The organism is Marinobacter algicola DG893 (assembly GCF_000170835.1).
Taxonomy (GTDB): domain Bacteria; phylum Pseudomonadota; class Gammaproteobacteria; order Pseudomonadales; family Oleiphilaceae; genus Marinobacter; species Marinobacter algicola.
The window spans coordinates 1-56,406 of record NZ_ABCP01000022.1; the positions used below are offsets into that span (position 1 = coordinate 1).

At 57.5% G+C, this 56,406-nt stretch carries 53 protein-coding genes, 1 tRNA gene and 1 pseudogene (1 of these 55 only partly in view); 28 read left to right on the forward strand and 27 right to left on the reverse strand.

The window, feature by feature from the left end:
- Nucleotides 1-168 precede the first annotated feature (168 nt).
- Nucleotides 169-1,032, reverse strand: coding sequence for a branched-chain amino acid ABC transporter permease (locus MDG893_RS13335; protein WP_007154320.1), 864 nt, complete (start codon nucleotides 1,030-1,032; stop codon nucleotides 169-171).
- 108 nt (nucleotides 1,033-1,140) lie between these two features.
- Nucleotides 1,141-2,310, reverse strand: coding sequence for an ABC transporter substrate-binding protein (locus MDG893_RS13340; RefSeq protein WP_040474606.1), 1,170 nt, complete (start codon nucleotides 2,308-2,310; stop codon nucleotides 1,141-1,143).
- Nucleotides 2,311-2,650: 340 nt separating this feature from the next.
- Here MDG893_RS13340 and MDG893_RS21255 point away from each other — a divergent pair.
- From MDG893_RS21255 to MDG893_RS13370, 6 genes and pseudogenes are all read left to right on the forward strand, one after another.
- A pseudogene (locus tag MDG893_RS21255) lies at nucleotides 2,651-3,001 on the forward strand (transposase); the annotation flags it as partial.
- A 340-nt stretch (nucleotides 3,002-3,341) separates the two neighbouring features.
- On the forward strand, nucleotides 3,342-4,082 hold the full coding sequence (locus tag MDG893_RS13350) for a substrate-binding periplasmic protein (protein ID WP_007154325.1): 741 nt from the start codon (nucleotides 3,342-3,344) through the stop codon (nucleotides 4,080-4,082).
- 14 nt (nucleotides 4,083-4,096) lie between these two features.
- Nucleotides 4,097-5,200 carry a DNA glycosylase AlkZ-like family protein gene (locus tag MDG893_RS13355; RefSeq protein WP_007154326.1) on the forward strand — a complete coding sequence of 368 codons (1,104 nt, stop codon included), beginning with the start codon at nucleotides 4,097-4,099 and terminating at the stop codon, nucleotides 5,198-5,200.
- 149 nt (nucleotides 5,201-5,349) lie between these two features.
- Complete coding sequence (locus MDG893_RS13360) at nucleotides 5,350-5,802, forward strand: GNAT family N-acetyltransferase (RefSeq protein WP_007154327.1); 453 nt, start codon at nucleotides 5,350-5,352, stop codon at nucleotides 5,800-5,802.
- On the forward strand, nucleotides 5,799-6,095 hold the full coding sequence (locus MDG893_RS13365; protein WP_007154328.1) for a hypothetical protein: 297 nt from the start codon (nucleotides 5,799-5,801) through the stop codon (nucleotides 6,093-6,095). The genes MDG893_RS13360 and MDG893_RS13365 overlap by 4 nt, the downstream gene beginning before the upstream one ends.
- Before the next feature lie 3 nt (nucleotides 6,096-6,098).
- On the forward strand, nucleotides 6,099-6,329 hold the full coding sequence (locus MDG893_RS13370; RefSeq protein WP_007154329.1) for a DUF2798 domain-containing protein: 231 nt from the start codon (nucleotides 6,099-6,101) through the stop codon (nucleotides 6,327-6,329).
- A 9-nt stretch (nucleotides 6,330-6,338) separates the two neighbouring features.
- Here the strand turns inward: MDG893_RS13370 and MDG893_RS13375 are convergent, their stop codons facing one another.
- Nucleotides 6,339-7,514: a DUF418 domain-containing protein gene (locus MDG893_RS13375; protein ID WP_007154330.1), complete on the reverse strand. Its 1,176-nt coding sequence runs from the start codon at nucleotides 7,512-7,514 to the stop codon at nucleotides 6,339-6,341.
- 193 nt (nucleotides 7,515-7,707) lie between these two features.
- On the opposite strand from MDG893_RS13375, the gene MDG893_RS13380 reads away from it, so the two are divergent.
- A complete protein-coding gene (locus tag MDG893_RS13380) occupies nucleotides 7,708-8,769 on the forward strand; it encodes a serine hydrolase (RefSeq protein ID WP_007154331.1) in 1,062 nt (353 codons plus the stop codon).
- A 78-nt stretch (nucleotides 8,770-8,847) separates the two neighbouring features.
- Complete coding sequence (locus MDG893_RS13385) at nucleotides 8,848-9,594, forward strand: SDR family oxidoreductase (RefSeq protein WP_007154332.1); 747 nt, start codon at nucleotides 8,848-8,850, stop codon at nucleotides 9,592-9,594.
- 8 nt (nucleotides 9,595-9,602) lie between these two features.
- Here MDG893_RS13385 and MDG893_RS13390 read toward each other — a convergent pair whose 3' ends face one another.
- The 4 genes from MDG893_RS13390 to MDG893_RS13405 form a co-directional block, all read right to left on the reverse strand.
- A complete protein-coding gene (locus MDG893_RS13390; protein WP_040474612.1) occupies nucleotides 9,603-12,170 on the reverse strand; it encodes an ABC transporter permease in 2,568 nt (855 codons plus the stop codon).
- Nucleotides 12,160-12,813: an ABC transporter ATP-binding protein gene (locus tag MDG893_RS13395; RefSeq protein ID WP_007154334.1), complete on the reverse strand. Its 654-nt coding sequence runs from the start codon at nucleotides 12,811-12,813 to the stop codon at nucleotides 12,160-12,162. The genes MDG893_RS13390 and MDG893_RS13395 overlap by 11 nt, the downstream gene beginning before the upstream one ends.
- A 205-nt stretch (nucleotides 12,814-13,018) precedes the next feature.
- Nucleotides 13,019-14,197 carry a magnesium transporter gene (locus MDG893_RS13400; protein ID WP_050776508.1) on the reverse strand — a complete coding sequence of 393 codons (1,179 nt, stop codon included), beginning with the start codon at nucleotides 14,195-14,197 and terminating at the stop codon, nucleotides 13,019-13,021.
- A gap of 88 nt (nucleotides 14,198-14,285) precedes the next feature.
- Nucleotides 14,286-14,516 carry a hypothetical protein gene (locus MDG893_RS13405; RefSeq protein WP_007154336.1) on the reverse strand — a complete coding sequence of 77 codons (231 nt, stop codon included), beginning with the start codon at nucleotides 14,514-14,516 and terminating at the stop codon, nucleotides 14,286-14,288.
- A 118-nt stretch (nucleotides 14,517-14,634) separates the two neighbouring features.
- On the opposite strand from MDG893_RS13405, the gene MDG893_RS13410 reads away from it, so the two are divergent.
- From MDG893_RS13410 to MDG893_RS13425, 5 genes are read left to right on the forward strand one after another with little or no spacing between them, the layout of a single operon-like run.
- Nucleotides 14,635-15,594, forward strand: a complete 960-nt coding sequence (locus MDG893_RS13410) for a LysR family transcriptional regulator (protein ID WP_050776509.1) — start codon at nucleotides 14,635-14,637, stop codon at nucleotides 15,592-15,594.
- 43 nt (nucleotides 15,595-15,637) lie between these two features.
- A complete protein-coding gene (locus MDG893_RS13415) occupies nucleotides 15,638-16,468 on the forward strand; it encodes an HAD family hydrolase (protein WP_007154338.1) in 831 nt (276 codons plus the stop codon).
- Nucleotides 16,465-16,614, forward strand: a complete 150-nt coding sequence (locus MDG893_RS20975; RefSeq protein ID WP_007154339.1) for a hypothetical protein — start codon at nucleotides 16,465-16,467, stop codon at nucleotides 16,612-16,614. The genes MDG893_RS13415 and MDG893_RS20975 overlap by 4 nt, the downstream gene beginning before the upstream one ends.
- Before the next feature lie 47 nt (nucleotides 16,615-16,661).
- Entirely contained in the window at nucleotides 16,662-18,338 is a 1,677-nt protein-coding gene (locus tag MDG893_RS13420; protein ID WP_040474614.1) for a GMC family oxidoreductase, read from the forward strand.
- Nucleotides 18,328-19,188 carry an AraC family transcriptional regulator gene (locus MDG893_RS13425; protein ID WP_157132840.1) on the forward strand — a complete coding sequence of 287 codons (861 nt, stop codon included), beginning with the start codon at nucleotides 18,328-18,330 and terminating at the stop codon, nucleotides 19,186-19,188. The genes MDG893_RS13420 and MDG893_RS13425 overlap by 11 nt, the downstream gene beginning before the upstream one ends.
- Here the strand turns inward: MDG893_RS13425 and MDG893_RS13430 are convergent.
- Together MDG893_RS13430 and MDG893_RS13435 are read right to left on the reverse strand one after the other, a co-directional pair.
- Complete coding sequence (locus MDG893_RS13430; protein WP_007154342.1) at nucleotides 19,147-19,740, reverse strand: LysE family translocator; 594 nt, start codon at nucleotides 19,738-19,740, stop codon at nucleotides 19,147-19,149. The two genes, MDG893_RS13425 and MDG893_RS13430, sit on opposite strands and share 42 nt — an antisense overlap.
- A gap of 78 nt (nucleotides 19,741-19,818) precedes the next feature.
- Nucleotides 19,819-20,730 (reverse strand): pirin family protein, encoded by a 912-nt coding sequence (locus MDG893_RS13435; protein ID WP_007154344.1) that lies wholly within the window; start codon nucleotides 20,728-20,730, stop codon nucleotides 19,819-19,821.
- Nucleotides 20,731-20,879: 149 nt separating this feature from the next.
- On the opposite strand from MDG893_RS13435, the gene MDG893_RS13440 reads away from it, so the two are divergent.
- Together MDG893_RS13440 and MDG893_RS13445 are read left to right on the forward strand one after the other, a co-directional pair.
- Complete coding sequence (locus MDG893_RS13440) at nucleotides 20,880-21,575, forward strand: aspartate/glutamate racemase family protein (RefSeq protein ID WP_007154345.1); 696 nt, start codon at nucleotides 20,880-20,882, stop codon at nucleotides 21,573-21,575.
- A gap of 176 nt (nucleotides 21,576-21,751) precedes the next feature.
- A complete protein-coding gene (locus MDG893_RS13445) occupies nucleotides 21,752-23,044 on the forward strand; it encodes a cation:proton antiporter (protein WP_007154346.1) in 1,293 nt (430 codons plus the stop codon).
- A gap of 28 nt (nucleotides 23,045-23,072) precedes the next feature.
- Here the strand turns inward: MDG893_RS13445 and MDG893_RS13450 are convergent, their stop codons facing one another.
- Entirely contained in the window at nucleotides 23,073-23,951 is an 879-nt protein-coding gene (locus tag MDG893_RS13450; protein WP_007154347.1) for an alpha/beta hydrolase family protein, read from the reverse strand.
- Nucleotides 23,952-23,991: 40 nt separating this feature from the next.
- Nucleotides 23,992-24,405, reverse strand: a complete 414-nt coding sequence (locus MDG893_RS13455; protein ID WP_007154348.1) for a MarR family winged helix-turn-helix transcriptional regulator — start codon at nucleotides 24,403-24,405, stop codon at nucleotides 23,992-23,994.
- A gap of 137 nt (nucleotides 24,406-24,542) precedes the next feature.
- On the opposite strand from MDG893_RS13455, the gene MDG893_RS13460 reads away from it, so the two are divergent.
- A complete protein-coding gene (locus MDG893_RS13460; RefSeq protein WP_007154349.1) occupies nucleotides 24,543-25,508 on the forward strand; it encodes a zinc-binding metallopeptidase family protein in 966 nt (321 codons plus the stop codon).
- Between the two features lie 91 nt (nucleotides 25,509-25,599).
- On the opposite strand, the gene katG is transcribed toward MDG893_RS13460, so the two are convergent.
- Nucleotides 25,600-27,813: a catalase/peroxidase HPI gene (gene katG, locus MDG893_RS13465; RefSeq protein WP_007154350.1), complete on the reverse strand. Its 2,214-nt coding sequence runs from the start codon at nucleotides 27,811-27,813 to the stop codon at nucleotides 25,600-25,602.
- Nucleotides 27,814-28,110: 297 nt separating this feature from the next.
- Between katG and MDG893_RS13470 the strand changes: the two genes are divergently transcribed.
- Nucleotides 28,111-29,127: a class I fructose-bisphosphate aldolase gene (locus MDG893_RS13470; RefSeq protein ID WP_007154351.1), complete on the forward strand. Its 1,017-nt coding sequence runs from the start codon at nucleotides 28,111-28,113 to the stop codon at nucleotides 29,125-29,127.
- Nucleotides 29,128-29,151: 24 nt separating this feature from the next.
- On the opposite strand, the gene MDG893_RS13475 is transcribed toward MDG893_RS13470, so the two are convergent.
- The 7 genes from MDG893_RS13475 to MDG893_RS13505 form a co-directional block, all read right to left on the reverse strand.
- Complete coding sequence (locus MDG893_RS13475; RefSeq protein ID WP_007154352.1) at nucleotides 29,152-30,117, reverse strand: MBL fold metallo-hydrolase; 966 nt, start codon at nucleotides 30,115-30,117, stop codon at nucleotides 29,152-29,154.
- 110 nt (nucleotides 30,118-30,227) lie between these two features.
- Nucleotides 30,228-31,193, reverse strand: coding sequence for a tRNA dihydrouridine synthase (locus MDG893_RS13480; RefSeq protein ID WP_040474607.1), 966 nt, complete (start codon nucleotides 31,191-31,193; stop codon nucleotides 30,228-30,230).
- 76 nt (nucleotides 31,194-31,269) lie between these two features.
- Nucleotides 31,270-31,488 (reverse strand): DUF2835 domain-containing protein, encoded by a 219-nt coding sequence (locus tag MDG893_RS13485; RefSeq protein WP_007154354.1) that lies wholly within the window; start codon nucleotides 31,486-31,488, stop codon nucleotides 31,270-31,272.
- 9 nt (nucleotides 31,489-31,497) lie between these two features.
- Nucleotides 31,498-33,390: a molecular chaperone HtpG gene (gene htpG / locus MDG893_RS13490; protein WP_007154355.1), complete on the reverse strand. Its 1,893-nt coding sequence runs from the start codon at nucleotides 33,388-33,390 to the stop codon at nucleotides 31,498-31,500.
- Between the two features lie 374 nt (nucleotides 33,391-33,764).
- A complete protein-coding gene (locus MDG893_RS13495) occupies nucleotides 33,765-34,199 on the reverse strand; it encodes a PaaI family thioesterase (RefSeq protein WP_007154356.1) in 435 nt (144 codons plus the stop codon).
- Entirely contained in the window at nucleotides 34,196-34,666 is a 471-nt protein-coding gene (locus tag MDG893_RS13500) for a PaaI family thioesterase (protein WP_007154357.1), read from the reverse strand. Before MDG893_RS13500 ends, MDG893_RS13495 begins: the two co-directional genes overlap by 4 nt.
- A gap of 18 nt (nucleotides 34,667-34,684) precedes the next feature.
- Nucleotides 34,685-35,434, reverse strand: a complete 750-nt coding sequence (locus MDG893_RS13505) for a DUF599 domain-containing protein (RefSeq protein WP_007154358.1) — start codon at nucleotides 35,432-35,434, stop codon at nucleotides 34,685-34,687.
- A gap of 201 nt (nucleotides 35,435-35,635) precedes the next feature.
- Here MDG893_RS13505 and MDG893_RS13510 point away from each other — a divergent pair, with 201 nt between their 5' ends.
- The 4 genes from MDG893_RS13510 to MDG893_RS13525 all read left to right on the forward strand — a co-directional run bounded on the left by MDG893_RS13510 (nucleotide 35,636) and on the right by MDG893_RS13525 (nucleotide 39,710).
- A complete protein-coding gene (locus MDG893_RS13510) occupies nucleotides 35,636-36,916 on the forward strand; it encodes a M48 family metalloprotease (RefSeq protein ID WP_007154359.1) in 1,281 nt (426 codons plus the stop codon).
- Between the two features lie 75 nt (nucleotides 36,917-36,991).
- Nucleotides 36,992-37,537 carry a hypothetical protein gene (locus tag MDG893_RS13515; protein WP_007154360.1) on the forward strand — a complete coding sequence of 182 codons (546 nt, stop codon included), beginning with the start codon at nucleotides 36,992-36,994 and terminating at the stop codon, nucleotides 37,535-37,537.
- Nucleotides 37,537-38,724 (forward strand): iron-containing alcohol dehydrogenase, encoded by a 1,188-nt coding sequence (locus tag MDG893_RS13520; RefSeq protein WP_007154361.1) that lies wholly within the window; start codon nucleotides 37,537-37,539, stop codon nucleotides 38,722-38,724. The genes MDG893_RS13515 and MDG893_RS13520 overlap by 1 nt, the downstream gene beginning before the upstream one ends.
- A 191-nt stretch (nucleotides 38,725-38,915) precedes the next feature.
- Entirely contained in the window at nucleotides 38,916-39,710 is a 795-nt protein-coding gene (locus MDG893_RS13525; protein WP_007154362.1) for a substrate-binding periplasmic protein, read from the forward strand.
- A gap of 17 nt (nucleotides 39,711-39,727) precedes the next feature.
- Here MDG893_RS13525 and MDG893_RS13530 read toward each other — a convergent pair whose 3' ends face one another.
- Together MDG893_RS13530 and MDG893_RS13535 are read right to left on the reverse strand one after the other, a co-directional pair.
- A complete protein-coding gene (locus MDG893_RS13530; RefSeq protein ID WP_007154363.1) occupies nucleotides 39,728-42,214 on the reverse strand; it encodes an ABC transporter permease in 2,487 nt (828 codons plus the stop codon).
- On the reverse strand, nucleotides 42,214-42,906 hold the full coding sequence (locus tag MDG893_RS13535) for an ABC transporter ATP-binding protein (RefSeq protein ID WP_007154364.1): 693 nt from the start codon (nucleotides 42,904-42,906) through the stop codon (nucleotides 42,214-42,216). Before MDG893_RS13535 ends, MDG893_RS13530 begins: the two co-directional genes overlap by 1 nt.
- 80 nt (nucleotides 42,907-42,986) lie before the next feature.
- Between MDG893_RS13535 and MDG893_RS13540 the strand changes: the two genes are divergently transcribed.
- The gene (locus tag MDG893_RS13540) at nucleotides 42,987-43,619 is read left to right on the forward strand and encodes an arylesterase (protein WP_040474609.1); all 633 of its coding nucleotides are present in this window, start codon (nucleotides 42,987-42,989) and stop codon (nucleotides 43,617-43,619) included.
- Nucleotides 43,620-43,626: 7 nt separating this feature from the next.
- Here MDG893_RS13540 and MDG893_RS13545 read toward each other — a convergent pair whose 3' ends face one another.
- On the reverse strand, nucleotides 43,627-44,592 hold the full coding sequence (locus MDG893_RS13545; RefSeq protein WP_007154366.1) for a YheT family hydrolase: 966 nt from the start codon (nucleotides 44,590-44,592) through the stop codon (nucleotides 43,627-43,629).
- A gap of 73 nt (nucleotides 44,593-44,665) precedes the next feature.
- Between MDG893_RS13545 and MDG893_RS13550 the strand changes: the two genes are divergently transcribed.
- Nucleotides 44,666-44,741, forward strand: a tRNA-Asn gene (locus MDG893_RS13550).
- Between the two features lies 1 nt (nucleotide 44,742).
- Here MDG893_RS13550 and MDG893_RS13555 read toward each other — a convergent pair.
- Nucleotides 44,743-46,035 carry a M18 family aminopeptidase gene (locus MDG893_RS13555; RefSeq protein ID WP_040474617.1) on the reverse strand — a complete coding sequence of 431 codons (1,293 nt, stop codon included), beginning with the start codon at nucleotides 46,033-46,035 and terminating at the stop codon, nucleotides 44,743-44,745.
- A 110-nt stretch (nucleotides 46,036-46,145) separates the two neighbouring features.
- Here MDG893_RS13555 and MDG893_RS13560 point away from each other — a divergent pair, with 110 nt between their 5' ends.
- Together MDG893_RS13560 and MDG893_RS13565 are read left to right on the forward strand one after the other, a co-directional pair.
- Nucleotides 46,146-46,625, forward strand: coding sequence for an NAD(P)/FAD-dependent oxidoreductase (locus tag MDG893_RS13560; RefSeq protein WP_007154368.1), 480 nt, complete (start codon nucleotides 46,146-46,148; stop codon nucleotides 46,623-46,625).
- A gap of 113 nt (nucleotides 46,626-46,738) precedes the next feature.
- Nucleotides 46,739-47,365, forward strand: a complete 627-nt coding sequence (locus MDG893_RS13565) for an outer membrane beta-barrel protein (RefSeq protein WP_007154369.1) — start codon at nucleotides 46,739-46,741, stop codon at nucleotides 47,363-47,365.
- On the opposite strand, the gene rlmKL is transcribed toward MDG893_RS13565, so the two are convergent.
- Nucleotides 47,349-49,532 (reverse strand): bifunctional 23S rRNA (guanine(2069)-N(7))-methyltransferase RlmK/23S rRNA (guanine(2445)-N(2))-methyltransferase RlmL, encoded by a 2,184-nt coding sequence (gene rlmKL / locus MDG893_RS13570; RefSeq protein WP_007154370.1) that lies wholly within the window; start codon nucleotides 49,530-49,532, stop codon nucleotides 47,349-47,351. The genes MDG893_RS13565 and rlmKL overlap by 17 nt on opposite strands.
- 322 nt (nucleotides 49,533-49,854) lie before the next feature.
- On the opposite strand from rlmKL, the gene rmf reads away from it, so the two are divergent.
- The gene (gene rmf, locus MDG893_RS13575) at nucleotides 49,855-50,064 is read left to right on the forward strand and encodes a ribosome modulation factor (protein ID WP_040474610.1); all 210 of its coding nucleotides are present in this window, start codon (nucleotides 49,855-49,857) and stop codon (nucleotides 50,062-50,064) included.
- A gap of 202 nt (nucleotides 50,065-50,266) precedes the next feature.
- Here rmf and MDG893_RS13580 read toward each other — a convergent pair whose 3' ends face one another.
- Nucleotides 50,267-51,286: a quinone-dependent dihydroorotate dehydrogenase gene (locus MDG893_RS13580; RefSeq protein ID WP_007154372.1), complete on the reverse strand. Its 1,020-nt coding sequence runs from the start codon at nucleotides 51,284-51,286 to the stop codon at nucleotides 50,267-50,269.
- Nucleotides 51,287-51,658: 372 nt separating this feature from the next.
- Here MDG893_RS13580 and MDG893_RS13585 point away from each other — a divergent pair, with 372 nt between their 5' ends.
- Nucleotides 51,659-52,825, forward strand: a complete 1,167-nt coding sequence (locus tag MDG893_RS13585; RefSeq protein WP_007154373.1) for a cation diffusion facilitator family transporter — start codon at nucleotides 51,659-51,661, stop codon at nucleotides 52,823-52,825.
- An 8-nt stretch (nucleotides 52,826-52,833) separates the two neighbouring features.
- Here MDG893_RS13585 and MDG893_RS13590 read toward each other — a convergent pair whose 3' ends face one another.
- A complete protein-coding gene (locus MDG893_RS13590; protein WP_007154374.1) occupies nucleotides 52,834-54,333 on the reverse strand; it encodes a RimK family protein in 1,500 nt (499 codons plus the stop codon).
- A 241-nt stretch (nucleotides 54,334-54,574) separates the two neighbouring features.
- Between MDG893_RS13590 and rimI the strand changes: the two genes are divergently transcribed.
- Entirely contained in the window at nucleotides 54,575-55,687 is a 1,113-nt protein-coding gene (gene rimI, locus MDG893_RS13595; protein ID WP_007154375.1) for a ribosomal protein S18-alanine N-acetyltransferase, read from the forward strand.
- On the opposite strand, the gene uvrB is transcribed toward rimI, so the two are convergent.
- Nucleotides 55,684-56,406, reverse strand: the 3' portion of a protein-coding gene (gene uvrB, locus MDG893_RS13600) for an excinuclease ABC subunit UvrB (RefSeq protein ID WP_244264434.1). Its footprint extends 1,314 nt past the window's final position; 723 of the gene's 2,037 nt are visible here — the last part of the coding sequence; its start codon lies beyond the right edge, outside the window — the gene reads right to left on this strand; it ends in the stop codon at nucleotides 55,684-55,686. The genes rimI and uvrB overlap by 4 nt on opposite strands.

Consider the following 56,406-nt stretch of genomic DNA (forward strand, 5'->3'; position numbering starts at 1 on the left):
AAGTCCAGGGACATCACGAAGATGGATAGAATGATGATGGTCGTCACCTTATCCACGAAAAAGGAGTTGGACTCCAGGAACAGTGGCACGAACAGAGTCACCACGAAGAACATCGGAACGAGGATTCGCTCGGTGCGTTTCTCGAAAATCATGATCGGCTCCCGCTTACTACTTCGCGAACAGGCCCTGGGGCTTTACCAGCAGCACCAGGATCATAAAGATGTAGATAATCATGTTGGACATGCTCGGCATCAGCACTGATGAAAAAGTGCTGATCAGGCCCACCAGCAAGGCGCCCACGAATGCACCCGTGATCGAGCCCATGCCACCGATGACCACCACTACAAAACAGGTAATCAGAACGCTCTCGCCCATGCCCGGCACGATCGAGCGCATGGGCGCGGCGATGATGCCGGAGACAGCCGCCAGCATGACGCCGATAGCAAACACGATGGTGTAGAGGCTTTTGATGTTGACGCCCAGGGCTTCCACCATCTCCCGGTTGGACTCCCCAGCTCGGATCAGCATGCCCAGCCGGGTGCTGCGCACCACGTAATACAGCGCGCCGGCGATGGCTACGCAGATCAGGGCTGCGAATATGCGGTAGATGGGATAGCTGGAGTTGTCGGTAAACGGAATACCCCCGCCCAGCGCGCCGGGCACGGCCACGCCGTAGGGATCGTTACCGAACAGGATGCTCTGCAACGAATTGAACACGAAGATCATGCCGATGGTCAGCAGCACCTGGTCCAAGTGGTTGCGATTATACAGCCGCTGTATCAGCACCCGCTCGATCAGGATGCCCAGAGTCAGCGCGATGATGGCCGAGATCACCGCCGAAACGGTGAAGCTGCCGGTGACGGTGACGAAGTACCACACTAGGTACGCGCCCACCATGTACATGGAACCATGGGCCAGGTTCAGGATGCCCATAACGCCAAACACCAGCGTCAGTCCGGAGGCAATCAGGAACAGTAGCAAGCCGTACTGAATCCCGTTGATAAGTTGCACGAAGAAGAGTTCGGTCGTCATAGAGGTACCCAGCGATGTTGCAGCGGACCCATGCCGGGTCCGAGAGGGTGTTTTTCATGAGACACCCTGGTCCGTTGTTGGCGGGCCGGGGTGTGTTTTACAGGCGGATCAGAGCTTACAGCCTCGCGCCGGATCTTCCAGAGCTTCCGCTGCCACGCTGGCCACTACGTTCACGCCGTTTTTCACTTCCCGCAGATAGATGTTCTGCACTGGGTTATGGGCCCGGGAGAAAGTGAAGTCACCGCGCGGACTGTTGATGGTCAGTTTTTCCATGGTGTTGATCACCGCCTGTTTGTCGCTGACGTCTCCGTCAAGCAGGTTGATGGTTTTGATGATAGCTTGGCCTGCGTCATAGCCTTGGACTGCGTAGATGTCCGGATAGTGGCCATACTCGGTATGGAAGGTCTCTCTAAACTCCAGGTTTTTTGGCACATCCAACTGCTCGGCATAGTGGAGGGTTGTAAGCACGCCCTCTGCTGCTTCGCCTTGAGCTTCCAACGTGCCCTCGGTGAGAAAGCCCGAACCTAACAGCGGGATTTTGCCGCGCAAGCCCATCGCATCGTAGTCTTTGACAAACTTGGCTGCGCCGCCGCCCGCAAAGAATACGAATACGGCATCGGGATCTTGGGCGGCGATGTCACTGATGTGTGGCTGAAAGTTGGTGGATGGAAAAGGCATCAATACCTTCTTAACTACGTTGCCGCCACCAGCCTCAAAGGACTCTTCGAAGGCTTCCAAGCTTTCTCGACCCATACCGTAATTCCAGCTAATTAGGTACACGTCCTTGTAGCCCTTATCGAGAGCAACCTTACCCATGGGGTAGGACGGCTGCCAAGAAGAAAAGGAGGTCCTGAAAATGTTCGGCGAACAAAGCGATCCGGTGGCGGCGGCAGCGCCGGCATTCGGAATAATCATCACGGTATCCTTGCCTCGCAGCACCTTGATCATCCCCATTGCTACGCCAGAGTGAGCTGGCCCAAAAATGAAATCTGCTTTGTGTTGCATAAGTAGGGATGTTGCTAATTCCGGAGCTCTCGCAGGCTTGGCTTCCGTGTCAAGTGTAATTACTTCGATTGAATTTTGATGAGAGTTATTCGTATATGGTTTCAGTGCAAGCAAAAAACCATCAAGCCCAGACTGGCCCGGTCCAGCATATACCCCACTCAATGGCTGCATTACTCCAATTTTTATATCGGAAGATGCGAGCGCGGTATTTGTAGCCATGCTCATAAAATATCCCAACACTAGCATTACGAAATAGGTTTTAAACTTATTCATTTTTGAGTGCTCCAACTCTTATTTTAGTGCTTCTATTGGAAAGCATTTCGCTTGAGGTTGATATCCCTTCTGTGCAGATCTTATCCCCACATTGCAGTTACTTAGAGAGTTTCAGAATTAGTCCCCAAAATCAGCGATATAACGAACATCGTCAACTGCACAGGATTCGTTGCCACCATGGACCAGATCACCTTCTCCGAAACCGAGTACCAGACTAAGAAGCAGAAGAGCCGCTGCAAAAATTTTTCTGGAGCGAATGGACAAATTGATTCCCTAGAAGCAGTTAGAGAGGAAAGTAGCTCGTTATTACCCCAAGGGCCCGAAAGGACGACCTCCGTACCCGTTGTCTGCGATGCAGCGAGCCCACTGCATGCAGTTGCTCTATAACCTGAGCGACCTGGCGATGGAAGACGCTCTGTACGAGATCGAATCCATGCGGCACTTCGCTGATCTGAGACTGGACCGTTTGCCGGACGAGACCGCCATTCTCAACTTCCGTCATTTACTGGAGCAGCCCAGCCTTGGCAAGGTACTGGTCAAAGAGGTAAACAAGCATTTGGAGAAAAACGGCCTGATATTGCGTGAAGGCAGGATTGTCGATGCCACTATTATTTCCGCAAGTGAATCGCGGAAGGCTTCAATGGACTGCTATAGTTTCCGAATTTTATCGGCTGCATTGCCGGCTTTCTGATCCAGCTTCTCGCCTTCGGTGGCCAAGGCCGAAACTTCCTCGGATACACGGGCCGTCGTCGCGGTAATCCGATCTGGAAGCCCCTCAAGGCCAATGCCCGCGAGCATCTCATTCTGCACTTTGCGCCCGAATCGGATCAGTCAGCCTCGATCGTTTGGTCTCTACTCGTTCGCCACTTTCACGAACCGCGTGAGGATTGACAGCAACTTCTTAGTATCCTGATCGACGATGAGCTCGACCCGCTCGCCGAGACGAAACTCGCGTGCGAATTTCTCAATGTGGACTTACCCCGGTACAGTAGGCGCTCCTAGCCTATGATCGGAGCATAAGAGGAATTTTCATGAGAGCAGGCGTGCTGATCATCGTAGCATTCTGGTGCCTTCCAGTTTCTTCTCAAACGCTCGAGATTATGGGGTCGGACGAGGGTTTTCTGCCGTTTTATTACGGTGACAACCTCAACAAGGGCATTCTGGTCGAGGTGATCAATGAGTTCAGCCTGGAGGCCGGTATTACAGCCGGTTTTCGCCCGATGCCGCGCAAACGCCAGGCCTGGGCCCTGGAAAAAGGACGAGCCAATGCGGTTTTTGCCAACCCGTTATGGATGCCGCTGCCAGACCGGATGCACGCCGTAGGACCGGTGTTAACCTGGCGAGATCGTCTGTTCGCACAACCTGGCCGACAACCGGCCTCCTTCGATGATCTTGATGGCAGCATCTGTCTGCGAAAATGGTTTGTCTACAGTGATCAACTTGAGCGGCGGATTGGTACCAACCTGGCCCGCCATGACTCTTACAATGCCCAACAGATGCTGGGCATGTTTCTGAACAAACGCTGCGATTACGCCGTCATGAACGAAATGGAGTTCCGGTTTCTGGCAAAGTTGGTGGAAGTCGATCCGAATTTTTACAGCACGGAACTGATCGACGCCGAATGGCCGGTCTATCTTGGTATCCTCAAAACCGAGGCGGCTCTGATTGAAGCGGCGGAAGCTTTTTTCGCTACCCACACGGTTGATGCGGAAGCCATGCTACCCAAACTGCCGCCGCCGGACCGACATATCTCGATTCAGCCGGACAAGTAAGGCAACTGATTACTATGACCGCTCCCCTCACCATGGATCATTTGCGCCGCTACGCCATCTCGCGCAGTCTCTTCAAGCCGACCACTTTGTCACGTGCGATTAATAAACTGGGTTTCGTCCAGCTCGACCCAATACGAGCGCCGGCCCGGGCGCAGGATTTGACGCTCCGCCATCGTGTTATCGACTACCACGCGGGTGACCTGGAGGCTCGCTACCCTCGCCTGGCGATCGAGGAAGACTTCTTTATCAACTACGGGGTTCTGCCCCACACCACGCAGCGCCTTATGCACCCGCGCACGGCGCGCACCGAGTGGCCACGCTCACGCTGGGAACAGGCGCAGGCGGTGCAGGAATTTGTGCGAAGCCGTGGTGTCGTTCACCCGCGCGAGGTGGACTCAGCCTTCGAGCATGGCACCACCAAGAATTGGTTCGGCGGTGATAGCCGTGCCAGTACGCAGCTCTTGGACGGCATGCATTATCGTGGGCTGCTGCGTGTGGCAAAGCGCGAAGCCGGGGTGCGCCTGTATGCGCCGCCGCTCGCTGATGAGCGCGACGCGGTGGACCCGGATACCACACTGGACGCTTTGGTCGACGTGGCCGTCGCAAAATATGCCCCGCTGCCTGCGGCTACGCTCAGCCGCCTGGTAACGAGCGTGAGTTCTGCAGCGGTCCCGCAGTGGCGCGAGCGTCGTCGTGAAGCACTCGCGCGCGCAAAGGCTCGGCTGCCCCAGGCGACGGTGGATGGCTGTCGCTGGTTTTGGCCCATCGGCGAGAATCCTGGCAGCCGCCGCTTTGCGGGTGACGATGTGCTGGATGACGACTTGCGCCTACTGGCGCCCTTCGATCCTTTAGTTTGGGACCGCGATCGCTTCGAGCGTTTCTGGGGCTGGGCCTACCGTTTCGAGGCCTACACTCCGGCACCGAAGCGGGTGCGTGGTTACTATGCACTGCCTATGCTGTGGCGTGGTCATGTCATAGGCTGGGCAAATGCTGCCGTACGTGATGGGCAATTGGAGCTGGAGCCAGGGTATGTGCGCGGACATGCCCCAGGCGACGCCGCGTTCAAGCCCGCATTGCAGGACGAGCGGGCACGCCTCGAGCGCTTTCTTTCACTGTGAGGCTAGGTGTGCGGGCGTAAAATGAGATCAGAAGAATAAATGAGCGAATTCGTCGGAGAGCATTTTCGAGGATTCTGAACAGGCGAGGGAATGGGCGGCCCTGGCGTTCTATGCGGCGCTCCGGGCCACTCCGGCAGAAGGTCTTTTGAATGAGTATGGATATCTCGATCCAGCAAGGAACGGCTGAACACCTATCGGACATACACAATCTGGTTCTGGAATGGGGTTATTCCTCCAACGAATCTCAGACTGGGGCATGGCTAGAGGCGTTGTTGGAATCTCCGAGCCATCAGATATGGGTGGCTATTTCAGATGCCGCAGTGGTTGGGTGGGCGGTCGCCGAGAGGCGTATTTCTATCCGTGAGCTGTTTACCTCTGAGATCACTGGGCTGGTTGTGAGCGCCAATGTTCGACGGGCGGGTGTTGGGCGCTTGCTCGTTCAGGCTGTTGAAGACTGGTCCCGCGCCAAAGGGCTGTCACGGGTTGTGGTACGATCCAATGTGAATCGTTCGGAGTCCCATGGGTTTTACCCGTCTATCGGTTTCGAGCATACAAAGACGACTCATGTTTATGTGAAAGATCTGGATGGGTCCACGCTATGAAGTGCATTTTCACCATACTTTTGGGCATAGGCCTTATTGGTTGTGCTTCGCAGCAATCAGCCGTCGATCTGAAGAACTCGGATTCTGCCATCATTGGTGAAAAGCCCGAAGGTTATCCAAAAACCTTTATCAAGCGCCTGCCTGATTTGCCCGGTTTTTGTATTGAGGTGACAGAAGACTGGAGAGAACATCCGTATCAGGGTGAGACGATCTGGCTGAAGGAAAAAACAATAAAGAGTCTGAACTGCCCTGGAGAACCCTTACCAAGCTCTACGAATGTCTTGAAGAGATAAAGAATGATTGACCGCAAATATCACAGAATCGTGTTTTCGTTTTTCATGTCACTGTTGATGTCCTGCATCATGTCGCTGGTGATCAGTGTTTTCAACGTGGGTTGGGTCAGCAACATCGTTTCAATCTGGCTGAATGCCTGGCTTTTTGCGTTTGCGGTCGCCTTTCCCACCATCATGCTGGTGTCGCCCGTGGTTCACAAGCTGGTCAGCCTGGCGTTGAAGGACGAGGCTTGATTTCTATTTCTATGCCTCTGTTCGGAGCAACCTTGGCCGCTTGCGCTTCATCTGCCAGCGCCAGAGCCATTCCAGGGGCCCTTGGGTGAATAGCCGCAGCCAGACAGCGCTGAAGATCATCTGGGCGATGAATAATACCGTTGAATACAGCATCAGCGCGGCGAGCGAGAGTGAGGCGAAGCGGTCGCCCCACATGCCATAGAAGACGCAGATGCAGACGGCGGACTGCAGAATGTAGTTGGTGAGTGCCATACGACCGGTTGGCGCAAGGGCCGAGCGAACCGCCCCGGTCAAGCGTCCCCTGCCCCGCCACCAAAGCAGCAGAACGGCACCATAGCCCATGGCAAGCAACGGTGGAGCGCCTACACCGCCCAGCAAATTTACAACCCTGTGGGCCAGGCTCTCTTCACCCAGTTTGACCTCGGCCATGGCCAGGGCGGTGCCGACCACCAGGCCAACCAATGCCACCGCAACCAATAGCCGGACATGGCCCGAATTGCGTTCCGCCAGGTGCAGACGGGCAGCGGCGGCGCCGAATAGAAACATCGCCAACACCCGTAGGGGGCGCAGGTGTTCAATTCGATCCAGAAATACGCTGACGCTTAGGTAGGCATTGGCTTCCACCACCTCCAGGTAACTCCCCCCACTCAGGGCTGGCACATTGTCCTGCAGCAGGCGCAGTGAAATGCCGCTTCCGAGATCCGCCAACCCCAACTGGGGCGCGAACCAGAGTGCCACACCGGTGAATACCAACAGCGCAACGCCACCGGCAGCCAGCGTTGGAGCGCGAACGTTCAGGAACGCCCCCAGGAAGAGCCCCATCACCCCATACAACATGAGAATGTCCCACGGGGATAGGAACAGGGAATGGGCGGCGCCAATAACCAGCAGCCCCAGCATTCGCCGCAAATGGTAGCGGACGGGGCCGTGCTGTACCCGCTGGGCCAGCATCATGAAGCTGTAACCAAACAGCAGGGAGAACAGGCTGTAGAACTTGGCCCGCACGAGGATGTCCAGCCAGGTGGCAATGGGTTCGTCCCATTCCGACCAGGTTAACGCTTGCCTTGTGTCAGCGGAGACGAATCCCCAACCCGAGAACACCTGAATATTAATTAGCAGGATACCGAAGATGGCAAAGCCCCGAAGGGCATCCAGACCGTCAATACGTTCGCCTTTGCTCGCCATTTCGGATACTCCCTGCGCCGCAGTTGGGTTCTTTCCGTATAAACGCAACCTTCGCATATCAGGTTTAGCGGTAATAGATGAAGATCGCTTGAAGGCTACCGGATCGTAACTGGCGGTTCGTTGACAGCCGTCGGACTGTGCACGCAGCATTGGAACCCTTAGCATTTGTAACCCGGCGCAAACAGGGAGCCCCATGAATCTGCAACCTATCTTCTCGCAGGCCGGTGCGGCACTGTTGGCCCTCTTCGTTCTCAGCCTGGGTTCTGTGGCCCAGGCCGATGACTGGTCCCCGACTCTGCAGAAAGAAATCGAACGCATTGACCGAACCTTCTCTGGCGATCTCGGGGTCTACATCCGTCATCTGGGTACGGGCCAGAAGGTTTCTCATAACATCGACCAGGACTGGTATCTGGCCTCTACCGTCAAAATTCCGCTAGCCATCGTATTGATGCAACGTGCCGAGAACGAAGGCCTGGATCTGGAGCAGAAACTCACTCTCCGGGCTGCAGATTATGTGGATGGCACTGGAGATCTGCTCTGGGTGGACCCCGGTGCCCGTTACAGCCTGGAAGAGCTCAACAGACGCTCTATTGTCGACAGTGACAGCACAGCAACCGACATGTTGATACGTTTTCTTGGCGAGAAATCATTCGGAGAGGATGTGGCACGGCTGGTTCCCGAAGGGCTGGGGCCGATTACCACGATCCTCCAGGTGCGCTACGACGCATACAGGGAAGTTCACCCCAGTGTTTCGGTGCTGACCAATCGTGATTTCATCGATCTGAAAACCGCCCGCACCTACCAGGCGCGGTACGATATGTTGCTGGAAAAACTCAACATTACTGCAAGAGAGGCGGATGCCAAAGGCGTGCGTGAAGCCTTTGAGCGCTATTACCAGCGGGGAATCAACTCAGGCAGTCTCGAAGCCTTCGGGGCATTGCTGGAGCAACTGGTCAGGGGCGAACTGTTGAATGACGCCCACACGGACCAATTGCTGGGGTATCTATCCGAAATAACCACGGGTGATCACCGGATTGCAGGGGGCTTGCCAGCGGGCACCCATTTCGCCCACAAAACCGGCACCCAGGTGGCCCGCTCCTGCGATATCGGCCTGCTCAACCCCCAGGCACCCGATGAAGCGGTTATCGTCGCGGTTTGCGCACGCGATTATGCAGCCCTGTCGGAAGCGGAAAGAGCCTATCAGGCGATTGGCAATGCGCTGCATGAGTCGGGGCTAACGAGGACCGTAGATTAAGGCGCGTCACCCAATTCCAAACTCACCCAATCATGCTAGGCTGATCTCAAACAAATCGAACCAGCCAAGGCATAACCAATGAGAAAGAACATTCTGATTACCGGTGCCAGCACCGGCCTCGGTGAAGGCATGGCCCGCGAATGGGCCGCCAAGGGCTGTAATCTTGCGCTCTGTGCGCGGCGGGCGGATAAGCTGGAAGCATTACAGCGGGAATTACAGCAGGCCTACCCCGATATTCGGGTGCTGGTCCGCGGCCTGGACGTGTGCGACTACGAGCAGGTGTTCGAGGTATTCCGGGGCTTTCGGGAAGAGCTGGGCGGCCTTGACCGCGTGGTGGTGAATGCAGGTATTGGCAGCTCCCAGCCGATTGGGCGCGGGCACTTTGCCGCCAACCGGCAGACGGCGGAAACCAACTTCATCGCCGCCATTGCCCAGAGCGAGGCGGCGATGGAGATTTTCCGGGAACAGTACAGTGGGCATCTGGTACTGATGTCGTCAGTCAGCGGTGTTCGCGGCTTCCGTGGCCCTATCAACGTCTACGCAGCCACCAAGGCCGCCGTAGCGTCACTGGCTGAAGGCCTGCAACTGGACACCAAGGGCAAGCCCATCAACGTCAGCAACATCATGCCGGGCTACATCCTCACCGACATCAACCGCGATACCAAGAACGCCCCCTTCCGGGTGGATCTGGAAACCGGCGTAAAAGCTCTGGTGAAAGCGATCGATTCCGAGGTACGCCGCGCCTATGTGCCCTGGTGGCCCTGGACACCGCTCAGTTATGTGTTGAAGGCCCTGCCCTTTGGGTTGTTCGCGAGGGCGATGTAACCAGTCAATTACCCATCCCGCAACAGAACCGCCGGATTCAGCCGCATAGCCCTCAACGTAGGCAGTAAGCCACCCAGCAACGCCAGCGCGCTGACGAAGCCGGCCACCAGTGCGCCGATCCACCACAAATCTCCCGCTGGCAGTTTCAGCGCCAGGTCTGCCACCGGCAGCGCGATCAGCGAACCCAGCGCCGTGGCAAACACCGTTGCGAGAAAGGTCAGCAAGGCGGTTTCCAGCAGCATGGAGTTCCGGATGGCCTGGTGCCTGGCACCGAGACAATGCAGCAAGTTGGCCTCGTAGAGTTGGCGCCTGCGGCTGACGCTGACCACGCTGGACAACACCAACAGGCTCGCCAGCAGGCTGACGGACGCAACCGCCGCAAGGCCAGCGGCTGCCTTGCTGAGCAGGTCTCCCGCCGTTTCAAGCCAGTCCGCCGTGCGCAGTGTGATCACGTTGGGGATGTTGCTGGCCAGCCATTGCTGCGATTCCTTGGCGGCGGGGTCGCTCTGGTAGACCGCGCCGACGTACAGGCTGATCAATCCATCCAGGGCGCCTTGCTGCAGAACGCCTTCAAACCAGAATCGGGTCTGTAGGCCTTTCTGGCGGTAGATGGCCCGAATTTCGACGACAATCGGCTGGTCCTGGGCCGTGAACTCAATCCGATCGCCCACCGTTAGCCCGAGTGCGTTGGCTTCGCGGTCTTCCATCGCCATGTAGGCGGGCTGCCCTTCCGGGGCCGGAGTGCTCCACCAATTGCCTTTTACCAGCTCAAGGCCTTCCGGATTTCCCGCCAGGTAGGTGAGCTTGTATTCGTCACCCATAGCTTCGCGCCTGGCTCGGGGGTCGTCAGCGAGCGCGTCTGCGATGGGCTCTTCATTGATGGCGGCCATTCGGGCGCGAACCAGTGGCAGAAGTTCCGTTCTGCTGGACGGGTCCAGCGATTCAAGGCCGGACGTGAGCGGTTCCATCTGGTCCGGGAACACTTCGTAGAGGATCAGCGCGGGGGATTCCGCCGGGATGGTGGTTTCCAGCGCTCTCAGAAGTGTGGTGACCATCAGGGTACAGGCCACCACCAGGGTCAACGCGGTGCCCAGCGACAACAACGTTGCCCGCAGGGGCGAATCCGGCCGGTGAAGGTTGGCCAACGCCAGCCGTCGGGCGAACTTGCGGTCGGCAAAGCCACTGTTTTCCAGCGCTTTGGCGCCTCGCCGCAGCCCTTTAATAATGGCCTCCAGCAAGGCCCAGAGTACGACCACCGCCAGCAGGAACAGGAATCCCAGTTGCGGCGACGGCAACCAGAACAGAGTGGCGCTGATATAGATCGCCAGCAGCACATAGCTCGCGACCCGCCATGTTCGGGGTTCGTTACGGGCGGCCTGTACCTGCCCCCGGAACAGCCCAGCCGGTGACGCAGCCAGGGCCCTGGCCAGGGCCGGCAGCGCGAAGACGTAGGCGGTGAGCACCGCAAACAGCCAGCTCAGCAGCAAGGGAACAAACCACAGGGATAACCAGCCCCCTGCCCCTTCGGGCCCGGACAGCGCGTAGGCGTCGCCGGCCAGGGATATCGCCACCGCGGAAAACCCCAATCCGATTCCGCCACCGATCAGGCCAGCCAGGCTGCCCAACAGGCCGATCTGCAACAAATAGATGGCCACCAAGGGTTTGCGGCGCAGGCCGAGTGTCTGCAGGGTGGCGATGGTGCCCAGTTTTTCGTCGAGGTAAGCGTGTATGCTGTTGGCGACACCGAGGCCGCCAATAAACAGCGTGGTGAAGGCAATCAGGATGAGCGCTGTGGCAATCTGGTCCAGCCGTTCGGCGATGCCTTCGCTGCGCTCGGCGAAGGTGGTGGTATCCCAGTTTGGCTCCGGGAATGCCTGTTCGAAGTCCGCCAGCCACGTATCCAGGTTCTGGTCGGTCTTCACCCGGTATTCGTAGTCCACGCGGCTGCCTGGCCGGATCAGTTCCGTCGCCTCGACCGCCTGTTCGGAAATCATGATGGGCAGGCCACGCCAGTTGGCATTCAGGCGGCGGTCCGGCTGTTTCTGGATCAGGCCGCTGATGCGAAACGTGGCTGCGCCTATCTCAATCTGGTCTCCTATAGTCTGGCCCAGGCGCTCGGCCAGCAAGGGGTCAATTACGGCGCCCCATCGGCCATCCTTGCGTGCGGTTAGCTCGGCACGCGACTGATCCGGCGTTAGCTGCAGCTCACCGTAGAGCGGATAGGCCGCATCCGGAATCAGGATCTCGGCGCGAAAGAAGCCGTCACCGCTTTCGCCACTGACAATCGTGTCGAACTCCCGAACCAGCGAAAGAGTCCCGGTGCGCCCTACCCAATCGATCACGTCACTTGGTAACGGCTCACTGGCATCCAGCTCCACATCGCCACCCAACAGCATGCGGGTATCCGCCAGCAGGCTCTGCTCGATCACCCGGTAGAGGCTGGCCGTAGCGGCCACCAGGGTAACGCCGAGGATAAGGCAGGCGAGAAAGACCTTGAGCGCAGAGATGCGCGATCGCAGATCGGTGATCGCGAATTTGAGCATCCACAGCGGCTTTGTCTGAGCGTTACGCTTCATAAAGGCGCCCACCATCCATCCGGACCCGGTGCTGGCAGCGCTCCGCGACACGTTCGTCGTGGGTCACCAGCACCAGGGTGGATTTGCTTTCCTTGTGGAGGTCGAACAGCAGCGAGAGTACTTTTTCTCCTGTGGCATGGTCCAGGTTGCCGGTGGGCTCATCGCCCAGCAGCAGACTTGGCTGGTGCACCAGTGCCCTTGCGATCGCGACACGCTGTTGCTCACCCCCGGAAAGCTGTCCTGGATAATGCTGCAGCCGGTGGGTAAGGCCGACCGCCTCCAGCATCGAAAGGGCCTGCTCGCGGGCATCCGACTGCCCGGCTATTTCCAGCGGCAGACTAACGTTCCCAAGTGCGGTCAGGCCCGGCAACAAATGAAAGGACTGAAAGATGATGCCCAGGTGTTCGCTGCGCCAGTCGGCCAATGCGTTGGCATCCATGTCGCCCAGGCGCTGACTGCCGATCAGGATCTCACCGCTGCTTGGGCGTTGAAGGCCGGAAAGCAGCAGGAGAAGAGAGGTTTTGCCGCTGCCCGAGGGGCCAGTTATTGCCAAAGTGTCCCCAGGCGGGATCATCAGGGACGCGTTGTTGAGCACTGCAACAGTGCCGGACTCAGTTGGGTAGGTAAGGTTTATATCGCTCATCTGAACACTGGTCGACACAGAAGCACCTTTTTTCAATCAATGTTGCTCGTACAACGATTGCCAGCACCGCTGGCCGCCGCGAGTCTCTAAAAATGGATGACAATGAAAGCAGTGTTCCAGGCAGGCACACTGCCAGAAAAGGTTCAGACAGGCTTTTACCCTATTCGTTCAACGATTTAAGGACGTCGTTCAGATTGCTGACCGCTCACAACACCAACGACGTTGCAAGAAAGAGCATCAGCCCCATACCAATAATGTCTGTGAAGGTTGTTAAAAAGATGCTGCTCGCGGTAGCCGGGTCGGCGCCGAACCGTTTGAGCACCAGCGGCACCGCCACCCCGAAGATACCGCTGCCCATGCAGGCGCCGATCATGGCAATGAATATCACCAGGCCGAGCATGGCCGGGTTGGCGGAATCGGTGGACAGTGCGTAAGCAAACATGGCAATGCCGGCAATGACGCCCACGGCTGCGCCATTCAGTGCGCCCAGTAGAACTTCCTTGCGCAGCAATCTTCGGATCGGATAGTCATTGATTTGCCCCAGGGTGATGCCCCTCAGGGTAATGGCCAACGCCTGGCAGCCGGTGTTACCGCTTTGCCCGGCAAGAACCGGCAGGAAGGCGGCCAACGCAACAATCTGCGCGATGGTGCTCTCGAACATGCCGACCACGAAGGCAGCGGCGAAGGCGGTAATCAGATTAACCTGCAGCCAGGGGTGGCGCATGCGGAAGGCCGCCAACACTGGAGTGTTGATCTGCTCTTCCTTCGCCACACCGTATTGGGAACCCGCCTGGGCGCTGAGTTCCGATGCGATGCGTTCGTAGAGCTTCCAGCCCCGCACCTCGCCCACCACGTGTTGCTGGTCGTCCACCACTGGGTACATGCGGTAGTGCCGGTATAGCACTTCACCGACCGCGTCTTTCACCGGTGTGCCTTCCTGGAACGCAAACGGCTCTCGCACCATAATGGTAGCCAGCGCCTCAGAGGGTTTGGCCAGAATCAGGTCCCGCATGCCGACCACACCCACCAGGCAGTCATTATCCGTCACGAAAATGTAGCTAATCTCCGAAACATCGGCGCTTTTCACCATGAAGGTCAGCGCCTCCGCCACGGTGTAGCTGTCCGGTAATGTTGCTGTTACCGGCGTCATCAGTTCGCCGACGGTTTCTTCCATGCCGGAAAGCACTGCGCGGGTCGCCGCTTCTTCCGGTGCGGACAGATCTCCCAGGTGTGAAGCGATGATCTGTGCCTGTTCCGCAGGCAATCGCGAAAGGATGAACTGAATATCGTCCACGGGTGACTGCATCAGCTCTTCAGCGGCATCCAGCGGATTGAGATCGCGCATACGCTCAATCCGCTCGATCAATTCCATATTCTGGGTCATTTCGCGCTCCGACATCAGTGCCTGTTATATGACTATAGCAACACTGAACGATCAGCACCGGTTGGCGTGCCGCAGCCGGAGCGTTCTTCTAGTGCAGACGCAGCAGTCGGTTCAGGCCCCGGATCATCGCCCGCATGAGGTCTCGACGCGCCCTGCGCTGATCCCGCTTCACTTGCTCAAGATTGACGCCTCCCATCCCATCGCGATATCTGAGCGGTATGCTGCTCCGGTGCAACTCTTTTGCATTACCGTCTGCCGGCTCGCGGAAAGCCAGCGAATTGCCACCGCTAAGGTAGGTCTTTTCTGCTGAGATCAACATGTCTCTATCCTCCCTGGCGCCGCACCTTGTGGCGGATCGCACTGGTTGTCGTATGAGTTCAGGTACATGCTAAACTTGTTCTAAACTGCAAACTATTCCCTAGAACCGAGAACAGACTTTGCAAAAACGAACAGATAAACAACCCAAAAAATCGCCCACCGCCTCCGCGAGAACACGGAGCAATCTGGCGTGGAATGACTTTGAACTGGTGCTCGCCATTGCTACTTCTGGCTCGCTCTCTGGAGCGTCTCGGGCACTAGGCGTGAGCCACGCTACGGTGTTCCGGCGGCTGGGCGATGTTGAACAGCGCCTTGGGGTGATTCTCTTTGAGAGGGGCCGCACAGGTTATCGGCCAACACTGGCAGGGGAAGAACTCGCAGACACGGCAAAGGTCATGGACGAAGCCGCCCTGGCCGCCGAACGCAAGGTAGCCGGCCGTGACCTGGAGCCCAGTGGCGAGATCTGGACCACCACAACGGACTCTCTTCTGATGGGCGTGCTGGCACCGTTGTTCACGCAGTTCCGGCACAAATACCCAGGCATTGTGTTGGATGTTGCGGTGTCCAATCAGTTGTTCAATCTCACACGTCGGGAGGCGGACGTGGCTATACGTCCCTCCAACCGTCCACCGGAAAACCTGATTGGCCGGCCACTGACCACCCTCGGCCAGGCTGTCTATGCTCACAAAGACCTCGGCCTGACGCCGGGAACCTCCATAGAGGCCCTTGCCAGTGAGCCCTGGATTGGCGCCGGGCCGAGGCTTCAGGATTCCTCCGTGGACCAGTGGATGGATAACCACGCGCTGAAGCAGGCCTGTGTTTACCGTGTGGATACCCTGGTGAGCATCCTCAGCGCCATTCGCTCCCGCATGGGGCTGGCCGTGATGCCCTGCTATCTCGCGGACGAGGACCCGGACATCGTTCAACTCACCGACCCCATTCCAGAGCTGGAATACGGCCTGTGGTTTCTGATGCATCCGGACCTGCGAGGTGTGGTGAGGATTCATGCGCTGATGGATTTTCTGACAGAGGCCGTCCGCGCCCAGAAAGATCGCCTGGCCGGGCGTCGTTTGCGATAACCATCTACGCTGGTGTTATTCATCGGAAGAAGGCAAAAAGACAATGCAATGCGCTCTGATCTATGACTTCGACGGCACCCTCGCCAAAGGCAACTGCGCCGAACACGGCCTGATGCCGGCCTTGGGTTTGAACGAGCATTCCGACTTCTGGCCGGAAGTGAATCGCAAGAATCGTGAGCGGGATGGCGATGAGATACTCACCTACCTTGGCGAACTGGCCAAGCGCGCCCGCGATGAGGGCAAGCAGGATGAACTGAAACCGGAAAAGCTACAGGCCTACGGAAAGTCTATCCCCCTTTTTCCAGGGGTTTTGGACTGGTTTGACGCCATCAACCGCTTTGCCAGTGACCAGGGCATTGCCCTGAGCCATTACATTGTCTCCAGCGGGCTGGAGGAGATGATTCGCGGCACGCCGGTGGCAAAGCATTTCAAGAAAATTTTCGGGTGCCGTTATCACTATGATGAAGCCACAGGGCATGCCAAGTGGCCCGCTGTAGCCATCGATTACACCACCAAGACCCAGTACCTGTTTCGCATCAACAAGGGCATCGAGAACAGCTGGGATAACGTCACCATCAACGAGTACATCGAACCCGGTGACCGCCCTGTGCCCTTCGATCACATGATCTACTTTGGAGATGGCGACACGGATATCCCGGCAATGAAGATGGTGAAGGCACAGGGCGGGTGCAGTCTTGCGGTATTTGACGGTGACAAATGGGGCCAAGGGAAAACCCAGGAGAAAATCGAAAAGCTCATTTCCGAAGAACGGGCCAATTATGTGGTTCAGGGTGATTACACATCCGGCAGCCAGTTGGATGTGACGGTTCGGGGAATACTCAGGCTGTACAAGCGGAGGCATGGCCAACCATGACGCCAACCGCAGGCCACCCGCTCGCCACTCAGACTGTGTCGGCCAAAGGCGCTACCCGTGTTATCCGCTACACCGCTGAACGATTCCAGGCCCGTATTGATGCTGAACCGGCGTTGGCAGGACAGGTGATCAGGATGCTTGCCTGAGCGTTATGAATCGCCAATACTCGTCGGACAATCACGAGGGGGAGAGCATGTCCAAAAACAACAACGCTCAGGGACAAACGCCGGAATTTGACTACATTGTGGTTGGCGCAGGCACCGCTGGCTGTCTTCTGGCGAACCGTCTCAGCGCCAATCCGGATAACCGGGTTTTGCTGATTGAAGCAGGTGGGAAAGATACCTACCACTGGATTCACATTCCGGTGGGCTACCTATACTGCATCGATAATCCTCGCACTGACTGGCGTTTTCGTACCGACCCGGTGCCCGGGCTGAACGGGCGTTCTCTGATCTATCCTCGGGGCAAGACCCTCGGTGGCTGCTCCAGCATCAATGGCATGCTCTACATTCGGGGGCAGGCCCGGGACTACAACCACTGGGCAGACGTGACCGGCGACGATGCCTGGAACTGGGAAAACTGTCTGCCGTATTTTATGCGCCATGAAGACCACTACCGGCTCGACGAAGGCGGCAATGCCGACGCTGACCACAATAAATTTCACGGCCATGGCGGCGAGTGGCGTATCGAACATCAGCGCCTTAAATGGCAGGTGCTGGAGGATTTCGCTGAGGCGGCTGTACAGGCCGGCGTGCCCCGTACCTACGACTTTAACCGGGGTGACAACGAGGGCGTCGATTACTTCGAGGTGAATCAGCGCTCAGGCTGGCGCTGGAATACGTCCAAGGCATTTCTTCGCAGTGCCACCAACCGTGGCAATCTCACACTTTGGCATTCCGCCCAGGTTCTGGCTTTGAATATGGAACCAACAGACGGCGGCCAACCCCACTGCACCGGCGTTCGGGTCGCAAAGGCGAACGGTAATGAAACCCTGGCTTTGGCGGCGAAAGAAGTGATCCTGTCGGCCGGCTCGATTGGCTCGCCACAATTGTTGCAGCTTTCCGGCATCGGTCCTGCTGATCTTCTTGAACAACTTAGTATTCCGGTAGTAGCGGACTTGCCGGGCGTTGGCGAGAACCTGCAGGACCATTTGCAGATACGTTCGGTCTACAAGCTCCACGGCGCCAAGACGCTCAATACCATGATCCACTCCCTGTTCGGCAAAGCCCAGATTGGTCTGGAATACCTGGCCAAACGCTCGGGGCCCATGAGTATGGCACCGTCGCAGTTGTGTGCCTTTACCCGCAGTTCCGACGACTACGATTATGCAAACATCCAGTACCACGTGCAGCCACTAAGCCTGGATGCCTTCGGCCAACCATTGCACACGTTCCCGGCGATCACCGCCAGTGTGTGCAACCTCAATCCGAGCAGCCGGGGCACGGTGCGGATTCACAGTCGCGACGCCCGGCACGCACCGTCCATCGCCCCGAATTATCTGAACACTGCAGAAGACCGTAAGGTGGCTGCCGATTCCCTGCGCGTGACCCGCCGCATTGCCCAGCAGGAGGCGTTCTCGAAGTATCAGCCGGAGGAATACAAGCCCGGCGTGGAATACCAGACCGACGACGAACTGGCGCGCCTTGCCGGCGACATTGGCACCACCATTTTCCATCCCGTTGGCACTACCCGTATGGGCCGGGCTAATGATGAAATGGCCGTGGTCGATTCACACCTTCAGGTAAGGGGCGTGCTTGGATTACGGGTTGTGGACGCCGGTATAATGCCCACAATCACCAGCGGCAATACCAACTCCCCGACGCTTATGATTGCGGAGAAAGCCGCCAACTGGATATTGAATGATGAATAGCAGCAAACCCATTTTCTGGCGCGACGCCCGCCTGCCGCATGTGGAGCTGCGCAAAGTCAGTGATGGGCGCAAAGTCTGCTATGCCCCTCATAGCCATACCCAATGGTCCATTGGCGCCATTACCGAAGGCGAAAGTACCTACCAGTATCGGGAGGCTCTCTTCCATGTCCGCGCTGGTGATCTGGTACTGATGAACCCGGAGTGGGTTCATTCCTGCAACCCCATCGATAACCAGCCCTGGGCATACCTGATGCTATACGTGGATACCGGGTGGCTGACGGACCTGCGGTTCCGAGCTGGCCTGTTGCCGGAAGCTCGCTGGCAGGACATGGCCACTGCAACCCTGTCGGAGCCCCTCTGGTACGATCGCTACTGCCGCATGGCGGAGTGTCTTCTGGATGCCCGGCGTGACCTGCTGGACAAGCAGACCGAGGTAGTGGAGTTCCTGTCGGACCTGATGCAAAAATTGGCCCGGCAACCGGTCGTTCCGCAACCGGACGCGCCGGACACCTTGACTGAGCTGGCTCGTTATCTGGACAACCACACAACAGAAGACGTATCACTGGATACGCTCTGCGAGATTTCCGGATACAGCGCCGGCCACCTGATCCGGGCGTTCAGGCACTATTTTGGGCTTACGCCCCACGCCTATCTGCTCAACCGTCGCATTCAGCTAGGTCGCCTTGAGCTCGCCAACGGCACCCCTATCGCCGAGGCGGCACTGAACACAGGCTTCGCCGACCAGCCTCACTTCCAGCGCACGTTCAAACGGCTGATGGCTGCAACGCCGAATCAGTATCGACAGCCCTCAACCGATCACCAGATACAGGCAACTGACTGCAAGCAGTAGCGCCAGGGTCCGGTTGATGGCCATCATTACCGTTGGCCGCTGAACATATCGCCGCAGGAAAGCCCCTGCATAGACCCAGCACGCCAGGGAAAACCAACAGATGGGCAGATAAAGCGAAGCAAACAGCAGGATCTGGTTCAGATCGTTGGCACTGGTATAGGCGCCAATGCCAGACGCCGAGGCCAACCAGGCTTTGGGGTTCAGCCACTGCATGATTGCCCCGGTGCCAAAGCCCGGCGCCTTTTCAAGGCGATCTTCCGGTAACTGACCGCTATCCATGGCCAGCTTAATACTCAAAAAAAGAAGGAATGCGACACCCGCCCATCGCAATAACGCTTCAAGCATCGGAATCGTCGTCAGCAGGGAGTAAAGCCCCAGCCCCACGGCGACGAAAAGTGCGATGAAGCCGAGGGTTGCCCCGGTTACGAAGATCAGCCCCCGGGGAACCGGATAACGGGTGCCACTGCTCAGGCACACGAGATTAACCGGGCCCGGGGAAATTGACGCCGCCAGCGCGAACGCAGACATGGGCAGAATCAGGGAAAGGCTCATGGATGGTATTCTCCGTTCAGGTTATGAACGGAGTCTGCCCTCAATACTGAAGCGGGTATTGAACAAAATTGAGGTGCCCTAGTACGGAATATATTCTGACTCGTCCCCAACCACCTTGTCGAACCGCCCTGCCCGCCAATCATCCTTGGCCTGTTCGATCCGTTCTTTCCGGGACGATACGAAGTTCCATTCGATGAACCGGCGGCCTATCGGTTCACCGCCGATCACCGCGATGCGGGTGTCTTCCGTCGCAGTGACCGATACGCCGGGTTCACGGGCAAACACCGTCATACTGTGCGTCGGAAGCTCAGAGCCGTAGGCCGTCAGGGCGCCCTGGGCTACATATACGGCACGTTCGTGCGCATCGGGCAACTCGAGTGTCTGTCCGGCCTTGAGGGAGGCCTCCAGATACAGGGTGTCGCTGAATTGTCGCACTGGGGAAGCCACGCCGTAGGCGCTACCGATCATCACCCGTATCGGGACTTCCTGGATGGTAATGGCCGGGATATCGTCACTCGGGTAATGATGGAAGGAGGGCAAGATTTCTTCGTGTTCTTCCGGCAGCGCCAGCCAGAGTTGCAGGCCATGCAGCCGGTGATCTTCTACAGTGATGCTGGGACGTTCACGTTCAGAATGGGTAATGCCACGGCCCGCCACCATCAGGTTAATGTCGCCAGGGCGGATGGGCTGGAGGCTGCCGACAGAATCCCGGTGCAGGATTTCGCCCTCGAACAGGTAAGTCACCGTTGCGATGCCAATGTGCGGATGCGGACGCACATTGATGCCCTGCCCCGCCGGAAAATCCGCCGGCCCCATCTCATCAAAAAAGATCCAGGGGCCGACCATTTTCCGTTTTGCAGTAGGCAACAGGCGGCGCACGGAGAATCCCCCCAGGTCGGTTATGCGGGGGCTCAGTATGGTTTCAATGGCACTGCAGGGTGCATCGATGGCGTCACAGCGTTGTTCGGCAGACTCAAGTACGTTACTCATGGCAGCGTTCCTTCAATGTATAAACTGCAGCAGCTCTGTGGTTGGCATCATTGAGTTTATACCATTCGGAGTGTCTTTATACCTTCCAGAACCCGGTAAAGGTAAGGCACTATTTACAGGATTAGTCATCGCGCAAAGAGGGAACTCGCATGAAAACCATAGGACTACTTGGGGGCATGAGCTGGGAATCCACACAGACCTACTACCGGTTGATCAACGAGGGCGTGAAATCGCGTCTTGGTGGGCTACATTCCGCCAAACTGGTGCTCTACAGCGTGGATTTCGCGGAGATTGAGGCGCTTCAGCACCAGGGTGACTGGCCGGCAACCGCCAGGATTCTTTCCTCCGCCGCTCTTTCCCTGCAGAACGCCGGCGCGGATTTTCTGATGATCGGCACCAACACTATGCACAAGGTGGCACCGGAGATTGAACTGGCCGTTCGCATCCCTCTGCTTCACATTGCCGATGCCACCGCCAACGTGCTGACAGAGGATGGAATCACACGCGTTGGGCTATTGGGCACGAGATTTACCATGGAGCAGGCCTTCTACCGTGAACGGCTGGAAGCGGCCGGCATTGAGGTGGTCACACCGGATGCCGCCCAACGGGCGGAGGTTCATCGCGTGATCTACGAAGAGCTCTGCCAGGGAAAGATCCAGGCAGCTTCCCGGGAGGCGTATCTGGCCGTCATCGACTCACTGGCCGAGCAAGGTGCACAAGCGGTCATCCTGGGATGCACGGAAATCGGCCTGCTGATCAAGCAGACCGACACCTCCGTCCCGCTGTATGACACAACGGCGATCCATGCTGCGCAGGCGGTTGATCAAGCCCTGACCGGGCAGTGAACTTCCCGATCCGACGTCAGAGCTCACTGGCATCAGACCCGCCGAAGCGTGCGTGATTACTGAACCGTATAAGACACTAGACGCGATCTGCTGGCACTATTCCGCTGCAGAGCGCATCCTCAAGAGTCCCTGTTTCAGAGGGGCGGTTACTTCACTACTCAATCAATGAGTCGCCTATGACCACTGCTACCTGGTTTATCCTGCTGGGCTCGCTGCTATTGGTAGTGGGCTTTACGGCTTCCTATATCAGAACCGGGCCCGCGACCTCAGCGATTGTGTATCTGGTGATCGGGTTCGTGGTGGGCCCGATGGGCCTTGGCCTGTTCCATTTCAATCCTCTGAAAGAATCCGCGCTGCTGGAGTTACTCACAGAAATTGCCGTATTGATTTCGCTGTATTGCGCGGGTGTAAAAATGCCGGCACCGGTGACCTTCAGGCGCTGGCGTAACCCCCTGCGACTGGCCGTTGTTTCCATGTCGCTGACGGTGGGCATCGTGGCGCTCTTCGGATACTACTGGCTGGCGTTGCCGCTCGGCGCAGCCGTCCTTCTGGGGGCGGTGGTCGCTCCCACGGACCCTGTCCTGGCCACCGAGGTACAGGTTCGACACGCCGATGATCCGGACCGGCTAAGGTTTGCGTTAACCAGCGAGGCCGGTATGAACGACGGCAGCGCGTTTCCCTTCGTCATGCTGGGCCTCGGATTACTTGGTTTGCACGACCTTGGGGATGCCGGATGGCGCTGGTTCGCCATTGATGTTGTCTGGGCCAGCGGTGCGGGGATTATCATCGGTATTGCTGCCGGCTGCCTTGTGGGATGGACTGTGCAGAAGCTGCGCTCGACGTATACCCACTCGGAATTTCTGGAAAGCTTCCTGGGGCTTGGCCTGATTGCATTTGCCTATGGCATCAGCCTGCTGGTCAATGCCTGGGGGTTTCTGGCAGTGTTCAGCGCAGCGGTTGCATTGCGGCATACCGAACTGAAGCTGGCCGGCCTCAAACAATCCTACTCAGACCCAACGTCCGGAGAAACCCATCCGGGGGATACACCTCAGCCAATCGCGCACATACATCAGAGCTCGCTGGTGTTCAACGAGCACCTGGAGCGACTTGCGGAGATCGTTCTTGTGCTGCTGATTGGCGGTTCCCTGTTCTGGGACTCGTGGAGTTGGCGCGCCGTTGGTTTTGCCGCTTTCCTGTTCTTTGTCGCACGCCCCATCAGTGTTCACCTCGGCCTGCTGGGCAGCAAAGCGCCGATGCGATTGCGCAACCTCGCAGGCTGGTTTGGTGTTCGCGGTATTGGTTCGCTCTATTACCTCATGTACGCCATCCAGCATGGGCTGCCGAAAGACATTGCATTGGAGTTGATTCACCTGACCCTGGTGGTGGTTGCCCTGTCGATCCTGGTTCATGGCGTGAGCGTTAAACCGGCCATCGCCCGATTCTGGCGGGCGCGAAAATCAGCGCACTGAGTTGCCCGCCAGGATGTAATGCCGCCCACTAACGAAGCAGTGGCAGCAACGTGTTTCGCCATATGGACATTTCGTACTGCTCGCGGAACCACCCAAGATGGCCAATGCGGTGCTCGCCTATGTCTTTAGGATCAACGCGGTGCATGGTCACCGCCGCCCGGGTGTAGAAACTGTGCAGTGAATCAACATTACGCCGGGACATCATTTCGTCATCGGTGAAGGCGACGGCGGAAATGGGCACCTGTACCGCCGCGAACTGTTCACGCAATGCCTGGCCTTCCTTCCCCACCGCGTATTCGGGATCAAGGCACCATTGCCGCCACTGGCGTATCACATTGGGTGGTAGGTCACCCACGATGTTAAGGCGCTTTCCGGGAAAATAGCCAACCATCCGTACGCAGACCGGTGCCATGAAATACCACAAAAACCAGGCAATGCGTTTGGTGGGCGGTGAGTTCTCGCGCCAATAACCGCTGCCACAGGCGACAGTGACCGCGTGATCCAGGTCGTTTACGTTGGGAGTCATGCCCAGCAACTGGCCGCCGACGCTGTGTCCAATCCATTGAAGACGCTGCCCTGGGTAATGCTGCCGAGCAAAGTCTATAACCGCCCGGCAGTCCTCGCTTCCCCATTCAGTCACCTTGACGGGGCAATCCCGCAGATGGCCGTTCAGGGAGGCACCCATACCGAAATAGTCGAAGGTGATAGCGGTAAAGCCCTGGCTGCTCAAGTAACGCGCGAATTTCTCGTAGCAATGCTGACCCACCCCCATAGCGCCAGCCACGATGACGACCGAACTGGATTGATCGGCGGGAAATACCCGAAGCTGGATTCGATGGCCACCCGGCGTCGTAACGGGCACATCCTTTCTATTCGTTGGGGGTAATGAAGATTCCCTGGCACTCATAATCGTTCTCCTGATACTTGCCGAATACTTTGCCCTGGCGTCAAAAATCGTTGGCGAGATGGTTGAGGAACTTAAGGATGACGGTCACTTCTTCGTCACTGAAACCGTCGGTCATGCGGTTGTTCAATTCCGTGATCAACGGTTTGGCGCTCTCGATCTTCTCGCGCCCGACATCGGTAAGGTACAAACGGGATGCACGGCCATCCCTGTCACAGGTCCGTCTCTCCAACAGGCCCTTGTTTTCCATCCGCCCGGCCAGCCCCGTCAACGCGGAACTGTTCAAATGCAGGCTATGGGCCAGATCCTTCAGCAGACACCCCTCGTCACCAGCAACCAGCAACAGAGCTCCTACCTGGGTGACTGAAATTCCCAGCGCTTCTTCGCTGCGCTGGTCAGCGTGTTTGTAAACCCGATGGCGGGCCTTGTTAAGCAGATAGAAAAACCGTTTGTCCATATGTCAGCCAGTTATTTCACATGTAAACCAAATATACTACACATGTGAAATAACTAACAAGACTCTCAATTCGGCGTTGGACATTCAGCGCGATCAATTCCTATACTCGAAGTCCATTCCGCTGGAAGACTTTCTTTATGCGCGTTTTCGCCAACCCCGTCGGTTCCGGCTCTCTCTGGTTTGATAATCTTGCTACGGCTGAAGGTACACCGGTGGCCTATGACCCCCAGGCACGAGCGTTTCTGCCGATGCCGCCCTTTTGCGCTAACAGGGACGTGATTGGCTGCAACTGGATCGCACCGGAGCAAGGCGCCTTCTGCCGCGCTTGTGCCATGACCGCGCTGGCACCAGACCCATCAATTGCCAACGCCATCCCCAACTGGTCCCAAACCGAGGCCTCCAAACGCTGGGTAATTGATAACCTGGGTCGCTGGCACTGGTTTCGCCCGGAAGATCCCGGCGCCCGGCCAGTGTTCCACATGCTTGCCGAAGGCCCCACTCCGGTGCCAATGGGCCACGCCCAGGGCGTTGTCACCATCAGTGTGGCCGAGGCAGACCCCGTACTACGTACCACCCGCCGTGAGGCGCTGGAAGAGCCCTACAGAACAATGATTGGCCACATGCGCCATGAGATTGCCCACATGCTCTGGTGGCGTCTGAGCCTGCGTGAGGACTTCCTGGATGCCTTCCGGGCGATGTTTGGTGATGAACGCATCAGCTATCCGGGCGCACTTCAGCATCATTACGAAAATGGCCCCCCAAAGGACTGGAGACAGTTTTATCTGACCAGCTATGCCTCCGCCCATCCCCATGAGGACTGGGCGGAAACGGCAGCGCATTTATTACACCTGACGGACCTGACCGACAGCTTTGTGGCCTCCGGTCTAACCTCCGACGAAGTGCCAGGCCCGAACTGGGACCCGTATTCAGAACCCGATGCCCAGCGTTTGATCCATATCGCCGCGTCCATTGCCATGGGCGTAAACCATGTAAACCGGTCAATGGGTCTGTCTGACCTGTACCCCTTTGTTCTGTCAGATTTTGCGCGCCACAAGCTGGCGTTTGTGCATGACTGGCTTCGCAGAGGTGCCCAAGGGCTCTGAATATCAGAACCCGCATAAAAAAACGGCGTTTCAACTTTCATTGAAACGCCGTTTTGCCATCAAGTGCCCGCACCTTGGTGCGGGCATTCAATCACGACAGATCAAAACGATCTGCATTCATCACCTTGTTCCAGGCGGCGACGAAGTCCTTGACGAACTTCTCCTTCGCATCTGCCTGTGCGTACACCTCAGTCACTGCGCGAAGCTGCGAGTTGGAACCGAAGATCAGGTCCACACGGGTACCGGTCCACTTTACGTTGCCGGTTTTGCGGTCGCGCCCTTCGAACACATCGGCGTCAGCCGACGTAGGCTTCCACTCGGTGTTGAGGTCGGTCAGGTTCACGAAGAAATCGTTCGTGAGTTTGCCCGGCGAGTTGGTCAGCACGCCGTGTTTGGACTGCTTGTAGTTCGCACCCAGTACACGCAGGCCGCCCACCAAAACCGCCATCTGCGGAGCGCTCAGATTCAGCAACTGAGCCTTGTCGATCAACATTTCCTCGTCGGAAACGGTGAACGCCGCGCGGCGATAGTTGCGGAAGCCGTCCGCTTCGGGCTTGAGCCAGTCGAACGCCTCAACATCCGTCTGGTCATCGGTGGCATCGGTGCGGCCGGGTGAGAACGGCACGTCGATGCTTTGGCCTGCATCCTTGGCAGCCTTCTCAACGGCGGCGTTACCGCCGAGCACGATCAGGTCAGCCAGGGACACCTTCTTGTTGCCCGACTGGGCATCGTTAAAGGACTTCTGGATGCCTTCAAGAGCCTGCAGCACCTTCGCCAGTTGCTGCGGTTCGTTGACCTCCCAGTCTTTCTGGGGAGCAAGGCGAATGCGAGCGCCGTTGGCCCCACCGCGTAGATCGGAGCCACGGAACGTCGACGCGGCAGACCACGCTGTGTAAACCAGCTCGGAAATCGACAGGCCAGTTCCCAGAATCTTGCTCTTAAGGTCAGCAATGTCCTGGGCATTGATCAGTTCGTGATCGACCTCTGGCACCGGGTCCTGCCAGATCAGGTCTTCGGCCGGCACTTCCGGGCCGAGATAGCGGGTTTTCGGGCCCATATCGCGGTGCGTCAGCTTGAACCAGGCGCGGGCGAAGGCATCTGCAAACTCTTCCGGGTTCTTATGGAAGTGCTCGCAAATCTTGCGGTATTCCGGGTCCTGCTTCATCGCCATATCGGCGGTGGACATCATGATTTCCACGCGCTTGGACGGATCTTCCGGGTCCGGCGCCATGTCCTTCTCGGTCAATCCTTTAGGCCGCCACTGTTGGGCACCAGCCGGGCTCTTGGTCAGTTCCCACTCATACCCAAACAGCACGTCAAAATAGCTCATATCCCACTTTGTGGGGCTGGGTGTCCATGCGCCTTCGAGACCACTGGTGATAGCATCACGACCCTTGCCGCTGCCATGGCTGCTCTTCCAGCCCAGGCCCATCTCTTCGATCGGCGCTGCTTCCGGCTCTGGGCCGACTTTGTCGGGATCACCAGCACCGTGGGTCTTACCAAACGTATGACCGCCAGCCGTCAGAGCTGCTGTTTCATAGTCATTCATCGCCATTCGAGCAAAGGTTTCACGAATGTCTCTAGCCGATGCCAACGGGTCCGGATTGCCATCCGGGCCTTCCGGGTTCACGTAGATCAACCCCATCTGTACCGCAGCCAGGGGGTTTTCCAGGTCCCGATCACCGGAATAACGGCTGTTCGGTTTGTCGCTGGTGGCGAGCCATTCCCTTTCCGCACCCCAGTAAATGTCTTCCTCGGGCTGGAATATGTCTTCTCGACCGCCGGCAAAACCAAAGGTCTTGAAGCCCATGGACTCAAGGGACACGTTGCCGGTCAGGATAAACAGGTCGGCCCAGGACAGTTTGTTGCCATACTTCTGCTTGACAGGCCACATCAGGCGGCGGGCCTTGTCCAGATTGCCGTTATCAGGCCAGCTGTTAATGGGCGCGAAACGCTGGTTGCCGGTACCGGCACCACCGCGACCATCACCGGTTCGATAGGTACCGGCGCTGTGCCATGCCATACGGATCATGAACGGACCGTAATGGCCGTAATCCGCGGGCCACCAATCCTGTGAATCTTTCAATACGGTTTCTATGTCTTTCTTGACCGCAGGCAGATCAAGTTTCTTGAATTCTTCCGCGTAGTTGAAGTCTTCCCCCAACGGGTTCGACTTGGGGTTGTGCTGGTGCAAAATACCCAGGTTCAGTTGGTTCGGCCACCAATCGTTGACACCCGGACCCTCGTCCTGCAGTTGTGTGCGGGCCCCGTGCATCACCGGGCATTTACCTTCGTTTCCGCTCATATCGCTCTCTCCGTGGGTTGCTACCATCTCTTTCATTGTTTCATTGATCGTTGTTGCACTGACAAACGGAACCAATCAGCTACCAATCTAGTCAATGTACTCCCATTTTTCACTATTAACGCAGGTTGTTTTTTCGTACCAATATAATAGTTTTTGTTTATCGCCATGCCTCCCGCGAGTTACCGGTTGATAACTGTGATCTGGTTGCTGAAGATCTATACTGAACACTCGGGGTTTGAAACCAGAATTTGAAACTAAAGTTTGAAACGTTCACTGGCATAGCGACGGGAGTTTTGGATGAACACTCAGGAACAGCTTGAAAGCACCATCCGTGAACTGGTCTGCGAAGGTAAGGGCATTCTGGCGGCGGATGAGAGCAACCCAACCATCGCCAAACGGTTCAAGGCGGTTGGTGTGGAGTCCACCGAAGAAAACCGACGACACTACCGCAACCTGATTCTCGCTGCGCCAGGTCTGGGAGAGTACGTCAGTGGTGTGATCCTGTTCGAGGAAACCCTGCGGCAGCACGCGGACGATGGCACCAGCCTCCCTTCGATAGCGGCAAAACAGGGCATTGTGCCCGGCATAAAGGTTGATAAGGGCAAGGGCCCGATGATCAACGCTCCCGGAGATGAGATTACCGAGGGCCTGGATGGATTGGCCCAGCGACTTGAAGATTACAAGCAACTCGGGGCGCGTTTTGCCAAGTGGCGGAATGTTTACCACATCACCGATACCAACCCCAGCCGCGCCGCCATTGAGGCCAACGCAGAGGTGTTGGCACGCTATGCTGCCATCTGCCAGTCCTGCGGTGTGGTGCCCATCGTGGAACCGGAAGTGCTGATCGATGGTGACCATAGCATCGAGCGAAGCGCAGAGGTGAATGAGGCCGTTATCAACGAGGTGTTTCAGGCGCTGCGGCGCCATCGCGTCGAGCTTGAGACCATGATCCTCAAACCCAGCATGGTGACGCCCGGCAATGCCAATGGCCAGAAAGCAAGCCCGGAAGATGTGGCAAAACACACCTTGAGAGTGTTCCGGCGTGTGGTTCCGGCAGCGGTGCCTGGAATCAACTTCCTGTCCGGTGGCCAGACACCCGCGGAAGCGACCCTGAACCTGAACGCCATGAACAGTGGCCCGGCCCTGCCTTGGACGCTCAGTTTTTCCTACGGGCGGGCACTGCAGGAGCCTGCCCAGAAAGCCTGGGCAGGCATTTCCTCCAACCGCGAAGCCGCTCAGGCTGCAATGGTTAAGCGCGCCAAGTTGAACAGCCTGGCCGCTCTGGGGCGATACTCGTCGGATATGGAGGGCTGATGACCGCCCCGGCCAGCCTTTCTATCAACAACCACCGGTACAATTGGCAGAGCCATCAAAGCTCATGGTTTTTCCGCTCAGGGGAACGTGGACGGGCACCGAGGACAGGCTGATAAACTGCCTGGTGCGCGTTCCGTCCCGGACCACGCCATCCTGAGTGGCCGCTTCATTGGCGTGGGATGCAATCACTGCGTTTGGCTGTATCAGGTCATTCACCACGTAGGCCGCCTCTTCAGGCCCCGTGGTGTAGGTGTCACCGATGTTGAGAACGACAAGACTGGCACCGTAATGGTCTTTGACAACCAGTTTTTGCTCAGCGGTGATACCGGTATCGCCGGACAGATAAACCACCAGGCCATTACTGAACGTGAGCACGTAGCCGGTGGGCGGCCCGACACTGGCGCCAACGCCCGCCGCTTTCAGGTATTCCGCCAGCGGACCGGTGAGGAAACTCGGCGACAGGCCGTTGCTGTGCACGGCGGGCACGGTCGTGATGGCCACACCGCCCACCACCCGCTCGGCACCGAACCTCACCAGCAGGGAATCTTCCGGATTGCCCTCCACGCTTTTGAGCTTGCTGGCAAAAAAGGCCGGCATTTCACTGCCTGTTACGATCTTTGCCTTTTTGGCGGCGGTAATGTTCACGGAATTGGACTCCGGCAGAACCACCACCGGAACCTCCGGCCCGCCACAGCTGCCCTGATTAACATCGCGGATATGACGGTCTCCCACATGGTCCCCGTGAACGTGGGAGACAAGCACCACATCAATATTGCCTAATCGAGGATCATCGGCACCAGCGACGGTTCGACCGGCGTCATAGAGAATTCGGGTACCATTGGGGTCTTCAAAGATGAGCGCCCGGTCCATGGCGCAGAATTCGCCGTCATGACTCCCAAGCGGTGTGACCTTGACGGCGTCGGCGGCGGCCGACAGCGATATGGCGCTTGCCAGAATGGCAGCAACCAGGCTATTGCAGGCGTTGTTCATTTTTCCCTCTCCCCTGTTTTTTGGCGATACCATACACCGTACGAAGGATGCGCCACTTCATAGCAGTGTAGCTGGAGAATAGGGTTCCGGAACGATAAGAGCGAACGGGGCTATGCGGCTTCGGTAACTGGGACGGGCTGTTTCAGGCAGGCCAGCATGGGTGCCACATCGCGGATTTTTCGGGCCTCGGGCCATAGCCGCTGGGCCTCGCCGTAGCCGCCACGCAGATAGTTCAGCCATTGCTTGATACGACCGGTCACAAACCTGTCTTCAAGGCGGTCCTGCAGCGCAACAGCGTAACCTTCAACCAGCCTGACCACCTCGGGCCAGGTCATATCCGGCACTGATTCATTCCGTTGACTGGCGCGAATCCGCCGTGCCAGATCCGGCCGGGCGATCAACCCACGACCGATCATCACATCGTCACAGCCGGAGACCTCTCGGCAGCGCCAGTAATCCGCCACGGTCCAGATCTCGCCATTGACGATCACATGGGCATCGACCGCTTCCCTGACCCTCGCCACGTCTTCCCAATAGGCCGGCGGCTTGTAGCCGTCCACCTTGCTGCGGGCGTGGACCACGATTTCGGACGCGCCGGCCGCTTCCAGGGCCTGACCACAGGCAACGCCCATGGAACGGTCATCGTAGCCCAGACGCATTTTTGCGGTCACCGGCACATGGGCAGGCACGGCAGCGCGAACCGCCTCCGTAATCTGTTGCATCAACTCGGGCTCTCGCATGAGCACACAGCCCCCCTTGTGTTTGTTCACGGTTTTGGCGGGGCAACCGAAATTGATATCAACCTGTGTGGCGCCCAACTCCACCGCCTTGGCGCCATGCCGGCCCATCTGGACGGGGTCTGAGCCCAATAGTTGAACGGCCACCGGCACGCCAACCCGGGTTTCGCATCCGTTGTGCAACTCCGGGGCGTACTTGTAGAAAATACGGGGCGGCAGCATGCCCTGCGTCACGCGAATAAATTCTGTTACGCACCGGTCGATGCCACCGACGGCTGTCAGCGTCTCTCGAATGGGTGCATCAACAAGCCCTTCCATTGGGGCAAGGATTATTCGCATCAGGGCTCCACGAATTGATCAAGGAATAAACGGGTGGGAATTGTAGAGAAGTTTTAAAGGCGTTGGTAGGCCGGAATTACAGGCGTTCCACGCTGACGAACTTGCCCTGGTCGTCAAACAGGATACGGAAACTGCCCTGGACACCGTCGCGAAGGTAAAAGCGGGAGAGAATACGGGCCGGGAAGCGGACGGAACGCCCGTCCCGGGCCGTGGTGTGAACGTCCGTCGCCGAACCCTGATAGAGCTTGATCCACTCATCAGGGCTGATATCGACGTCCACGATAATCTGCTGCATCAGGCGGCCTTAGTTGGCAAGCTCAAGCAGCAGGCGGTTCAGGCGGCTTACATACGCGCCCGGATCCTGCAGCTGTTCACCACTGGCCAATGTGGCCTGGTCCAGCAGTACCGCTGACAGTTCCTTGAAGCGATCCTCGCCTTGCTCGTTTTCAAGGCGCTGGACCAGCGGATGCTCCACGTTAATTTCGAAAATCGGTTTGCTGTCGGGTACTTTCTGGCCCGCCGCTTCCATGATTTTCTTCATCTGGGCACCCATATCGAAGTCACCAACCACCAGGCAGGCCGGTGAATCGGTCAGGCGGTTGGTTACCCGCACTTCCTGTACCCGGTCTTCCAGTGCCGTCTTGATGCGCTCCAGCAGGTTCTTGTGCTCCTCGGCGGCCTCTTCCTTGTGCTTCTTGTCTTCCTCGGTTTCCACTTCGCCAAGGTCGAGATCACCACGGGCAACGTCCTGGAACTGTTTGCCGTCGTACTCGTTCAGGTAGCCCATCATCCACTCATCAATACGGTCAGAGAGGATCAGTACTTCAATACCCTTCTTGCGGAACACTTCGAGGTGCGGGCTGCTCTTGGCGGCCATGAAGTTGTCGGCGGTGATGTAGTAAATCTTGCTCTGGCCTTCCTTCATCCGGCCGATGTATTCATCCAGAGACACGGTCTGCGCCTGCTCACCGGTGTGAGTGGATGCAAACCGCAGCAGGCCGCCGATTTTCTCGCGGTTGCTGAAATCTTCCGCCGGGCCTTCCTTCAGCACAGTGCCGAATTCGTTCCAGAACTTCTGGTACTGCTCCGGCTCCTTCTTGGACAGCTTGGACAGCATATCCAGAACCCGTTTGGTCACCGCTGTGCGGATGCTTTCTACGGTGCTGTCGTTCTGGAGGATCTCACGGGAGACGTTCAGTGACAGGTCGTTGGAATCAATCACGCCCTTGGTAAAGCGCAGGTACAGCGGCAGGAACTGCTCGGCGTCATCCATAATGAACACGCGCTGTACGTACAGCTTCAGGCCGCGGGGCGCTTCCCGGTTATACAGGTCAAACGGCGCACGGCCAGGCACATACAGCAGGCTGGTGTAATCCAGCTTGCCTTCCACCTTGTTGTGGGACCAGGTCAGCGGGTCTTCAAAGTCGTGGGCAATGTGCTTGTAAAACTCCTTGTACTCTTCGTCCTTGATCTCGCTACGAGACAGTGTCCACAGGGCGGTGGCGTCGTTAACGGTTTCGTATTCGCCCTTCTCACCCTCTTCCTCGGATTCGGATTTCATCACGACCGGGAAGGAAATATGGTCGGAGTACTTCTTCACCAGATTACGCAGGCGGAAGCCGTCGGCAAATTCTTTGGCTTCGTCCTTCAGGTGCAGGACGATCTGCGTACCGCGTTCAGTCCGGTCCACGTTCTCAATGGTGAATTGGCCATCGCCAGCAGACTGCCAGTGAACGCCCTCTTCCACCGGTGTACCGGCGCGGCGGGTAAACACTTCCACGGAATCGGCCACGATGAATGAAGAATAGAAGCCCACACCAAACTGACCGATCAGCTTGCTGTCTTTCTTCTCGTCACCGGAAAGCTGCTTGAGAAACTCGGCCGTACCGGACTTGGCAATGGTACCCAGGTTCTGGATAACATCATCCCGGTTCATGCCGATGCCGTTGTCGGTCAGCGTGACGGTGTTCTTTTCTGCATCGAAGTCCAGGCGGATTTTCAGCTCCGGATCGCTTTCGAACAGGCTGTCATCCTTCAAGGCAGCGAAACGCAGTTTGTCTTCTGCATCCGACGCGTTGGAAATCAATTCACGAAGGAAGATTTCCTTGTTGGAGTACAGGGAGTGGATCATCAGGTTAAGCAGTTGCTTAACTTCGGTCTGAAAACCCAGGGTCTCTTTTTGCGATTCAACCGTCATGGCTTGTTTCATCTCCTGCTGTGTAGGTTCGGAGGAGCGGTGCGGCTGGGTAAACTTTTCCAAAACACGCTGTGAATACGTCCATGTAAGCTCCGCTCCGCCATCCATGGCTCCGCAGGGTTTTGGAAAAGTTTACCCAGCCACCCCACCCAACTGTGGAGTAGTTTCCGTTTAAGCAACCAGGCCGGCGCGAGCAGGTGGGTATGGCTTTCCGAAACCGTGCGGAGCCATGGATGGCGGAGCCCGAGCCGCACAGGGACGTCTTGAGGCGCGTTTCGGAAAGCCATACCCACCTGCTTGCTTGCACCAAAGCCAAGCATGTTGAGATGGGAAATGGGGTTCAGAAGGGGTATTTCAACCCCGACAAGATGAATTCAGTCTTCCAAAAGGAAGTGCGCCCGTGCGGTCGCGATGGGCTGGGAGCGGGACTTCTGCCAGGCGGTGATCATCACGTTGGCCACGCGATTGCCCTGGCGGGTGAGCTGACATTCTGCGAAGGTCTCGCGGTCAAGGCCGGCACGCAGGTAATCCAGGGAAAAATCCACAATGCGGGGCATGCGTAGGGTTTCCTGGGACATCATCAGGTAGATCAACGCAGAAAGCTCCATGAAGCCGCCGATCACCCCGCCATGGATGGCCGGCAGTATCGGGTTGCCCAGGTTTTCTTCCTTCTTCGGCAGGCGGAAGATCAGGTCATCGCCATAGCGATCACACTCCAGACCGATAAACCGAGCGTAAGGGATGCTCTCCAGCATGCGGGAAAAATCACCGGTTTCCTGGGTGTAGCGGAGGATTTCCGGATTGGTCATTCTTCGCCTCCGGTAATCAGATCGCGGAAGGATTTCGGGGACGCATCCCTGCCGATCCGCATAAAGGTACCGACGCAGTTCGCGATGGTCTCACCCGGGTCCTGGAAGGCCTCACAACGGGTAAAGATGATATTTCGGGTAATCTTGTAGGCTTCCGCCCGGGCATATACCGGCTTGCGGGGCTCGGCCGGGCGCATGTAGTCCACTCGCAGATCCAGGGTTGGGCATAGCTCGAAATCGTCCAGGGCGCACAGGGTCGCGCAGCCAGACGCCGTATCCATCAACGTCGTGATGGCGCCACCGTGGATCACTCCCGTGTCCGGGTTACCGATAATGCGGTCACTGTACGGTAGGCATAGCGTCAATTGCCCATTTTTTACCGCGGTTACCGTCAAGCCCAGTTCGCGCCCCTGGTTAAGGGTGTCGATAAACCGGCGAACCCGGTCCATCCCAATGGAGTCTTTCATAACGTTTGGCTCATCAGGTCAGTTTTGGGTTTCTTTACCAGCTTCTTTCTCGGTATCCGACTTTGGCAGCGGTTCCTCGAACACCTTGCCGGCTCGCAAGGCCTTCAACGCGGTAGAACGGAACTCCCGACGGTACAGAACGATGACGATCAACGTAGAGGCACCCATGAATACCAGCGGGTGGATAAACCAGGAAACCACGGCCAATGCGTAATAGTAAGAGCGCAACCCCAGGTTGAAGGCATCGCCCGCGAGATTGCAAACGCTTCCGGCGCTCTTTGCGAAGGCTTCCCGGGCAGCAGGACTTGCCTTGGTATCGGTTGTCAGCGGCGCGCTGCCAATCAGTACGGAGACAAAATTGTACATCCGCATGGACCAGGTGAACTTGAAGAACGCGTAGATGAAGATCACCATCAACACCACCATCCGCATTTCCCAGATTTCCCGGCTGGGCAAGGTGCCGAACGGCATGGTGCTGAACACTTCCATAACCTCTTGCGTGTATCCCAGTGCTGTAATGATACCGGCCAGTATCAACAGGCAGCTGGACGCAAAGAAGGCGCCGTTACGTTCGAGATTGCCGACGACGGACGCGTCGGATATGCGGTTATCCCGGCGAAGCATTACGCGCATCCAATCTTCTCGGTAAAGATCGAGTGTGTTGGAGAGACAGGGTCGATCATTGGCCTTGCGTCTGGAGTACTCGGAATAGCCTAGCCAGCAGATCAAAAACCAGACCAGGGCAATGAGTTCCAGGTAGTTGCTCATGAAGTCGTTCCGGATACGGTATAAAACGGGAATTGGAGTCTTTGATCATACCGCAAAGCCGACAAAGCCTCCATACAACAGGCCCTTACGGGTAGCATCACAGCCGCTCACAGGGATATGGTATAAACATCCCTATGCCCTGCAACGGCGACCGCGGGTATTCACGAGGGTCTGCCCAGGTATTCAAACAAGGAGTTTATCGTGAACGTTCACACAGGCTTTCGACATCTTACCGTTTTTGTGGTGGTGGCCTTCCTTGCCGGGTGCTCAGTCAACCCGGTCACCGGCGAAAAACAGCTGTCACTGATTCCCGAGAGCCAGGAGCTTTCCATCGGCAGCGAGCAGTACAAGCCCACGCAGCAAACCCAGGGTGGCCAGTTCTACCTCGACCCGGAATTGAATCTGTACGTCAGTCAGGTAGGCCAGAAGCTGGCAAAGGTCAGTGACCGTCCCGACCTGCCCTACGAGTTTGTGGTTCTCAACAGCAGTGTTCCCAATGCCTGGGCGCTTCCTGGGGGGAAGATCGCCATCAACAGGGGTCTGTTGATGGAGTTGGAGGATGAGGCGCAATTGGCGTCGGTTCTTGGCCATGAAATAGTTCACGCGGCCGCACGCCACAGTGTCCAACGCATGCAGCAAGGCATGTTGATCAGCGCAGGCGTGGCGGGTTTGGGTTTTGCCCTGTCTGACAACGAATGGGCCGGCCTGATCATGGGCGGCGCGGCCATGGGTGCACAGCTCGCGCTCGCCCAATACAGCCAGGGGGATGAGCTGGAATCTGACCAATATGGCATTCGTTACATGAAAGCAGCCGGATACGACCCACAGGCAGCCGTGGAATTGCAGGAAGTCTTTGTACGGCTCTCTGAGGGCCGTGACACAAGCTTCATTGAAGGGATGTTCGCCACTCACCCGCCGTCACAGAAACGCGTTCGTGAAAACCAGGAACTGGTCAATAAAATTGGCGCGGGCGGCTATCGGGGCGAAGAAACCTACGAGAACAAACTGTCTTTCCTGCGCAGCCGCCAGCCTGCTTACGATGCCTATGACGAAGCCATGAAACTGGCCAGTAACGACAAGCTGGACGAAGCGCTTGCCAAAGTGAATGAGGCAATCAAGGTAGAACCGGAAGAAGCAGCTTTCTACTCGCTCCGTGGTCGCATCTACCGGGCCAAAGAGAACCTTGATAAAGCCGCCGCGGACTTCGACAAGGCCACGTCGTTGTATCCGGAGATGTTCACTTACCAGCTTCACAGCGGCCTGAACGCCCTGGAGTTGAACAATTATGACAAAGCCCGCGAACACCTGAGCCAGGCCAATCAGGTTGTGCCGACATCAATCGCCTACCTGCGGCTGGGTGATGTTGCTGTTAAGCAGGGTAAACGCCAGGAAGCCATCCAGTATTACAGCACCGCAGCAGAAGCTGGGGGCGAGGTGGCCGAGGAGGCAAAGCGCAAGCTGGCCCAACTGACGCAGAACTGACGTCATCGTCCGCATTGACTTTTAGAGCAATAACTCTAAAAATCGATGTACTTAAACAACAATCGGACGATTGCCATGCTTGCGAAACGTATCCAGCCGATGGTGTTCCAGGCCCGGCGGCTTTATGTGGAGCTGATGTTCCAGGTGATGGGGCGCGCGCTCCAGGCTGTCAGTGAAATTGATTCGGCAGTGCAAAAGGAAGCCCGGGCCCTGCCCGATGGCTTCCTGTTTGAAATGATGGTGATGCCAGACGGTTCACGGCTCATTGTTGAACACACGGGGAATGGCCGTTTTCATTACCATGGGGATTCGGCACCGCGCCCGGTGGATCTGTCCATTCAGTTCAAGCATATCGCTCACGCCTTTCTGGTGCTCTCGTTCCAGGAGAAAACCTCGGTGGCGTTCGCCAACGACCGCATGCTGGTGGATGGCGATATCAGTTATGCCATTCGCATGACCCGCGTCCTCAATCGGCTTGAGACCTTCATCCTGCCCAAGCTGGTGGCGAAACGTGCGGTAAAGGAATATCCCTCAAACCTTCACCTGCCTGAGAAGCTCCTCAGCGCAGCCCGTATTTATCTCAAGGTTGCAACCCATTTTGTCGAGACGGTGAGAGCATAATGACGAATCAATATTACGAGTTTTTCTGCCCGGTCAAAGTCATCGCCGGCAAAGCGGCTCTTGAGCATATTCCTTACGAGCTCACCGGCCTCGCCGCCAAGCGCCCGATGATCGTAACCGACAAGGGTGTCAGGGCCGCCGGCCTTCTGGACCCGGTGGTCGCCGCCTGCGAGGAAAGCGGGCTGGAAATTATCAGTATCTACGACGATGTGCCGCCGGATTCGTCCACCGACGTGGTCAGGGACATCGCCGGCATCTATCGTAGCGAGAAATGCGATTCCATCATTGCAGTGGGTGGAGGCTCTGCCATCGATACCGCCAAGGCCGTGAATATTCTGGTGTCAGAAGGTGGTGACGACATTGCGGCCTACAGTGGCGCGGGAGTGATCAAGCACCCCCTGAAGCCATTCCTGGTGGTTCCCACCACCGCCGGTACAGGCTCGGAGGTAACGTCGGTAGCCGTCATCACCGATACAACCAAGTCAGTGAAACTTCCCTTCACGTCGTCATTCCTGCTGCCCAACGCAGCCGTGATCGATCCCAGGATGACACTGACACTGCCTCCGCACATCACGGCAGCCACCGCCATGGACGCCATGACCCATGCCACGGAAGCCTTTACCTGCATGGCCAAGAACCCGCTCAGCGATGCCTATGCAACGGCGGCGGTCAAAAAAATCAGCACCTCGCTGCTGCAGGTTATGGATAACCCGAAGGATAGCGACGGCCGCCTGGAGCTTGCGCAGGCCTCCACCATGGCCGGAATTGCGTTCTCGAACTCCATGGTGGGGCTGGTTCACGCCCTTGGACACGCCACTGGGGCCATCTGCCACCTGCCCCATGGCTTGTGCATGAGCCTTTATCTGCCTTATGTACTGGAATACAACCTCGAATCGATCCGCGCACCGCTGGGCGAGCTTTTGCTCTATCTCGAGGGGCCTGATGTCTATTCCGCTACACCGGCCAGCCGCCGCGCGGAGGCCAGCATATCAGCTCTGCGCAAGATGCGGGACGAGCTCCACAAACGCTGCAAACTGCCCCGCACTCTCAAGGAAACCGGAAGCGTTGAGGAACACCAGCTTGATACCATCGCCGACATGGCCATGGACGACGGCGCCATGATGTTCAATCCGAAAGAGGTTAGCCTCGACGATGCACGTGCGGTTCTGAAGCGCGCCTGGGCCTGATCAGGTAACACCCGGCACCCGGTTCCAGCCGGGTGTTTCGGGGTCTTCAGGAAATACAGGCCGACACTCAACGCTACAAAAACATTCAAAGCATGTCATTGAAATTGACAGTAGAAACAGTGACAATTCCGCAGTAGCTGGCAGGGATGTAGCCGGGTTAGAATATCTCCTTGAAACAGAGCCTCGCATCTATGCGCAACGACTCACCCAGTCGGCACGTCCTCATCTCTTTTGCGTCACTGGCACTCCTGTTTTCGTCCCTGTGCGGTTCAACCGCATTCGCTGCCGAGAATGCTCCCCCGCAGGATGCCGAACGCGTATTCCGATTCAACGTCTCACCGAATGGCTACCCTCCTTACCTGATCACAGAAGGCGATAAGCAGTCCGGTATTATGTGGGACGTGGTTGTGCTGGTTGCTGAGCGATTGAATTATCGCGTTGTTGCCGAAAAAATTCCCCGCAAACGTGTCGATCAGATGCTGATGGACGGCTACATAGACGGCACCACCCGGGCGAAGGAATGGACTGACAACCCCGAGGATTTTGTCTTCACCGACCCCGTGGTGAACATTGAAGAAGTCCTGTTTGTGCCGAAAGACTCGACGTTTCAGTTTGAGGTACCTGAGGATCTGCTCTCGAAAACCCTGGTAACCCACCTCGGTTACCATTACCCGGCATTGGAACCGTACTTTGAATCTGGCGACATCGAGCGCTTTGATGTCTCCAAGGACCGGGACATGTTCCTCTACGTCCTCCATGGTGAGGATCTTGACGCCGCGATCGCAGACCGTCTGGTTGGCAAGTGGATACTGCGGAACGAGGGGCTCCAGGGGGAATTCACAACAACCGCGACCAAACTCAGCGAATACGGTTTCCGGCTGATGCTCCGGAAGGAGTGGGCACCGTTCGCCAACGCGTTCAACCGCGAACTTCAAGCCCTCCGGGAAAACGGCAGACTGGATGAAATTCTCTCCAACTACCGTTAACCCCGGAATCATATCTGTTATTCAAGTCGCCTGAGCAGGAGCATTGGCGATACTTTCAGTACGGGCTTCAATTGCCAGCGACCGAACAGCGCCAACACCAGGGCACTGAATAGTGGGATGGGCAGTACGGTCTGCCAGTGCCAACGGAACTCGCCTTCAAACATGCGGAACTGAAGCGCCCAGACAGCGCCTTCCGCAGCCGCAACGCCGAGAATACCGGCAAAGAATCCCAGTAACGCGAATTCCAGCATGGTACTCCTTACCAATAGCGTCTGCCGGCCGCCCAGAGTCCGGAGGAGCGCACCTTCCCGTTGCCGATCCTGCATGGTCGCACTGACCACCGCTGCCATTACCACCAGGGCGGCTGCCAGGATCAACGCCAATATCGCTTCGATGGCCTGGGTCACCTGCCTTACTATCTCCTGGATACGCTCAATCACGTGGTCGATTTCAAGCACTGAAACCGTGGGAAACCGGCGCGAGAAATCGTTGAGCTGGGATTTCAGGTCCGCCGGCAGATAGAACGCCGTAATCCACGTGGCGGGCATGTCTTCCAGCCCACCTCCCGGAGGAAACGCCATGTAGAAATTGGGTTTCATGCTGTCCCACTGGACCGTACGAACACTGGTAACGGTTTCCGTGATTTTCTCCGAGCCGATGGTGAACCCAAGCTCATCCCCCACTTCTACACCGAGCTTTCCGGCCAGCTCCGCTTCAATGGAGACACCGTCGCTCTGCCCTTTCGTGAACCACTGGCCCGCGACGATGCCGTTGTCCTCGGGCAGTTCTTCCATCCAGGTCAGGTTTAACTCCCGGTTGAGGGCCCCGACCCGTTCATCTTTGGTCACAGCTTCTTTCACCGGCTTCCCATTCAGCTCGGTAAGGCGGCCACGGACCATGGGATACAACTTCTCCAGCGGGTGCCCGCGTTCCGCCCAGAACTCATCCACCTCATCCACCGCCTCCGGGGCGATGTTGATCAGGAAATGGTTGGGTGTGTCTTCAGGCAGTTGCGATTGCCAGTCGTCCAGCAGGGACGTTCTGACAAGGATCAGTGTGGCCGCCAGCATCAACGTCATGGCGAATACCGCAATCTGCGACAAGCTGGCTCGGCGATGCCGGTACAGCCCCACCAATGCCAGCCGCCAGGCGTTTCCACCACCACTGATGCGACGCAGTGTGGTAACCATCAACCAGCCAAGCAGGCCCAGAGTACCGAGAAGCAAGGCAAGCCCGCCGAGCAGGGACAGCACCAGGGACACTTCCCTGGCGTACATCCATACCAGGCCAAAGATTGCGACGACCGCAATCACCAAGTCGGGAATCGCTTCGCGGCCGGATTCGCCAGGCTGGCTTCGCAACACCCGCATCGCCGGTACGTTCCGCAGCCTTCGGATGGGCGGATAGGCAAAGGCAAACAGCGACACCAACGCCGTCAACAGCGCGGGTGCCAACGCATTGGGATCAATCTGGTAGTCTATTTGCCGTTCCAGCACATCCCCCAACACACTGGATAGCAGCCAATACAGAGGTAAGGCCACCAACAGGCCGCCAACGGCACCAACGACACCCCACAGAGCCAGCCGACGCAGGTACAGGCGCCCAATTCCCTGGCTTCGAACGCCCAGTGTTTTCAACAGCGCCACGGTATCCCGTTGCGACAACGCGTACTGACGGCTGGCAACCGCGACGGCGACCGCCGCCAACATGACCGCCAGGCTGCCACCCAGCAACAGAAAACGCTCAGCCCGTTCCAGGGAGCGGGAGAAGGTCTCGCCGTCGCGCACGCCCTCCCATTCATGGCTAGGCTCCAGTTGTGGTTGCAGCCAACCGTAGTAGTCGTTGAGCACCGCTTCTTCGCCGGCAAACAGGTACACATATTCAACCCGGCTGCCCTCCTGAATTACACCGGTTGCGCCAACGTCCTCCACGTGCATCATTACCCGCGGCGCCAGGGCGGACATATTGAAGCCGCCGTCCGGCTCACGTACCAGCAGGCCGGAAATGGTCAGCCCCTGATTACCGACCTCCAGGGTGTCCCCCATCTCAAGCTCCAGGAGCCGCAGTAAACGCGGGTTGATCCAGACCTCGCCTGGTTCAGGGCCATGGGCAACCGTTTGCCTCGGCGCCTCCGCGCCCTCCTGGTACTCCACCTCCCCCCGTAGCGGGTATTCGTTGTTCACCGCCTTGACCGACACCAGCTGGAAATTCCCGGCACCGAACACCATGGTGGAGAATTCGACCATACGAGCCGTTTCCAGCCCTCTTTGCTCGGCTTCCTGCATCCACCCCTCAGGAATCGGCCGGCCGTTTTCCGCTTCCAGTTGGCGATCCGCGGCAAGAAAAGAGCTGGCTGACGACACCAGGGTACGCTGCAACTGGCTGGCAAACAGCGCAATGGTTGCCACTGTGGCAACCGCGATGATCAGCGCCGAGAGCACCACACGGACATCCCGTTCGCGCCAGTCACGTTTGACCGACATGAGCTTCTTTGAAGCCGCCATCAGTTCACCGCTTCCGGCTGCTGGGCCGTCGAGGGTTCGGTCAATACACCGGCCTCGATATTGAATTGTCGGCCACAGCGGGCGGCAAGCCGTTCATCGTGGGTCACCATAACCAGTGTTGTGCCCTGCTCCCGATTCAGAGTCATCAACAGGTCGGATACGTCAGCGCCGGTGCGGTTGTCGAGATTGCCCGTGGGCTCGTCGGCAAACAGGATCGCCGGCTCGGAGGCAAAGGCGCGAGCAATGGCCACCCGCTGCTGTTCGCCACCAGAAAGCTGCCTCGGTGTGTGTGAGAGCCGTTCGCCCAGCCCGACTCGTTCCAGCAACTCCTTTGCTTTGGCTTTCGGAGAATCGAAACCGCCCAGCTCCAGCGGCAGCATGACGTTCTCCAGCGCCGTCAGGGCCGGCAATAACTGGAACGACTGGAACACGAAACCAACCCGGCGGGACCGGAGTTTCGCGCGTTCATCCTCACTGAGCTCACTGATCACCGAACCATCAAGCTCAACGGTGCCATCGGAGGGGGTATCCAATCCGGCCAACAGGCCCAGCAACGTGGTTTTGCCGGAGCCGGAACGCCCGACAATGGCCACTGATTCACCCCGGTTGATTTCCAGACTGACCCCCTGCAAGATCGTCAACGTATCTGTCTCCAGGCTGACCTTGTGCGTCAGGTTACTGACTTTCAGCATGGGGCTAACATTATCCGGTTTGTGATCACTTAAGTCGCTCACGAGCTCTCCACAACGGTTGTCTTGAACACAGGACCTCTATGCATACGGTATTTTTACGCCTGAGATCAATAGTTTTTCTCGCTTTAATGTGTGTCGGGGCGCAGGCTCAGGCCAGCCAAAGCACACTAATGATCGTTGGAGACAGCCTCAGCGCTGCCTACGGCGTGCAAACCGGGGAATCCTGGGTGGCACTGCTTCAGGAACGGCTGGAGGGAGAGGGCCTGGACCGCTGGCAGGTGGTGAACGCCAGTATCAGCGGCGAAACCACCGATGGCGGTCTGCGCCGCCTGCCAGATCTTATGGACAAAAACGAACCGGCCGTTGTTGTCATCGAGCTCGGTGGTAACGATGGCTTGCGGGGATTTCCACCCAACGTTATCCGCCAGAACCTGGCCAGGATGATTGAGCAGGTCAAGGAGGCAGGCGCCGAAACCCTGCTGGTGGGCATGCAGATTCCGCCCAATTACGGTCAGCGATATACCCGTGCCTTTGCGGATATCTACCCCGAACTGGCCGACGAGTACGACACGGAACTGCTCCCCTTCTTTCTGGAAGGCATCTATGACCAGGAGGGCATGATGCAGGGCGACAGCATTCATCCAACGGCGGAAGCCCAAGGTCAGTTGCTGGACAACATCTGGCCGGTGCTGGAACCCATGCTCAGGGACTAATCCGGCTTTAAGCAACCAGCATGCGGGCGTGTGCCACAGCCCGCCGCTCCGACCAGTAATAGCCATCCTGAACGTGCTCAACAAAGCCGACATGGCCGCCCCAGCGGGGCGCCTCCAGTTGCACGTAGGCACCCAGTTGCGCGCGGGACTCCGGGAAGCATTGCCGGGACAGGAACGGATCATCAGCAGCGTTAACCATCAGCGCCGGTACGCGGATGTCCTTGAGAGTCCACAGTGCAGAGCAATTGGCCCAATAGTCCCGGGCATCGCGAAATCCGTGTAACGGCGCGGTATAACGGTCATCAAATTCATGGAAGCTGCGGATTTTCTCGAACCCGGTAACATCAATCAGCCCCGGGAATCGTTTCGACTTCTCTGCCATCTTCACATGAAGGTCGCGCAGAAAACGCTGCATGTAGATACGCCGACTGGGCCGGGCCAGCGTATCGGCACTGCCAGCCAGGTCACAGGGTACGGAGTAGGTGATAGCGCCGCAGATACGGTTATCCACCTGCTCTGACTTCTGCCCCAGGTATAGCAGTGTGAGGTTACCGCCCATGCTGAAGCCCGAGAGCATCACCTTTCCATATCCCTGAGCAAGTCCATGCTTCACGACCCTGTCCAGGTCGCCGGTTGCGCCGCTGTGGTAAAAGCGGGGCTGGCGGTTCATCACACCGCCGCACGAACGAAAGTTCCAGGCCAATACATCCCAGCCGTCGTTCAACAGCGCCCGTGCCAATCCCTGCATGTAAGGGCGCCGGCTGTGCCCCTCCAGGCCGTGGGATAACACCGCCAACCGGTCGTTTCCCTGGCGATACCAATCCAGATGTAACTCGTCATCGTCCTCCGTTGGCAGCGATTCCCTGACCGGCTCTGTCAGTGACACCTTGCGAAACAGAGTCGGCCAGACAGACTGTACGTGGCCATTGCGCAACCACAGGGGTGGTTTGTAATACAGATTGTGGTCGTACAAAATTTAACCTTTCAATTCATGGGGTTGACGCCGCCGGGCAAAGTCCCTATTATGCGCGCCATTCCGACTTTGTTCCCCGATAGCTCAGTTGGTAGAGCAACGGACTGTTAATCCGTTTGTCGCTGGTTCGAGCCCAGCTCGGGGAGCCATTTACAGCACCTCCTTTCGCTGCATGAACTCCCGCAGCACCCGGAACAACGTTACCCCATCCCTGGTTCCTGCCATTTCCCGGATTGAGTGCATGCCAAACTGCGGCACACCGATATCCAGCGTCGTCACCCCGAGGTTGCCGGCGGTAAGCGGACCAATTGTGCTTCCACATCCCATGTCACTGCGCACCACAAAGGTTTGGTATGGCAGGTCCAGTTCATCGCTGATGTGGCGATAAAGTGCAGCGGAGCGACTGTTGGTCGCATAGCGCTGATTGTGGTTGACCTTGATAACCGGGCCCCGATTGAGAATCGGCCCGTGGTTCTCGTCATGCCTGTCCATATAGTTGGGGTGAATTCCGTGCGCGTTGTCCGCCGAAATCATCATCGAGCGGGCAATCGCACGAGCCCGACCCTTGCCGCACCAGCGGTCCAGAACCGCGGACAGGAACGGCCCCTGCGCGCCTTCCGCCGACATGCTGCCCACTTCCTCATGGTCATTACAGACCAGTAGCGCTGGCTCATCGCCCGAAGACTCAACAAGTGCCTGCAATCCGATGTAGCAACTCAGCAGGTTGTCCAGTCTGGCCGAGGCAATAAAATCATCGCGCAGACCCACGATCGATGCTGGCTGGGCATCGTAAAAACCCAGCTCGTAGCCAAGAACCTTGCGAACCCCGATACCCGGTTGCTCAATGGTCAATTGTTCCGTGAGAAGATCGACAAACCGCGTGGCATCGTCTTCCGGCACCTGCATCAGTACCGGCGGCAGATCCGTTTGGGGATTCACGGTGCGGTTGCTGTTGGCTTCCCGGTCCAGGTGAATAGCCAAGCTGGGTATATACGCCACGGCCTTGCGAAAATCGACCAGCGTATCCTTTACCGATCCGGACTCATCCACATACGTCACTCGGCCCGCCAGGGACAGATCACGGTCAAACCAGGGATTCAGTAGCACGCCGCCGTAGACTTCCACACCCAACTGGAAAAACCCCTTGCGACGCAATTCCGGGTTTGGCTTCACCTTCAGGCAGGGGCTGTCTGTGTGAGCACCCACCATACGAATACCTGCCTCGGCGACATCGCGACGACCGGTGCGGAACGCCACGATGGAGGAACCGTTACGGATGGCGTAGTACCCCTGATCCGCCTCCAGTGCCCAGTCCTCTTTTTCATCCAGAGCCTTGAAACCCGCCTGATCAAGACGATGTTTCATACTGGCCACGGCGTGCCAGGGAGTCGGTGATGCGTTCAGAAATTCGAGCAAATCGGTGTTGAATTCAGCGTGTTCCATGATGTCCCTGATAAACTGATAATGGCGGCGCAAGTATGGCATGATGGCGCCCGACGTCATATCCGTACAAAACGGCTGCCCGCGCAGCCCGGCTACCCGGAGAGTGTACCTTGCCCGCACCGCGTTTTCTCGATATCGAATACTGCCAGACCGACGACGTTCTGTTCCCCGTGGCCATGGCCTGGTCACTGGAAGACGGGCAGATGAAAACCGTCGTCATCGCTCCGGCCGACGAATGGGTACCGGAAGATGCCGACCTCGGCGATATCGACCTGCTCTATCTGGAAGAACAGGGCGTGCCCCTGATCGAACTGGCCCAGGAACTCCATCAGGACCTGCCGGACCAGACCGTCTATGTTGACGGCATGGACCCGGACGAAATCCTGGTGGACCTGATCTTCACGGCCGTCGGCATGGACGCGCCCTTCGAAATCGCCGGTATGGAAGAACTGGTCACGTCCCTGCCCCGGGAAGCGCTGGACGACCGGCGCAGGCAACTGCTGTCCGACGAAGGCCTGGAACCTCAACTGCCCGAAAACGGGGTCTATGCCTTGTTGTTGATTGCGCGCGAGGAAGGCTTCTTCGACTGAGCTCCATCCTACAACGTCGCTGGCAATGCGAACTGTGACTTGTGTCGACGTAACAAACAGTTACAGAAGGCAGAATCTGTCGGAATCCGACAATGCCAGGAAGCCCGATAACAATGAACACGCTGTTGCGACACCTCTTCACGGCCGCCACGCTTTCCGCAGCTTTGCTCACACCGGTCACGGCCAGCGCACAGGATAAAGCTCCCCGCGAAGGCCTGACCTATGTCGGCATTCTGGCAACCGGCCTCAACCACCGGTCTGTTGGCCAGAACACCCTCGAAACAGCCTGGTCAACCACGGGGTCCATGGTGCTTGGAACGCATATTTCCGAGTATTTTCACGTGGAAATCCGGGCTGGCGCCGGCACAACCACCGCCGAAATCGACAACGAGCTGGAATTGGACATCGAGTACTTCGCCAGTTGGTACATCGGCGGCCACTACGCGATCACCGACTACGCCAACGCCTATGCCCAGTTCGGTTTTTCCCACGTGCAAGGGGTTGCCACCCTCACTCCACTGGGCAAGGCCCGGGAAGCCGATCCTGACGATGACTCCCCCTACGCCTCGATCGCGGACGAATATCCGGACAGTTCCTTCAGCGTGAGCTGGCTGCTCGGCTTGGATTTCGAGGTTATCGAGAACGGATTCATTGTTCTGGAAGGCGGCCGGCTGTTTGAAGACACCGAAACCGGCGCGAACACCTTCCAGTTCTCAACCGGGTTTAAATACGAGTTCTGACCTGCCAGCACCGGTGAATTCGCGCATTGCGCTGGAAATCCCGATCCAGGGTGTCGCGGGTTATTTCTTCAATGGCAAATTCCTCTTCCAGGCTGCCATCCAGCTTGAAGCGCCGGAAGTTGGTCGAGAAGATCAGCAGGCCTTCCGAGGTCAGCCGCTGCATTGCCTGGCGTATCAACCTGCCATGATCTTTCTGGATATCCAGCACGCCGGCCATGCGGGCCGAGTTTGAGAAGGTCGGCGGGTCCATGAAGATCAGATCGAAACGCTGATCGCTAGTCGGTTTGCCCGCCAGCCACGCCAGGCAGTCCGCCTGCTCAACACGGTGATGGGACGCATCCGCACCGTTAAGCGCAAGATTCTCCTGTGCCCAGTTCACGTAGGTTTTCGACATATCCAGGCTTAGTGAACGGGTCGCACCGCCGACCGCGGCATGCACGGTTGCCGCCCCGGTATAACAGAACAGGTTCAGGAACCGCTTACCCGCAGCGTGCTGCTGAATCCAATGGCGCACTGGCCGATGGTCCAGGAACAGGCCGGTATCCAGGTAGTCCTTGAGGTTTACCTTCAGCACACAACCGTGTTCGTGAACGTTGAAAAACTCTCCGCTGGCCGCCTGCTTTTCGTACTGGCTGGTGCCTGTCTGCCGCTGGCGTTGCTTGCAGACCATGTCTTCCCGTTCGACACCGATGGCGTCAGGAATCACCGACAACGCCTCTGCCAGCCGCTCACGCGCGGAACGCTCGTCGACTGACTTGGGCGCGGCGTACTCCTGAACATGAACGCGCCCCTCGTAGATATCAATGGCGAGTGCAAACTCCGGCATATCGGCATCGTAAAGTCGGTAACAGCCGATGCCCTGTTTGCGGGCCCACTGGCCAACGGTCTTCATGTTCTTCTTCAGACGATTGCGCAGCATGGCCGCGCGCTCTTCGTTGGCGATGCGAGGCGTTACTTCACCCGGTACATCGGGCTCCCGTGGCGTCATGGCGCTGGTGTCGTCCACATTGAACAACAGCAGTTGCGCCGGCAATTTGCCGTTGTAGAGGCGGTACTGCTTGTAGCTGCGAAGGCCGATCGATTTGCCGTACTCGGGCGCACCGGTGAATACACCCAGCCGCCAGCCAGGTAACGCTTCCTTAACGGCTTCGCCGAGGCTGCGATAAAGAACACCCAGTTCCTTACGTTCGCTCAGGCGTTCGCCATAGGGAGGGTTGACCAGAACCAGGCCCGTCGCGGCCCAGGCTTCTTCGCGGCTGAACTGATCAACCGCCCGTTGCTTGACGACCACGATGCTCTCAAGGCCGGCACGTTGCAGGTTGTTCCCTGCGGTTTGTATCACGCTGCGATCCTGATCAAACCCCTGGAAGACAGGGACGCGTCCCTCAATGCCCTGTTTACCGACATAGGCGCGCTTCTCGGCTTCCTGGCGCAATGAAAGCCACATTTCCGGCTGGTGACCCAGCCAACGCTCGAAACCGAAACGTTCACGCTTGCGACCAGGTGCCAGATCAAGCGCCATCATGGCGGCCTCAATCACCAGCGTGCCGGAGCCACACATAGGGTCGATGAAATCACCGCCGGCTTTCGCCAGTTCCGGCCAACCGCATCTCATCAGCAGAGCCGCCGCCAGGTTTTCTTTCAGTGGTGCTGCCCCCTTTTCCGTGCGGTAACCACGCTTGTGGAGGCTGTCGCCGCTCAGGTCGATACCGACCGATAACTTGCCTCGATTCAGGCGCGCGGACACGGTTACATCCGGATTTTTCGCGTCCACGGAAGGCCGCTGACCACTGGCACTACGCAGACGGTCCACAACGCCATCCTTCACTCGCTGGGCACCATATTGCGTGTTGCGAATGGCTTCGTTCTGCCCCACAAAGTTGACGCGAAAGCTGCCATTCATCGGAATATGCTGCTGCCACTCCAGGTCCGTTACACCACCCAGCATCTGGTCACCAGAAGTGGCATCCACGTCTGCCAGGTGAAGGATGACCCGGTTTGCGAGTCTCGACCACAGGCAGGCACGATAGCCACTTTCAAGGGTGCCGTTGGCCCAGACACCTGCCGGTGCGTTCCGGACCGGATCCATGCCGAAGGAACGCAGTTCGTCCTCCAGCAAATACTCCAGGCCCTTGGGGCAGGTTACGAAAAAGTTAAGGTCTGGCACGTTCGACTCCTGAGTCGTTTCTACGGTGGCTAAGGTCGTGGGATTAGCGCATTTTCCCAGATTTTCACGGGTTTGTTATGTCACACAACTATAAGAGAAGCTTCATATAGATGAAATAAATAGTGTACAAGGCCGCTGGCTTAGTCTTACCTTGTAGGTGACGCGTCGTTCCAGGGAGCCAACAAAGGGCTCTCTGTTAACAGGATCCTGACTGCTCTGGCCATACCTGACAATAGTGGGTTACCCCGGAAGGGTTGCCCCAAGTCCCGGCCACGGCAGATGTGTACACGCTTGTTCTGTTAATCCATCAGTGAGGAACGGCATGAAAAGACAGAAAAGAGATATGTACGCTCGTGCATTCAAACGGGGTTATCTGGCCGGCGTGTCCGGTAAAGCAAAAGACAGTTGCCCGTTGGAACAGCCGGAAGTTCGCCAGGAATGGCTCAACGGGTGGCGAGAAGGCCGCACAGATCAATGGGAGGGCATGACCGGCGTATCCGGCATCCACAGACTGGCAAACGTAACGGCATGACGCTGTTTGTCAGCACCCCGAATCTTTAATCTGATCTTTCAACAACACACAATTTGGCGCAGTACCCAGAGCAACCCAAACGGGTCCTCCCGACCCGTACCATGCGATGATACGCCACGGGGTTTATTCCCCGCACGGGCCCGCTAAGCGGGCCCACTTTATTTCTGGCCCTACTTCCTGACACACCCCTCTCACCACTGCATCATTCCATACGCCGGATCGCGTCGACCGACTCCCGGATCAGCGCCGGCCCACGGTAGATAAAACCCGTGTAAATCTGTACCAGCTTGGCCCCGGCACGAATTTTTTCAGCCGCGCTGTCACCGTCCGTTATGCCGCCTACCCCGATAATCGGTAGAGACTCTCCCAGTTCCGCATACAGAGCCTGAATCACCCGTGTGGAAGATTCCCTGACCGGCGCGCCGCTAAGCCCCCCTGCCTCATCCGCATATCGATGCCCGGCAACGGCTTCGCGACTAATGGTGGTATTGGTGGCTATGACGCCGTCCAACCCCGACTCTTTCAGGGCATTCGCCACAAAACGCACCCCATCGTCATCCATATCCGGGGCGATCTTCACCGCCAATGGCACATACTGCCCATGTTCCTTCTCGCAACGCGCCTGCTCATCCTTGATGGCGTGCATCAGGCTCTTGAGAGAGTCACCAAACTGAAGATCCCGCAGACCGGGTGTGTTGGGGGATGATACGTTCACCGTGATGTAGTCAGCGCGGGAATACACCGCTGCGATGCCTTTGCGATAATCTGACTCGGATTCCTCGTTGGGTGTCGCCTTGTTCTTACCAACATTGATACCCAGTACGCCCGCGTAGCGACGCTTGTCTACCTGATCCAGCAGGTGTTCAAGACCGTGATTATTAAAACCCATCCGGTTAATAATCGCACTGTGCTCAGGGAGCCGGAACATTCTCGGTTTCGGGTTGCCAGGCTGGGCCAGAGGCGTGACCGTGCCTACCTCGATAAACCCGAATCCCAACGCGCCCAAGGCATCCAGATGATCGGCATTCTTGTCGAGGCCCGCAGCCAGCCCAACGGGATTGGGAAACTCCAGGCCCATCACCTTGGTTGGCAGCGGCTCCGGCTTGCTGACAAGCGCCTGGAGCAGCCCGAGCTTTCCTGCCATATCGAGCCCCGACAACGTCAGGTTATGAGCAGTCTCCGGTGGCAACCGGAACAACAGTTCGCGCATAATGCCGTACATACAGAATCTCCCTGATCGAGAACGATGCGGAGTATACCGGAAGTTTTCCACAGCATCGCCCTACACCTTAAATATGACGGCTAAATGTCTGTCCCGTTAAGCTCTTGTGACCTTTTCCACGGAATCTGTGGATAACCCTGTTGAAAATCGCGGGGCAACGCTGCCGAACCCTTGATATTCGCGCCAGCCTACAAATTGATCAATTTTTGACCAGTTTATTTATACTTATATATCAATTAGTTACCGAGTATTTTCTGCCATGAAAGACCGTTCAGTCACACGATGTTACGCCATTCAACGATTTCGCCCATGTGCATAAAACATACAGTGACAGGTTCGTTATACTGACGACTAGACTCAGGGAGAATCTCGATGACGGAGCAGCAGACCTTTTCCTACCAACAACACGAGGGGCTCCCTCAGGAGCGCAGGGCAGCATTGCGTGTAACCGTTATCGGAATGTTACTGGATGGTGTCCTGGGCCTCCTCAAGGTCATCGCTGGAACGCTGTTTCATTCCCAGGCGCTGCTCGTCGATGGCATTCATTCATTTACCGATGTTGTATCGGACGTGGTGGTACTGGGCGTGATGCGGGTTTCCCGTCAGGCGCCAGACGAGGACCACCCTTATGGCCACCAACGCATAGAAACCATGGGCACCATGGTGCTCGGCAGCATCCTTATTGCCGTTGGCGCGGCACTGGCCTGGGATAACACTCTGCGACTGCTTGATGGCAGCACGGTGAACATACCCGAATGGCCGGTGTTGGTAGCGGCCTTCATATCCGTTGCCAGCAAGGAATGGATCTATCGTTACACGCGCCGGGTTGGCTTAGCGATTCGCTCTGACCTGATCATCGCCAATGCCTGGCACAGTCGCACTGATGCCCTCTCCTCCGTGGTGGTGCTCTTCTCGACCATCGGCGCCATGCTGGGCTATCTGTGGCTGGATGTTCTCGCGGCAGTGATAATCTCCGGGATCATCATTCACATCGGATGGCGCTTCACCCGGGACAGCGTGAAAGAGCTCGTCGATACAGGACTGTCCCCGGAAGATACCGAAACACTGAAACACATCGCCAGTGAGACCGACGGTGTGCGCAACGTGCATGAGCTCCGCAGCCGGCGCATGGGGCACGACATCCTGTTGGATGTGCACCTTGTTGTGTCGCCTGAGATCAGCGTCTCCGAAGGGCATCAGATAGGAATGCAGGTGGTAAACGCCATGCGCAATGCCCTCGACAACATTCTCGACATCAATTTCCACATCGATGCCGAGAATGACGAAATCCACCCCCAGACCTCCGAACGGCTTCCTGACCGTGCGGAAATCCGTGAGGCCCTTCACCAACACATTGAAAACCTGCCGCCCAACAACCGGCTACGGCTGCATTACCTTCGCAACCGGGTCCATATGGAACTGTTTATGGAAATTCCTCAATCCGAGGCGCTTCCGGATGCCCGTCAGATCAGCGAAGACCTGGGCCGCTACGCGTGGTTCGGTAGCATCAGGATCTGGCACGCCCATACTGAGAACTGACACGGCGCCTAGCGACGCCGTTTTTCCTCCATACGGGACAGAAACTCCTGCATGATCAGGGTGTATAACTCCCCTCCCAGGAACCGATCTTCAACGCCTGCGTCAATGCTGGGATTGTCGTTTACTTCAATGACAGCCACACGGTTGCCAGACTGCTTGATGTCCACGCCGTAGAGACCATTGCCAATGAGACGTGTGGCGTTGAGGGCTGCCTGTATCACGTTTCGGGGCACCTCGTAAGTGGGCATGGTATCAAACCCACCGCTGTCCACTTCCGCACCACCGTGCTGGTAGATCTGCCAGTGCCCCTCCACCATGTAGTATTTACAGGCATAGATGGCCCGACCGCCAAGCACACCAATACGCCAGTCGTAATCGGTGTAAAGGTATTCCTGGGCCAGCACCAGGGCCGACTGTTTGAACAGCTCTTTCAGGCCCGCACGCAGCGTTTTTTCATCCTCCGCCTTGGTGACTCCCCGCGAAAAGGCGCCGTCAGGAATCTTGATGACGGCAGGAAAGCCCAGATCCCGAATCACCTGTTCTGCACTGTCTTTCTGATCTTTCGACAGAATCAGGGTTTTTGGCGTCGGGATCTTGTTGTTCTTCAGCAGGTCCGCCAAATAGACCTTATTGGTGCAACGCAGAATCGACACCGGATCGTCAATCACCACCATCCCCTCGGCCTCGGCCTTGCGTGCGAAACGATAGGTGTGATGATCGATGGCAGTAGTCTCGCGAATAAACAGGCCGTCGTATTCCGGCAGCCGCATATAATCACGGCGGCCGATCTGCTCCACGTTGATGCCCAGCTTGCGGCCGGCCTTCTCGAATTTTTCCAACGCTTCTTTGTCGCTGGGCGGCATTTCCTCGTCGTCATTGACCAGCATCGCCAGATCAAACCGATAACGACGGCGGGTGCGGGGCTTGCGCCAGACCATACTGCTGAAACGGTCAAACGCCGCCGCAAAGTCATCCTGCTCTTTCCCCTTCAGGTCTGCGGGACAACCTGGTTTCATGGACGCTATCTGCCAGGTTTTGCCGCGGCGGAACACCACTTCCAGAACCGGGCACGGGAAACGATCAAACAACGCACGTGCAACCGGCTTCAAATCCCCATGTTCCGCCTGCCCGAAATACGTACGGACACGCACTTCTCGTGTGGCGTGATTATTGTCACCAGCGGGCTCGATCTCCGCTCCGGCTGCCTCGAGCCAATTAATCACGCTGGCATCCAGTTCATCCAACTGCAGCGAGAACAGTCCTTTGCGGCTGAGGTCGTTGAGCGTCATGACAGATGGCACCACATGATGACCACGAGCCTCGGCCAGCAGCGAACAGTAGTAGCCACGACTCAGGTAACGGGCGCTTTGGCACAGATTGATCACCCGCACCCGGCTGGAGGCCGGCGCGGAAAACTGCAGGTACTGATCGAAAGTCAGCACGTCTTCACTGGGGTAATACGGTGCCCAGTCCTTGGCGCGGTCAACAACAATCAACAATCGTGACATCAGTGGCATTCCTCCATGAAGGCAGTGCCGGAAGCTTTGGGAACACAGGCCAACCATACATCGATGGTGCCTGTACAATCTCGCAACAATACGCCGGAACGCTTTAGCCTACAATTAGCACGAAATGCGTGCTTTTACGCATGATTGCACGCTATCGGCAACGTCGACACTCACTCATAATAGCCGCCAACGCTGAATCCGGCGAAGCCGTCACATTTGAGTTATCCAGAGTTCTTTCACTATGACATCACTCGCTTTTCGTCACGCCACAAGCGATGACCTGGACGCACTGGTAAAGCTGGAGAACCGCTGCTTTACGGAGGACCGGATCTCACGGCGCAGCTTCCGGCGCTTTCTGGATATGCCCCGGGACCGGCTGATTGTTGCAACGGCCGGCAGCGAGCTTGTGGGCTACTGCCTGGTATTAATGAGCGCGGCCACCCGGCTGGCACGAATCTATTCCATTGCAGTGTCGCCGTCCGAACGCGGCCGCAATATCGGCGAGCAGTTGGTTCGGGAAGCGGAAGCTGCGGCAGTCGACGCCGGCCGCATCGTGATGAGACTGGAAGTGCGCGAAGACAACGCCCCGGCCATACGGCTCTACCAACGCCTGGGCTATCGCCAGTTCGGCACCTATCGCGATTACTACGAAGACCACGGCACCGCCCTTCGATTCGAGCGTCGAATCCTTTTCTACGAGCCTTCGCGGGAATTTCCGGCGGTGCCCTACTACCCCCAAACCACGGAATTCTCCTGTGGCCCGGCTGCCCTGATCATGGCCATGGCAACCCTGGATGAACAGCAGCCGATGACCACCCTGGAAGAGCTGAAACTCTGGCGCGAGGCCACCACCATCTTTATGCTCGCGGGCCACGGCGGCTGCGGCCCCCACGGCCTGGCACTGGCGGCCTGGCACCGCGGGTTCCACGCCAGCGCCTATATCAGCAAAGAGGGCGCCCTATTCAAGGATACGGTTCGCAACGACGACAAGAAGCGGGTTCTGGAGCTGGTGCACGAAGGCTTTCTGCATGACATTGGCCAGACAGGAATCGAACTCCATCACGATCCGCTCACCCTGGATGGCATGGAGGCTGCCCTCCACGATGGTCGCGTACCGGTTATCCTGATCAGCACCTGGCAGCTGAATCGCAGCCGAATACCCCATTGGGTAACGGTGTGTGCAATGGATGATCAGTTTGTGTACCTGCACGACCCTGAGATCGATACGGACGTTGGCGAAACCGTGGCTGACAAGCAATACCTGCCGGTGGACCGCCGGGTATTCGACCGTATGTCCCGATACGGCAAGAACCAGCCATTGCAGGCAGCGGTCATTGTAGGACCAAGGCGTTAGCCGGTCCGCAAGGCCGCCTCTTTAAGCTCGGAGATATCATCCCGCAAGCGCGCAGCCGTCTCGAAATCCAGATCCGCGGCGGCCTTGTACATATCGTCTTCCAGGCGAGTGATCTCCTTAAGAACCTCTTCCGGCGAGCGGTTACCCGCCTTGGCACGGTACTTCTCCGCCTCCTCGGCCGCCTTCTCACCCGGACGCTCGGCCTTACGGCGACCGCGACCACCGCCACCACCGGCGCCTTCCATGATATCCGCGATCTTCTTGTTCAGACCCTGCGGCGTGATGCCATGCTCTTCGTTATGGGCCGCCTGCTTCGCCCGGCGGCGCCCGGTTTCGTCGATGGCCCGCTGCATGGAACCGGTGATCCGGTCGCCATAGAGAATCGCCTTGCCATGAAGGTTACGGGCCGCCCGTCCAATGGTCTGGATCAGCGAACGTTCGGAGCGCAGGAACCCCTCCTTGTCGGCATCCAGGATGGCCACCAGGGATACCTCGGGCATATCCAGCCCCTCACGCAGAAGGTTGATGCCCACCAGTACGTCGAACTCGCCCCGGCGCAGGTCACGGATGATTTCAACGCGCTCCACGGTATCGATATCCGAATGCAGGTAGCGCACACGGATATCGTGCTCCATCAGGAAGTCAGTCAGATCTTCGGCCATACGCTTGGTGAGCGTGGTCACCAGAATCCGCTCGTTGACGTCAGTGCGCAATCGGAT

What these genes read in the sequence shown, in the direction of transcription:
- MDG893_RS13425 (WP_157132840.1), top strand. Translation starts at nt 18,328, where the DNA reads ATGATGAATAGCAGCAAACCCATTTTCTGGCGCGACGCCCGCCTGCCG.
- MDG893_RS13405 (WP_007154336.1), bottom strand. Translation starts at nt 14,516, where the DNA reads ATGTTGATCTCAGCAGAAAAGACCTACCTTAGCGGTGGCAATTCGCTG.
- MDG893_RS13525 (WP_007154362.1), top strand. Translation starts at nt 38,916, where the DNA reads ATGCGCAACGACTCACCCAGTCGGCACGTCCTCATCTCTTTTGCGTCA.
- rmf (WP_040474610.1), top strand. Translation starts at nt 49,855, where the DNA reads ATGAAAAGACAGAAAAGAGATATGTACGCTCGTGCATTCAAACGGGGT.
- MDG893_RS13385 (WP_007154332.1), top strand. Translation starts at nt 8,848, where the DNA reads ATGAGAAAGAACATTCTGATTACCGGTGCCAGCACCGGCCTCGGTGAA.
- MDG893_RS13495 (WP_007154356.1), bottom strand. Translation starts at nt 34,199, where the DNA reads ATGACCAATCCGGAAATCCTCCGCTACACCCAGGAAACCGGTGATTTT.
- MDG893_RS13420 (WP_040474614.1), top strand. Translation starts at nt 16,662, where the DNA reads ATGTCCAAAAACAACAACGCTCAGGGACAAACGCCGGAATTTGACTAC.
- MDG893_RS13365 (WP_007154328.1), top strand. Translation starts at nt 5,799, where the DNA reads ATGAAGTGCATTTTCACCATACTTTTGGGCATAGGCCTTATTGGTTGT.
- MDG893_RS13540 (WP_040474609.1), top strand. Translation starts at nt 42,987, where the DNA reads ATGCATACGGTATTTTTACGCCTGAGATCAATAGTTTTTCTCGCTTTA.
- MDG893_RS13530 (WP_007154363.1), bottom strand. Translation starts at nt 42,214, where the DNA reads ATGGCGGCTTCAAAGAAGCTCATGTCGGTCAAACGTGACTGGCGCGAA.
- MDG893_RS13395 (WP_007154334.1), bottom strand. Translation starts at nt 12,813, where the DNA reads ATGAGCGATATAAACCTTACCTACCCAACTGAGTCCGGCACTGTTGCA.
- MDG893_RS13340 (WP_040474606.1), bottom strand. Translation starts at nt 2,310, where the DNA reads ATGAATAAGTTTAAAACCTATTTCGTAATGCTAGTGTTGGGATATTTT.
- MDG893_RS13535 (WP_007154364.1), bottom strand. Translation starts at nt 42,906, where the DNA reads ATGCTGAAAGTCAGTAACCTGACGCACAAGGTCAGCCTGGAGACAGAT.
- MDG893_RS13380 (WP_007154331.1), top strand. Translation starts at nt 7,708, where the DNA reads ATGAATCTGCAACCTATCTTCTCGCAGGCCGGTGCGGCACTGTTGGCC.
- MDG893_RS13455 (WP_007154348.1), bottom strand. Translation starts at nt 24,405, where the DNA reads ATGGACAAACGGTTTTTCTATCTGCTTAACAAGGCCCGCCATCGGGTT.
- MDG893_RS13430 (WP_007154342.1), bottom strand. Translation starts at nt 19,740, where the DNA reads ATGAGCCTTTCCCTGATTCTGCCCATGTCTGCGTTCGCGCTGGCGGCG.
- MDG893_RS13500 (WP_007154357.1), bottom strand. Translation starts at nt 34,666, where the DNA reads ATGAAAGACTCCATTGGGATGGACCGGGTTCGCCGGTTTATCGACACC.
- MDG893_RS13415 (WP_007154338.1), top strand. Translation starts at nt 15,638, where the DNA reads ATGCAATGCGCTCTGATCTATGACTTCGACGGCACCCTCGCCAAAGGC.
- MDG893_RS13390 (WP_040474612.1), bottom strand. Translation starts at nt 12,170, where the DNA reads ATGAAGCGTAACGCTCAGACAAAGCCGCTGTGGATGCTCAAATTCGCG.
- MDG893_RS13480 (WP_040474607.1), bottom strand. Translation starts at nt 31,193, where the DNA reads ATGCGAATAATCCTTGCCCCAATGGAAGGGCTTGTTGATGCACCCATT.
- MDG893_RS13505 (WP_007154358.1), bottom strand. Translation starts at nt 35,434, where the DNA reads ATGAGCAACTACCTGGAACTCATTGCCCTGGTCTGGTTTTTGATCTGC.
- MDG893_RS13440 (WP_007154345.1), top strand. Translation starts at nt 20,880, where the DNA reads ATGAAAACCATAGGACTACTTGGGGGCATGAGCTGGGAATCCACACAG.
- MDG893_RS13555 (WP_040474617.1), bottom strand. Translation starts at nt 46,035, where the DNA reads ATGGAACACGCTGAATTCAACACCGATTTGCTCGAATTTCTGAACGCA.
- MDG893_RS13350 (WP_007154325.1), top strand. Translation starts at nt 3,342, where the DNA reads ATGAGAGCAGGCGTGCTGATCATCGTAGCATTCTGGTGCCTTCCAGTT.
- MDG893_RS13435 (WP_007154344.1), bottom strand. Translation starts at nt 20,730, where the DNA reads ATGAGTAACGTACTTGAGTCTGCCGAACAACGCTGTGACGCCATCGAT.
- htpG (WP_007154355.1), bottom strand. Translation starts at nt 33,390, where the DNA reads ATGACGGTTGAATCGCAAAAAGAGACCCTGGGTTTTCAGACCGAAGTT.
- rimI (WP_007154375.1), top strand. Translation starts at nt 54,575, where the DNA reads ATGACATCACTCGCTTTTCGTCACGCCACAAGCGATGACCTGGACGCA.
- katG (WP_007154350.1), bottom strand. Translation starts at nt 27,813, where the DNA reads ATGAGCGGAAACGAAGGTAAATGCCCGGTGATGCACGGGGCCCGCACA.
- MDG893_RS13445 (WP_007154346.1), top strand. Translation starts at nt 21,752, where the DNA reads ATGACCACTGCTACCTGGTTTATCCTGCTGGGCTCGCTGCTATTGGTA.
- MDG893_RS13485 (WP_007154354.1), bottom strand. Translation starts at nt 31,488, where the DNA reads ATGCAGCAGATTATCGTGGACGTCGATATCAGCCCTGATGAGTGGATC.
- MDG893_RS13590 (WP_007154374.1), bottom strand. Translation starts at nt 54,333, where the DNA reads ATGTCACGATTGTTGATTGTTGTTGACCGCGCCAAGGACTGGGCACCG.
- MDG893_RS13450 (WP_007154347.1), bottom strand. Translation starts at nt 23,951, where the DNA reads ATGAGTGCCAGGGAATCTTCATTACCCCCAACGAATAGAAAGGATGTG.
- MDG893_RS13565 (WP_007154369.1), top strand. Translation starts at nt 46,739, where the DNA reads ATGAACACGCTGTTGCGACACCTCTTCACGGCCGCCACGCTTTCCGCA.
- MDG893_RS13470 (WP_007154351.1), top strand. Translation starts at nt 28,111, where the DNA reads ATGAACACTCAGGAACAGCTTGAAAGCACCATCCGTGAACTGGTCTGC.
- MDG893_RS13375 (WP_007154330.1), bottom strand. Translation starts at nt 7,514, where the DNA reads ATGGCGAGCAAAGGCGAACGTATTGACGGTCTGGATGCCCTTCGGGGC.
- MDG893_RS13355 (WP_007154326.1), top strand. Translation starts at nt 4,097, where the DNA reads ATGACCGCTCCCCTCACCATGGATCATTTGCGCCGCTACGCCATCTCG.
- MDG893_RS13515 (WP_007154360.1), top strand. Translation starts at nt 36,992, where the DNA reads ATGCTTGCGAAACGTATCCAGCCGATGGTGTTCCAGGCCCGGCGGCTT.
- MDG893_RS13370 (WP_007154329.1), top strand. Translation starts at nt 6,099, where the DNA reads ATGATTGACCGCAAATATCACAGAATCGTGTTTTCGTTTTTCATGTCA.
- MDG893_RS20975 (WP_007154339.1), top strand. Translation starts at nt 16,465, where the DNA reads ATGACGCCAACCGCAGGCCACCCGCTCGCCACTCAGACTGTGTCGGCC.
- MDG893_RS13360 (WP_007154327.1), top strand. Translation starts at nt 5,350, where the DNA reads ATGAGTATGGATATCTCGATCCAGCAAGGAACGGCTGAACACCTATCG.
- MDG893_RS13335 (WP_007154320.1), bottom strand. Translation starts at nt 1,032, where the DNA reads ATGACGACCGAACTCTTCTTCGTGCAACTTATCAACGGGATTCAGTAC.
- MDG893_RS13585 (WP_007154373.1), top strand. Translation starts at nt 51,659, where the DNA reads ATGACGGAGCAGCAGACCTTTTCCTACCAACAACACGAGGGGCTCCCT.
- MDG893_RS13475 (WP_007154352.1), bottom strand. Translation starts at nt 30,117, where the DNA reads ATGAACAACGCCTGCAATAGCCTGGTTGCTGCCATTCTGGCAAGCGCC.
- MDG893_RS13460 (WP_007154349.1), top strand. Translation starts at nt 24,543, where the DNA reads ATGCGCGTTTTCGCCAACCCCGTCGGTTCCGGCTCTCTCTGGTTTGAT.
- MDG893_RS13580 (WP_007154372.1), bottom strand. Translation starts at nt 51,286, where the DNA reads ATGTACGGCATTATGCGCGAACTGTTGTTCCGGTTGCCACCGGAGACT.
- MDG893_RS13520 (WP_007154361.1), top strand. Translation starts at nt 37,537, where the DNA reads ATGACGAATCAATATTACGAGTTTTTCTGCCCGGTCAAAGTCATCGCC.
- MDG893_RS13400 (WP_050776508.1), bottom strand. Translation starts at nt 14,197, where the DNA reads ATGACCCAGAATATGGAATTGATCGAGCGGATTGAGCGTATGCGCGAT.